Raw genomic sequence first — 57,671 nt, forward strand, 5'->3', positions numbered from 1 at the left:
CCGCTCACGGGTCTCCTGGTCGAACTTCCGTGGTGCTCCCATATCCGTATTCTCCTGGTGAGATCACGGTCTCCACCAGACCCAGGACGGTTCACCTCGACGATCGTGCAGTGGCACCGTGAGGGTTGGGTCCTGATGCGCCGGTGATGTACTGGTGCAGTGCTTCCGGGATGTCCGATCCGCTATGCTGGAACCGGCGTCTTCCACGGTCCATGGTTTAGGTAGAAAGCAAACACTGAGTCTTCTATATAGAGCTTGTCGTCTTTGAATGACAGTGCCGGGTCGCTATCGCCTTTGCTTGCTTGAGCAATTTTATCTAGTCCACGCAGCACGCTGGTTATACGTCCACGTTTTACAGTTTCGCTCGTGTATTGGTTGACTTGATTCTGGATGTCACGAACGGAGTGTTGCATCGGAGGTGTCAATTCTTGCAGCGCCTTCATCACGACGCCGTAGACATCAGTCGGCTCATCCATGCCATGCAGATGAACCGCTTTTCTGTCCTTTCCTCGCGTCGGCAGTCCCTCAAGAAGTTTCTCGAAGAATGGGGGTTCGGACGCAGTCGCAGCCGTCCGGAGAAGGGCGTGAAGATTGTCCGGTATGTTGATGGAGCGGGTAGGTTTGACTGTCTCGATAAGTCCGAAACCTTCACGCAGGACTGTGTAGCAGAGTTCCTGCATGATGTGAGGGGAACCAAAGCTGTACCGAGCCAACTCGCTGGCTAGGGCGCCGCCCTGGTCATCCACATTCAAGAGTGAGAATCCCTGTTGCGCAATTAGCGACAGTTCGTCGACCTGCCACTCCGGAACTGGAAGTGCTTTGATCCGACCGTTGAGATCCTGCTCGTTCCGTACGGGATCGAAAGCCTGAGAAGGTATTGCAATGAGAACCACGCACGTGTGCCTGATGAGTGCTTTGATTGAACGTGCGATTCTCTTACGAATACCGGTCCCGACATGATGAAAATCGTCGATAATGATGGGGATTGGTGTCCTAGCTAACAGCGCCTTTGCCTGAGCCTCGGGTCGCAGCTGGTAGGTTGCGGAGGTCGAATTTGATTCACCGGAGGAATCCTCCGACTGTAGTCCGCCCTTGACGAAAGGTATGGACACCTCTCCAGACACAGAATCTGTTTTGTCGGTCTGACTCGTGGTTTCGCTCGTGACCTCTGCAGCAATTTGGAGCTGTTCGGCGATGAGCGCCCAGAAGTCGTCGATCGTCTCGACGTCGCTGCCCTGTATCCAGCAGCCAGCGTCGACAGGAACCACGCGCTCGACCAGCGATGTCTTTCCGCTCTTACTCGGCCCGAACACGGTCACGGCATTCGACGCCGTACGAAGGTGGCCCCGCAGCGCGGCCTCTAGTCCGACTCCAAGACGCGCGTTGTAGGTCGCGTCGGGCGTCTTCCCTGTCGAGAACACGCTTTCGATGGCCCATACGACAATGTCTTCGTCGTCCGTGATGTCGCCGTCGTAAGTCACGCACAGATGATGCCAGACAAACCCGACATCAACAGTGAACGACACAGGTGCGGCCCCTGCGCGGCCCCGAATCATCTGAACGAACCACGAAAGCCCCGGTCAAAACGCTCTGACCAGGGCTTTCGTCGGAGCCGATGACGGGAATCGAACCCGCGTATTCAGCTTGGGAAGCTGATGTTCTGCCATTGAACTACATCGGCGTGCGAGCCATGCTCGCGAACGACAGAGTAGCAAACCCAGCCCGCGGCACGGGTGAGTAGCCCTCGGCGGGTGCTGTCGACGGAAGAAACCAACCAGCCGGTTTGTATAAACCGACCGGCCGGTATATTGTTGGCGGCGTGAGTCCGACACATCCACCCACCGCCAAGGGTGCCGCCACGCGCGGTCACCTCCTGCAGGTGGCTGCACGGGTGTTCGCCGAGAAGGGCTACGAGGCCACACGGTTCAGTGAACTCATCGCCGAGTCCGGTCTCACCAAGGGCGCCTTCTACTTCTACTTTCCGTCGAAGGCGGCGCTGGCCGAGGCGGTCATCGACGATCAGGAGGAGCGGTGGGTACAGCACGTGCAGGGCCGCGTCCTCGCACTCGCGACCCCCACCGAGCAACTCGCCGACCTGATCCCGGCGATGCTCGACCTGCTCGACACCGACCCGGGAGCGTGGAGCGTCGTCCGGCTCGTACGTGAGCTGGCCGGATCGTCGACGACCGGTGAGGCATACGAGAAGCCGATGGCCGAGTGGATCGGCATGGTCGCCGACATTCTCCGCGCCGGTCAACAAGCCGGCGAGGTGCGCGCCGACATCGACGCGACTTCGGTCGCCACCGTCCTGGTGGGATCGTTCGACGGCATCAAGGGAATCGTCGACTCGATTCCGGCCGCCGAGCGGACAGCAGCGTTGCACCACTACGCCGGGATTCTCCAGCGGCTCGCACTTGATGGACTCGGAATCACGCACGCAGACAACATGACTCAACCCAAGGAGTGACATGGACTACCAGAACCGCACGGCACTGATCACCGGGGCCAGCGGGGGCATCGGCGAGGAGTTCGCCAAAGCCCTCGCCGCGCGAGGTGCGCAGCTGATCCTCGTGGCCCGTAGCGAGGACAAGCTCACCACGCTCGCCGAGACCCTGCACGCTGAACATGGGGTGCGCACCGAGGTCGTCGTCGCCGACCTGTCGCTGCCGGCCGCCGCCGACAAGGTGATCGCCGACGTCGAGGCACGCGGACTCACCGTCGACATCCTCATCAACAACGCCGGTTTCGGTACCCACGGATTCCTCGCCGAGGACGATCCCGCCCGCATTCGCGACGAGGTGGCACTCAACGTGGGTGCCCTCACCGACTTCACCACCGCATACCTCGCCCAGATGGCCGAGCGTGGCGCCGGAGTCATCATCAACGTCGCGAGTACCGCTGCCTTCCAACCGGTTCCGCGGATGGCCGTGTACGCGGCCACCAAGGCCTACGTGCTCTCGTTGAGTGAGGCGCTGTGGTGGGAGGGCAAGCAGAGCGGCGTGCGTGTGCTCGCATTGTGCCCGGGCGCCACCGACACCGGGTTCTTCGATGTTGTCGGTACCGACAATGCCGCGGCGGGTGCCAAGCGTTCCACCACGCAGGTGGTCGACACCGCGCTGCGCGCCCTCGATGCCGGCAAACCGAGCGTGGTGGACGGGCTGCAGAGCCGGATCGGCGCGGTGATGGGCCGTTTCGTGCCGACGCGTCTGATCCTCCGGATCTCCGAACGCGTGGTGCGTTAGGCGCGAGAGGCGGGCGGCGTCACCCCCGGCGCACCCCTACCAGCGCACCGTCGACACCGCGGTGCCCGGCTTGGCGGGCTTGCGGTCCTCGCTCAAACACATCGAGCGAAGAACGTTGTGGTACACCACGAGTCCGTACAGGTTGGGTGCCCCCAGAATGCCTGTGCCGTGCGGGATCATGTCCGACGTGATGCCGAGACCAGGGAACAGATCGTTGAGTAGCGACGCCGCGGGATCGGTTCCGCCGTTCTCCCACGCCAACTCGATCACGTGAGTGGTGAGCGCGTACGCGTAGTACGCCGCGGTCAGCGTCTTGGTGACCGACAGATCCCACAGCGGTTGCGTCGCCGCGAAGTCGGCGCCCTGATTCTTGTTGTGGTTCAACCCGATCACCACGTCCAGCGGTGCGCCGCCGACGTAGGGGATCAGCACGCCGACCTGCGAGATCACGTACTCCGGTGTGTTGAAGTCGGCCGGGTCGGCCGGAATCAGGTTCTGGTTGACTCGGGTGGTCTTCATGAACTGCTGCACCTGGCCGGTGATCTGCCGGATCTGACGGTCGGTGACCGGGTTTCGGTTGATCGCCTGCAGGTAGTTCGACGTCCGGGTCACGATGCGGGACAACGGCAGCGTGCCGATGGCCGGGCAGGTTTGCGGGTCGGCCATGGAGACCTGGTTGGCGATGTCGCGGACGATGCCGGGAACCGCCCACGCGAAGCGCAGATCCTTGACCGGCTTTCCGGCGCGATCCTTCTGCTCCTTGGTGACCGAGACGATGCACGCGTTCACCAGGCCCTTGCTCAACGCCGAGAACAGCTGATTGGTGGCGAACACGCCCAGGAGAATCGGAAGGGTCAGCAGGGTTCCAACCGTGATGGGGCCGGCGACCGTGGCGATCGAGGGGATGGTGCGCCGCACGATGGTCAGCGGAACCAGCACCGTCACATACAGATAGAGGTAGACGGTCTCCACCGCTTGGGCCACCGTGAGGTTCTCCACGGTCATCGCGTCGGCGGTCTTGCCGTTGCGAACATTGATGAGCTGAGTGACGATCCACTGCGAAATGGGTTCGCGGTAGGTCATGATCGGCGACTTCTCGTTGGCTCCCATGTCATAGGGATGATTCGAGATCGCGAGCGTGGAGATCCGCATCCCGTCCATGTCGCGGTGCGCCGCCGCCTTGATCTGCGTCGAACTGTCCCGCACGTTCTGCGGCAGCACCGGAAGCAGCGAGTCGAAGATCGCGTCGTAGATCGCGCCGAAGGTGGCGAACCGTGATCCGACGCACTCCTTGGGAGTCGAGCCCGGCGTCGGCGGCTCGGGCCGTGGTTGCCCCGGTGTGGGGGCGGGCCCGGAATGTGGTGCCGCCGCTGCGATACCGGCCACACCCTTCTCGCCACCGAACGACACCACCAGACTCAATATCACCCCGATCACCACCAGCCCCAGGCGTTTCCGCCGATGTGCCGACGCCGATGAATGACCCGAATGAGCGCCCATATTCTCTTTCCCCGACAAGCTATGTGACCGGTTGGAAGCGCCGCGTGACCGGCGCCGGGCACGACGATAGGTCATCTGACCTGAATCGGCGACCCCTGGAACCCGACTGACCTCAAGTACCCAGCACGCGACTCCGACCGTTCATCTGCCCGTTGGCCCCGCGTCGCCGAGCCCGTCCCGCCGCCGCGGGCGACCCGGTCCGATACGCTCGCAGACGTGTTGCTCTCCGACCGCGATATCCGTGCCGAGGTCTCCGCCGGACGCCTGTCGATCGACCCCTTCGACCCGGCTCTCGTCCAGCCGTCGAGTGTCGACGTCCGGCTCGACAGCCTCTTCAGGGTTTTCAACAACACCCGCTACACCCACATCGACCCGGCGCAACGCCAGGACGAGCTCACCACGCTGGTCGAACCGGCCACCGGCGAGCCGTTCGTGCTGCATCCCGGCGAGTTCGTCCTCGGCTCCACCCTCGAGGTGTGTTCGCTGCCCGACTACCTCGCGGGCCGGCTCGAGGGCAAGTCGTCGCTCGGGCGCCTCGGGTTGCTGACGCATTCGACGGCAGGTTTCATCGACCCCGGCTTCTCCGGACACATCACCCTCGAGCTGTCCAACGTGGCCAACCTGCCCATCACGCTGTGGCCCGGGATGAAGATCGGCCAGCTGTGCCTGTTCCGGCTGAGCAGTCCGGCCGAGAATCCCTACGGCAGCGCCGCCGTCGGATCGAAGTATCAGGGCCAGCGCGGCCCCACCCCGTCCAAGGCCTACCTCAACTTCATCCGCGACGACGGCTGAGTTGGCCCTCTGTTCACCGTTCCCGTAACGGAGTTCACCGACCGGCCCGCGACAGGCCACGCCTGCTTTGGTTGCCGGAAGATCCTCCCGCGTAGTCACTTCAGATATGAAGCTCACTGTGATCGGGTGCGGATACCTCGGAGCTACCCATGCCGCATGTATGGCAGAACTCGGGCACGACGTCGTCGGAGTGGATGTCGACCCCGGCAAGGTGGAGTTCCTCGCCGCCGGCGAGGTGCCGTTCTTCGAACCGGGCCTCGCCGACATCCTGCGACGCAACATCGACGCAGGCCGTCTGCGTTTCACCACCGATCACCGGATCGCCGCGGCCCACGGCAACGTGCACTTCATCGGCGTGGGAACCCCGCAACGCGCACGCGGGTACGCCGCGGACACCTCGTATGTCGACGCCGCGGTCGATGCGCTCGTGCCGCATCTGCGCGGGCCGCACCTGATCATCGGCAAATCGACGGTCCCGGTGGGAACCGCGGCCGGTCTGGCGCAGCGTATCGCCCTGCGCGCCGCGGCGGACACCACCATCGAACTCGCGTGGAGTCCGGAGTTTCTGCGCGAGGGATTCGCGGTGGAGGACACCTTGACCCCCGACCGCATGGTGATCGGCACCGATCCACTGGATACCGACACGTCCGCGGTGGCGGTGATCAGCGAGATCTATCGGGAGATCCTCGATTCCGGCACACCATTGATCCACACCGACTGGGCAACAGCAGAATTGGTAAAGACCTCGGCGAATGCGTTTCTGGCCACCAAGATCTCGTTCATCAACGCCATCAGTGAGCTGTGTGAGATCGCCGGGGCCGACGTCTCCACACTCGCCGACGCGATCGGCTACGACCAGCGCATCGGACGGCGATTCCTCAACGCAGGACTCGGTTTCGGCGGTGGATGCCTCCCCAAGGACATCCGCGCCTTCGTCGCCCGCGCCGAGGAACTCGGTGCGCATGGGGCGCTGCGGTTCCTGCACGAGGTGGATGCCATCAACATGCGCAGGCGTACCGCCATGGTCGACCTCGTCACGCAGGTGTGCCCGCGTGATCTGCTGGGCGCCAACGTGGCCGTGCTGGGCGCCGCGTTCAAACCCGAGAGCGACGACGTCCGCGACTCCCCGGCGCTGAGCGTGGCCGGTCAACTGGCGCTGCGCGGTGCCGCGGTCACCGTTTTCGATCCCAAGGCCAACGCCAACTCCCGCCGGATGTATCCGCTCCTCGGTTATGCCGAATCGGCCACCGACGCCGTCCGCGACGCCGACGTCGTGGTGATCGCCACCGAGTGGGCCGAGTTCGTGCACATGACGCCCGACGAACTCGAACCCATGGTGCGCGCACGCGTCATCGTCGACGGCAGGCGTTGCCTCGACCCGCAGACCTGGCGTCACGCCGGGTGGACCTATCACGCCCTGGGCGGCACCACCGGCGCACCGTCGCAGACCCCGAGAAGTGCTGCTCAAGCCCCGTTTCGACGATCAGCCGACGCCGCCTCACCGGTGGTGCACCACTAGCGCATGCTAGGTTGAGCAGTCGAGGGCCGGGGACGCTCGGCCCATGGGGGATCACAGAGTCGAATGGGTGATGACACGACCGCGATGACACGCGTCCTCGACGCGTCCGTGGTCGAGCGTGCGCGTAACCTTCTGCGCCGCCGCGGCACCGATCTGCACACCTCGTTTGCGCTGGTCGTCGTCACCGATGCCGGAGTCGACGTCGCCGTCGTCGATGCCGCCGACGGAGTGGTGATCGACGAACGGCGCGTCCCGGGCACCGCGGCCGCTGAACTCGACGAACTCGTGGCCGAGCACCTGGTGCAGGTGGGGCGCGTGCAGACGCCGGAGAACGACGAGTGGTGGTCGGAGTTGCGATCGCTTGCCGAACGCGGGCGTGCACGTCTGGTGGAGTCCGATGGCACCTTCATCATGGGGCAGCAGCATGTCCGGCTCTTTCGGGTGACGCGCCGTGACCTCGCCGACGCCACCCGCGATGTGGCCGAAGGGCTGCCGTCGTTTGCCGAGCAGATGGCGCACGATCACGGCAGAGATCTCGACGCGCTCGTGCTGGCCGAAAGCCACCCGTGCTGGCCGGGGTTGCCCGCCGTGCTCGCCCCGGTCACCGCGGTACCGATCGTCGTGCTCGACGGCGTGATCCCCATCGACGTTTCGCCTGAGCCTGAGCCTGTGCCCGTGGCTGCCGACGACGTGCCACCCGTCGAAGTAGCCCCCGACGAATCACTTCTCGACGAATCACTTGACTGCGACGTGGCCCCCGCCGGGCCGCCGTCCGCCGACCTCGAGATCGCGCCGGACCGCCCCGACGAGAACGCCCTCGAGGTGACCGACCGGATCGAGCCGGTGGCGGTGCCCACCCTGGCTTACTCAGCGGTGCCCGCGACACCTGCTGGGCCCCAACAGGTGTCGTCGCCGCGCGGGTCGCGGATTCGCACCAAGGTGCTCGTCGGAGTGATCGGTGCGGGTGTGCTGGCTGCCGGGGCCACGGCCACCGCGGTGGCCGTCACCGGGCATTCCGCGTCACCGACGGTGATGGCCAGTCCGTCTCAGAAGCCTTCCACCACAACGCTGTATGCCGATCTCGCCGACCTCGCAGAGGCGGGTCGTCCCGCCGCGACCTACGTGCCTCCGCCCCCACCACCGCCGCCCCCACCGGCGGCGACATCGGACCGTCGCCCGGCACCCCCCGCTCCGGCTCCTCGACCGCGTCCACGTCCGCGTGTGGTCATTCCGATTCCGGGCCTGCCCCCGATTGTGGTTCCGTAGCAACATTCTCGTCGCCATGGGCGCGACCGAGATAATCGTCGAGCTGCCGGGCCATGTCGCGGTCGAGGGCCCGGTCGAGCGCGTTGTGCGCCGAAATCGAGCCGGCGCGTTTGAGTTCGGCGAGAAGGTCGGTCGCCCATTCGGATTCGGCTGTGGTCTGGGGGAGCCAACCGTCCGAACGACCTTCGGTGATGGCTCGACGGCCGGCGGAGATCACCGTGGCCGCAACCGCATCCATGTCACGGTCGAGCGCTTCGTGCACGTCGAGGATGTACCTGAGCGACAGTCCTCGTTTGATCAGTCTGCTGTACGCGGTCACGGTCTCCTCGTCGAGGAGAATGTAGCCGGCCGGCGGGCTCGCGGAGTCGTCGGGACGGATCAGCCCGAAGTCGTTGAGCCGCTGCAGATATGCGGGATTGCTGGTGTTCAGCATCTCGGCGAGTTCCGCGGTGGACACCGAACGACGCGACGTGCTGGCCCAGGGTGTGGCCACCACCTCACGCAGACCGAGCACATCTGCGAGGTCGTCGCCACGCTGCACCCCGGACAGGAAGTCGCCGATGTGGCGGATGGTGAAGCCGCGCCGGAGCAGATCGTTGATCACCTTGAGCCGGGCCAGGTGCGCGTCGGTGTAGATCGCGATGCGGCCGCGACGATGCGGGCGCGGCAGCAACCCGCGGTCCTGGTAGCCGCGGACATTGCGGGTGGTGGTCCCCGCAGCCCGGGCCAGGTCGTCGATGCGGTATTCGACCGTCGGTTCCGGCTCCGGCATCAGGGCCGCACCCCCCGGGCGATCAGTCCGAGCACCTGCTCGTAGTTGGCCACCGCATCGACGGTGGGCGGATGGCTGGCGGCCAGTTCCAGTGATACCGCCCCGTGTACGCAACTCCAGATCTGCATGGCCAGCGCGGCCGCGTCGCCGCCCACGATCACCCCGCCCGCCTGCCCGTAGCGCACGATCTCGGTGAGCGCGGCGAAGGCATTCCCCGCCGACTCATCGTCGGGATGACAGTCCGAGGAGAACATCAGCGCGTAGACCACGGGGTAGGTGGTGGCGAACTCGCGGTATGCCCTCCCGCTGTGCGCCAGGCGCACCCGCGGATCGTCGTCGGTGACCGCGATGAGCCTGGCGAACTCGTCGAACGCGTCGGAGACGAGAGCGTCGAGCAGACCCTCCTTGCCGTCGAAGTGGTTGTAGACGCCCATCGGGGCGACACCCGCGTCGGTCGCGACCGCCCGGATGGTGAGGCCGGCAACGCCGTCACGTTCCAGAATTCGGCGCCCGGAGGCGACGAGATTGCTCCTGACCTCGATGGCTGGGGTTCGGCGAGTACTGCGGGTGGCGGCCATATTGACAATCTACTGGAACTGTGTGCTACTAGAAAAGAACAACGTTCTATAACAATGGATCGCCACTCTACTAACGGAGGTTTCAGATGCGAACTCGGTGGTGGGCGCTGGGCGCCCTGTGCTTTGCCGAACTGCTCGTGATGATCGACAACACGATCGTCAACGTCGCGTTGCCCACAATGGCCCGTGATTTGGGGGCGGGAATCTCGGGTCTGCAATGGATCGTCGACGCATACACGCTCGTCTTCGCCGGACTGCTCCTGACCGGCGGATACCTCGGCGACCGCTTCGGTCATCGACGGATGCTGCTGACCGGCATCGTCGGCTTCATGGCCGTGTCGGCGCTGGCGGCGGAGTCCTCGACGCTCCGCGAGCTCATCGTCGCCCGCGGCGGACTCGGTGCGTTCGCGGCCCTGGTGTTCCCGGCGACGCTCGCGTTGATCGTCACCGTCTTCACCGACCGCGCGCAGCGTGCGGCGGCGGTGGGCATCTGGGCGGCCACGTCCGGAGTCGCGGTGGCGATCGGGCCGGTGCTGGGCGGCTGGCTCTTGGAGCACTTCAGCTGGTCATCGGTGTTCTGGGTGAACGTGCCAATCGGGGCGCTGGCCGTGGCCGCCATCATCGCGGTGGTTCCCGGCACCCGGCCCCACGCGGTCTCGCGGTTCGATCTGCCCGGGTTGCTGCTCTCGATCGCCGGGCTGGGACTACTGACCTATTCGGTGATCGAGGGACCGCACTTCGGGTGGACCGACCCGCGCACCATCGGCGGGCTCGCCGGCGCGGCGATCGCGCTCGCACTGTTCGCCGGGCGTGAACTGCGGGTGCCCCACCCGATCCTGGATCTCCGGTTGTTCGCCAACCGCCACTTCGCCACGGCCGCGGGCATGATCAGCGTCGCGTTCTTCGCGCTGTTCGGATTCATCTTCCTCATCACCCAGTTCTTCCAGGCGGTCAAGGGCTACGGGCCGCTCGAAGCGGGTCTGCGCACGCTGCCCTTCGCCGTGGTGATGGCGGTGTTCTCGCCGGTTGCCATGATGCTGGCACATCGGTTCGGTCCCCGGTTCGTGGCGGTCGCCGGATCGTTGCTCATGGCGGCGGGATTCGCACTGGTCGAATTGTCCTCTGCCGCATCGGGGTACTGGGAACTGATCGTCTGGTCGATGGCACTGATGGCTGCCGGTCTGGCCTTCATCTCCGGCCCCTGCACGCAGGTGATCATGGATTCGCTGCGCCCCGAGCAGGCCGGGGCGGGCTCGGCCGTCAACGACACCACGCGCGAGATCGGCGGCACCCTCGGGGTGGCGGTGCTGGGATCGGTACTGACATCGGTGTACGCGTCGGGTGTCGGGGAACGTCTTGCCGCACTAGGGCTTCCGCACGCGGTGTCGGCGATGGCGCAGGATTCGGTGATGGCCGGAGTGCAGGTGGCCCAGCAGGCGCCCGCAACCATGGCCGCCGGCATCCGGTCGGCGGTGCAGGACGTGTTCGTCGACGGGCTGCACAGCGCGGTGTGGGTGGCGGTGGCGGTCACCGTCGCCGCCGCGGTGGCCGCAGCGGTGTTGCTGCGCGGCGCGCCGAACCGGGACGATGCCGAGAGCAACTTGCCCACAAAAGATTCAGAGATCGAGGGTGAGGTGATCGCCGGCCGCGCGTGACACGCAGGTGAGGATGGTTCCGCCGGCGCGTTCGGGCTCGGTGAGGATGTTGTCGCGGTGGTCGATCGCACCAGACAGCGTCCTCACCTTGCAGGTGCCACAGAAGCCCTGCCGACACGAATACGGCACGGACGGCATCTCGCGTCGCAGTGCGGCGAGCAGCGGCTCGTCGGCGGCGACGGTGATCTGCCGGCCGGTGGATGCGATGGTGGCGGTGAATTCGCGACCGTCCTCCACCGGCGGCGGACTGAATCGCTCGTAGTGCAGCTCGATGTCGGGATGATCCCCGAGGTGACGTCGCAACGCTTCCAACATGGCGACCGGCCCGCAGCAGTACACGGCGAGATTCGATGGTGTGCGGCCGGTTTCGGGATCGGCCGGCCCGAGCAGCTCGTCCATGGTGGGCAGTCCGTGCTCGTCGTCGGTGCGGATGGTGACCTTCTCGTCGAATGCCGAGACCTCGTCGATGAACGGAATCGAGTCGCGGCTTCGCCCGGAGTAGATCATCGACCAGTCCAGGCCGAAGCGTTGCGCGGCCCGGATCATCGGCAGGATCGGCGTGATACCGATCCCGGCCGCGATGAAACGCAACGACGTGGCGGGCGAGCCGTGCCCGGGCAGGGCAATAGGAAACGCATTGCGTGGACCCTTGATTCGGATGGTGTCACCGACGTGGAGGTCGTCGTGCACCTCCACCGAGCCACCGCCCCCGTCCGGGATGCGACGGACGGCGATGCGATACGTGTACCGATCGGCCGGGTCGCCGCACAACGAGTACTCCCGCATCCTGCCGGATGGCAGTAGAAGGTCGACGTGCGCGCCGGCATGCCACCGATCGAGCAGCTGACCGTCGAGGCCCGCGAACGTCAGCGCGACGACGTTCTCGTCCTGCGCCACCACCTGCCGTCCGACGATGCGCAGCGTGGTCACGCCGTCGTTTTCGACAGTCGGATGGAGTGGCGAGAAGGGGCGCCAGAACGGTATCCAGGTCTTGGACAGCACGGTGCCGAATGTCATCAGTGGATCGTGTCGCCACCGCCCATAAAGATGTGGTGGCGGCGAGGTCATCTCGGTGGTGTGCGGGTGTGCACGTTGATTCACGATCGCCTCCGGTCGGCGGTCACGGGGCGTTACGAGCCGCGGGTGAGGCCGCCAGATAGGCGACAGCCTGTGCAGTGGAACCGATTTCGCTCGGGTGAAAGCCGGGACGAAAGTAACTCAAGGTCGCCAGCAGTACGCTGCGGATCGGCGGCAGAACGCCCGCGCGAACTCCGCGCGCGTAATGGTACTGCCGATAGAAGTAGTTGTTGTGCCGGATTGCCGGGTCCTGGTGGGTGATGAACCGGAAGCCCCGGAAAAGAAGAATGAGCAGCGTCGGAAGCGCGATGAGCATGGCCCGTCCGCGTCGGAGGTAGCTGTCACCGAAGTAGACCGCGACGTCGTGTGCGACCGCTCGGTGTTCGACCTCCTCGGCTCCATGCCAGGTGAACAAATCCGTCATCGTCGGGTCGGCGCCGACTTCGGTCCAGGTGTTGTTCAGGGCGAAGTCACCGAGGATCGCGGTGTAGTGCTCGATGGCGGCGATGAGCCAGAGTCGCTCGACGAGATGCTTCTGCCGAGCCTGGGCGCTACCGGTCTCCGGTGGGCCGAGTACCTTTCGGAACATCCACTCCATCTGTCGGCAGTACGGCCGGGGGTCGATACCGTGGTGGTCGAGAAACTCCCACAGGACGTGATCGTGGGCCTCGGCGTGCATGGCTTCCTGGCCGACGAAACCGCGCATTGTCGCGGCGAGTTCCTCGTCGTGCACGAGCCCAAGCGCCTCGTTGTAGGTTTGGACGAACCACCGTTCTCCTTCGGGGAGAAGCAGATTGAGCACGCTGATGAAGTCAGACGCCACCGGGTGTCCGGGAATCCAGTGCAGTGGGACGTCGGACCAGTCGAACGCCACATTCCGCGCGTGTAGTTCGACCTCGCCCGGATCGGTTTCATCGGTATCCGGCACGTATGTTGATGTGACGGCGCGGTTTTCGGTGTGTGCGTGCATGGCTCCTCGCGCTCGTAGCTATCGGACCGATGTGTTGGCGTCGGGTGCCGACTCGTTGGACCGACGAGAGTCGTTGCGGTGTACGAAGTCGCGGACCATGTCGGCGACGTGGGCGGGGTGCGTTGTCGGAACCCAGTGGGGCGTCGGTGATTCATGACGGGCGAGGTCGGTGGCGTAGCGGCCTGTGTTACGCAGCAGGTGGGTGCGCACGGCGAAGTCGCGTGTGTTGACCAGTGGGCTGTCACTGCTGCCTTGCCCACGAGTGTCGTACGCGACAACCCGCGCGTCGTCGGCGAGGAGTCGGGCAACCCGGGTCCACACGTGATGGGCGTCCGGCCAACCATGCACCAACAGGACGGTCGGGCGGTCGTCGTCGGCCGGCTGACGGTCGAACTCGAAGACGGCCAGCCGCACTCCGTCGACGTCGACATACCCTTCGGCCCAATCGGTCATTCGTCACCCCTTCGGCACTGCAATGGGGTTAACGTAACCAAACGTCACAGATATGTCCAGGAATTGTGACAACGAAGAGTGTCACATGACGCCCCTCGTCGACGTCCGGTCAGGAGGACAGCGGGGCGGCCTCTTTGACGCGCAGCGAGTATCGCTCCGGCCGCAGCGTTCTACGCTCATACATGCCGGGTAACGGTTGGAAGAATCGGTTCGGTTACTGACGCAACGCTTTGGACTCCCACTCGACGCGGGAAGCTACTGCCGGTACGACGACAGGAAGTTGCCGATCCGGTCGATCGCGTCGCCCAGGTCGCGCGCCCAGGGCAGGGTGACGATACGGAAGTGATTGCTGTCGGCCATGTTGAAGCCACTGCCCTGAACCACCAGGATCTTCTCCTGCAGCAGGAGATCCTGGACGAACTGCTCGTCGTTGTGGATCTCGTGCACCTCGGGGTCGAGGCGCGGGAACGCGTAGAGCGCGCCCATCGGCTTCACGCAGCTCACGCCGGGGATCTTGTTGAGCTTCTCCCAGGTCACGTTGCGCTGTTCGAAGAGGCGACCGCCGGGCGCAACCAGCGCCTCGATGCTCTGGTAGCCGCCCAGCGCCACCTGGATGGCGTGCTGGCCGGGCACGTTGGCACACAAGCGCGTCGATGCGAGGATGCCGAGTCCCTCGATGAAGCCCCGGGCGTGGTCCTTGGGACCGGTGATCACCACCCAGCCCGCGCGGTAACCGCACACCCGGTAGGCCTTGGACAGGCCGTTGAAGGTCAGACACAGCAGGTCGGGGGCCAGGGCGGCGATGTTGGTGTGCTCAGCGTCGTCGTAGAGGATCTTGTCGTAGATCTCGTCGGCCAGGATGAGCAGCGAATGTCGTCGTGCGACGTCGGTGAGCTGTTCGAGCACCTCGCGTGAGTACACCGCGCCGGTGGGATTGTTCGGGTTGATCACCACGATCGCCTTGGTGCGGTCGGTGATCTTCGACTCGATGTCGGCGATGTCGGGGTTCCAGCCGTTGTCCTCGTCGCATTGGTAGTAGACGGGGCGGCCACCGGACAGCGCGGTCATCGCGGTCCACAGCGGATAGTCGGGGGCGGGGATCAGCACCTCGTCGCCGTCGTTGAGCAGCGCCTGCATCGTCATCGTGATCAGCTCGGACACGCCGTTGCCGAGGATCACGTCGTCGACGTCGAAGTAGGGGAAGTCGGGGATCAGCTCGTAGCGCGTCACCACGGCGCGGCGAGCCGAGAGCACCCCCGCCGACTCCGAATACCCCTGCGAATAGGGCAGCGCGTGGATCATGTCGCGCATGATGACGTCGGGTGCCTCGAACCCGAACAGGGCCGGGTTGCCGATGTTCAGCTTCATGATCCGGTGACCCTCGGCCTCGAGCCGCGCCGCGTGCGCATGCACCGGACCCCTGATCTCGTAGCACACGTTCTGCAGCTTCAGTGACTGCTCCAGCGGCTTCAGGTTCTGATTCAGGTGGGATACGTAAGGCCTACTCACGGGTTCAATTGTCGCAGCCGTGGGCAAATCAGTTTCGGGCGTGCCCACTTCCCGGTCGAGCGTGCCCACAATTCGGTCGAGCGTGCCCACAATTCGGTCGAGCGTGCCCACAATTCGGTCGAGCGTGCCCACTTTCCGGTCGAGCGTGCCCACTTTCCGGTCGGGCGTGCCCACATCCCGGTCGAGCGTGCCTGCCGGGCGCGCAGGTCGAACTCGACCAGCGAACTGGGCGAGTCGACCTTCTAGCGGTGACCGGGGCGCTTCTTGCCCGCGGCGATACCGAAGCCCTTCGCCTTCGCTGCTCCGGTTTCGCCGATGGTGCGGTCGTCGGGAGCTGAGCCGTTTCCGCTCGGTGCATCGGTCGCAGGTGTCTCGGCAGCGGGTGTCTCGGTCGGCGTAGGCGACGGCGCGTCGTCGACCGACTCGGCAGGCTCATCGTCGACAACCTCTGCCGGCGCCTGCGTCTCGACCGCGGGGGTCGACGCGACAGGCGCGGCCGCAGCCTTGCCGATGCCGCCGGGCCGCTTCTTGCCCGCGGCCATGCCGAAGCCCTTGGCCTTGGCCGGCTTCTCCTCGGTCACCGCGGGCACGCTCGACGTGGTTTCGGGCACGCTCGACTCGGAAGTGGGCACGCTCGACTCGGAAGTGGGCACGCTCGACTCGGAAGTGGGCACGCTCGACTCGGAAGTGGGCGCGCTCGACGTGGTTTCGGGCACGCTCGACTCGGAAGTGGGCACGCTCGACGCCTTGCCGACGCTGCCGGGCCGCTTCTTGCCCGCCGCCATGCCGAAGCCCTTGGCCTTGGCCGGCTTCTCCTCGGTCGTGGTCGGGGCCGCTGCGGTGGCCGACTCGGTGTCGGCGGTTGGGACCGCCTCGGGTGCCGACTCTGTCTCGGCGACGTTGCTCTCCGCCGGAGCGGTCACACCGGCGTCCGCGGCGGCCGCGTTCGGCTTGGCCGCACCCGGACCCTTGGCGCCCGGACGCTTGGCACCCGCGCCCATGCCGAATCCCTTGGCCGCGGCCTTCTTCGGCGCAGCCGGTGCCGCCGACTCCGTGGCAGCCGACTCCACCGCGGCCGACGATTCCGTCTCGGCCGGTGCGGGTGCTGCCGACGCCGCCGGGGCCTTCGCGGCGCCCGGCTTCTTGATGCCGCCCTTCATGCCGAATCCCTTTGCGGCAGGCTTCTTCTCGGCAGCGGGAGCGGTCTCCGCAGGCGCCGAATCTGCCGGGGCCTTGGCCGCTGCGCCGGGCTTCTTGCCGCCCTTCATGCCCAGCCCGACCTTCGGCTTCGGTGCAGTCTCGGTGGCCGCACCGGTCGCCGCTGCCGCAGCCCCAGCCCCGGCCGCAGCCGGAACCTTCTCGGGCTCCGGTTCCGGCTCCGGGGCCGGCTTGGCCACCGGTCCCAGGAACCGGCCGCTGCGGGTCACCTCGGGCAGGCCGCGCTTGACCGACGACAGCAGCAGCTGCGCGACGTCGACAACCTCCACCTTGCCCTCGTTCTCGGTGCCGCTGGTGCGGGCGGTCACGCCGTCGGTGAGCATCACCCGACAGAACGGGCAACCGGTCGCCACCTTCGTCGTCCCCGACGCGATGTCGCCGCCGAGGGTGTCGAGGGCCTCGTCCACCCGGTCGATGTTGATGCGCTTGCCGATCTGCTCTTCCATCCACATGCGGGCACCGCCGGCGCCGCAGCACATGGACCGTTCGCCGTGGCGCGGCATCTCGCGCAGATCCGACCCTGCCGCGGCCATCAGCTCACGCGGGGCGTCGTAGACCTTGTTGTGACGGCCCAGGTAGCAGGGATCGTGATAGGTCACGCCCTCGCCCATCGGGGCCACCGGGATGAGCCGCTTCTCGCGCACCAGCCGGTTGAGCAGCTGGGTGTGGTGCACCACTTCGTACTTTGCGCGGTTGCCATCGGGCCCGCTCGCTCCGCTCCCGGCGCCCAGTTGCGGGTACTCGTTGCCCAGGGCGTTGAAGCAGTGGGCACAGGTCACGACGACCTTCTTGCGCTGTTGCGGCGCGGTCGAGAAGACCTCGTTCATCATCTCGATGTTCTGCTGGGCGAGCATCTGGAACAGGAACTCGTTGCCCGCGCGGCGAGCGGAGTCGCCGGTGCAGGTCTCGCCCTCGCCGAGCACGAGGAAGTTGACCGCGGCGATGTCGAGCAGTTCGGCGACGGCCTTGGTGGTCTTCTTCGCGCGGTCCTCGTAGGCACCCGCACAGCCCACCCAGAACAGGTACTCGAAGCCCTCGAACGACTCGACATCCTGCCCGAACACCGGGATCTCGATGTCCATCTCGTCGATCCAGTTGGTCCGCGCCGACGCGTTCTGACCCCAGGGATTGCCCTTGTTCTCGAGATTCTTGAACATGCCCGCCAGCTCGGTGGGGAAGTCCGACTCGATGAGCACCTGGTAGCGGCGCATGTCGATGATGTGGTCGACGTGCTCGATGTCCACCGGGCACTGCTCCACGCAGGCGCCGCAGGTGGTGCAGCTCCACAGGGTCTCTGTGTCGATCACCGCGCCGAGCGTGTCGTCGACCATGCCGGTGCCCGCGGACTCGCCCACCAGTTTGCGATCGGCCTCGGCCCGCGCCGACTCGGGGATCTTCGCCAGCTTCGCCTCGTCGACGTTGCCGTCGGCGTCGACGAGACCCACCTCGTCGCCACCCATGTCCTTGCGACCACCCGCGATCAGGTAGGGCGCCTTGGCCTGCGCGTGGTCACGCAGCGACATGATGAGCAGCTTGGGACTCAGCGGTTTGCCGGTGTTCCACGCCGGACACTGACTCTGGCAGCGACCGCACTCGGTGCAGGTGGTGAAGTCCAGCCAGCCCTTCCAGGAGAAGTCCTCCACCTTGCCCGCGCCGAAGGCGTCGACGTCGGGGTCGGCGGTCTCCATGTCGAGCACCTTGCCCTGGCTCATCATCGGCTTGGCCGCGCCGAGCGCGACGCTGCCGTCCTGCTCACGCTTGAGATAGATGTTGAAGAATGCGGCAAAGCGGTGCCAGGCCACGCCCCAGTCGATGTTGACGCCCACCACGGCCAGCCACACCATGCCGCTCATCAGCTTGATCACGGCGGCGCCGGTGACCCAGTACTCCGACGAACCGGTGAAGAGCTGCGCGAAATAGTGGGTGAAGAACGACGTCCAGATCGGTGGGTCCTCGATACCCGAGGAGATCTTGAACGTCTTCACGAAGATCATGCCCAGACCCTCGAGCAGAACGACGGCCTCCACGAAGTAGGCGGCACCGAACTTCGACCCGGAGAACCGCGACAGCCGTGCGGGCACGCGCGGGTGGTTGATCTGACGGATGATGATCAGCGCGGTGATACCGATCACCGTGCCCAGGCCGAGCACCTCGTCGGCAAAGATGTAGACGTTCCACGCGCCGATCACCGGCCAGTGGAAGTGCGGGTCGAAGATCTGTCCGTAGGCCTCGAACCAGAAGATCGCGCCGATGAGGAAGCCGAACATCACCAGCCAGTGCGCCCAGCCGACAGTGCGGAACTTCACCATGCGGGTATGGGCGACGAACTCCTTGAGCATCGTCCAGAAACGTGGGAAGAACGGCCAGAACCGACTGCGGTCGACGCGCTGTCCCTGTGCGATCGCGCGGACCATGGTCCACACGCCGCGGAGGAACAGAGCCCAGCAGAACAGGCTGATGACCGCGGCTATCGTGCCGATGGTGATCGTCGTGGCATTCACGGCGTCCCGGCCCCTCTCTGGTTGATCATCGACCACCACTCGCGCCGGGCTGACGTGCGCGGGGTCGGACGTCTGTTAGAGGTAACCGTAAATCGTTCGGGCACCTCTTCGCCGCCAAGGCTGCCCTAACCACCGAAAAAGGACACGCCAGGGCGTAGTCAGATGATACTCACCGGTAACTTACTATCCAGTCAGTTCGCTACCGATGTGACGTGCGCAACCTTCTCCATCTCCTCGAGGGCGGTGTCGAGGTGGGTCAGCAGCCGCTGCAGGCTCGGCAACTCTTTCCGGGCGCCGATCAGCCCGAAATTGACGTGCTCGGCGGTGGTGGTGACGGTGACGTTGAGGGCCAGGCCTTCGAGTACCACCGACACCGGGTACACGCCGTCGAGTCGCGCTCCGTTCCAGTACAGATGCTCACTCGGACCGGGGACATTGCTGATGATCAGGTTGAACTGCGACGGGGCGTAGGAGACGAAACCCGGGATGGCGGCGAAGGCGAGGGAGGCGAACGTCGCCGCTCCGTAAGTCAACGCCTGCAGCGGGCTGAGGCTGCGGATCACCTGCTTGGATCTGCGGGTCGACTCGACGAGGGTGTTGATGCGTCGCTCCGGATCGGGCTGGTCGGTGGCCAGGTTCGCCATGACCACCGTGATCGCGTTGCCCTCCTTCTCGTCGTCGACGTGCATCGACACCGGCAGCGCGGCCACGAGCGGCGAATCGGGTAGTTGATCACGGTCGATGAGATAGGAGCGCAAGGCGCCGGAGGCCATTCCCACGATCACGTCGTTCAGCGTGATCTGCAGTTCGTCGGCCACCGCGCGCAGACGCTCGGTGGGCCACTGCTGGGCGGCGAAGCGTCGGGCGCTGCCGATCGGGACGTCGAGAATCGTGCGCGGCGCCACCTTGAACGGAGTCGCGAACTCGGGTTCGGTCAGCCCGTTCCACGCGATACGCGCGGTGGCCGGGGCCATGCCCACGATGTCGCCGGCAACCCCGACGGCCGCCCCCACCGCACCCCGGATCGCCGACAGCCCGGGCAGCTTCAGTCCGCCGCCGGCAGGTTTCTGCTGCTTGGGCCGTGCCCGGACGAGGGAGGGGTCCCAGGGTGCGGTGCCGTTGCGGTCGTCGGGATCGGCGGTCAGGGTGCGTTCGAGCAGGCGCAGCGCCGACACACCGTCGACCAGGGAGTGATGCACCTTGGTGTAGAGCGCCACCCGGCCGTCGGCCAGACCTTCGACGATGTGCAGTTCCCACATCGGACGGTTGCGGTCGAGGAGCGCGCTGTGATGCAGCGAGACGTACCGGAACAGTTCGCGAATCCGACCGGGTCGCGGCAGCACCGCGTGCCGGACGTGGTAGTCGAAGTCGATCTCGTCGTCGTACGACCACGCCATCAGGCCGAAGACCGCGGCGGGTGAGGCGGGACGTTTGCGGAACAGCGGACGCACCTCGGTGGCCGCGGAGAACCGCTCGATCATCTCTTCGGCCAGCTCTGAGGCGGTTTGTCCTTCTCGGGGGACGAAGAGTTGAAGTCCCCCGACGTGCATCGGTTGCTCGCGCGTCTCGGCGAACAGGAACATTGACTCGGTGACCGGCATGTACGGCATGCGCATTCCTCCCATATGGTGATCTGCCTCACGAGCTGTGGGAGGCGATGTGTATCTCACAGCCCAGTATCCACTGTGCGGTCAACCGCGTGCCGGCAAATGGTGGAGTGCTTCTACGGTGAGGGACGTGAATCGCGTGCGACGTCCCCGCGCCCGCACCGTCGTGGTCGCATCGTTGCTGGTTGCGGCGGCCACCGTGCTCGTGACCGCCAACGTCTGGGTCCTCGTCGCCGCGCGCGGAAGGATCGTCGATCCGGCAGGCGTCGCGCCCGGATCCACCGCCCTCGTGCTCGGCTCGCTGGTGTCCGACGGCGAGCCCGGCGACTACGTCCGGGGCCGTCTCGACACCGCGCTGGCCCTCTACCGGTCCGGACGGGTGGTGCGCATCATCAACTCGGGAAACGGATCGGCCGACGCGGGAAACGAACCAGCGGTGATGCGCTCCTACCTCGAGGCACGCGGAGTGCCCGCAGCGGTCATCGTCGACGATCCGGCCGGCTTCGACACCGAACAGAGCTGCGACCGGGTCGACGAGGTCGTCCGCGCGAACGACGGATCGACGCCTCCGATCGTCATCGTGACCCAGGACTTCCACCTGTCCCGCGCCATCGCGTTGTGTCGTCATCACGGAGTCGACGCGGCGGGTGTTGTGGCCGAATGTGATTGCAGTTGGTGGACTTTGGCGCGTAACCAGGTTCGCGAGAGCCTGTTCGCACGGCCCCGCGCGCTCTGGTCGGTGCTCACCTGATGACAGGTGCGACGGTGTCGGCGGCGACCGGAGGACGTTAGGTTGTGGTCATGCCGCAGTTCTCCCGGATCGAATCGATCGGCGCGTACGTACCCGACACGGTGCTGTCAACCGCGGATCTGCTCGCACGGCTACCCGACGAGTTCGCTCTCGACATCGAGGCCATCACCGGTATCGGCGAACGACGGATCGCGGGTACCTCGTCGCTGGACCTCGCCGTCCGCGCCGCCCGTGACGCGCTGGCCGCCTCCGAGTACCGCGCCGCCGACCTCGATGTGGTGATCTGCTGTTCCATCACTCGGACGGTCGAGCCCGGCCTCTTCACCCTCGAACCCTCGCTCGCGGCGCGGATCTGCAGCGAGATCGGCGCGTCGGCGGCATTGTCCTTCGACGTCACCAATGCGTGCGCGGGAATGCTCACCGGCATCAAGATCCTCGACGCGATGATCCGCGCGGGTGCGGCACAGACCGGCCTGGTGGTCAGCGGCGAGGACATCACCCCGATCTCCGACACCGCGGTCGCCGAGATCGCGTTGCCCTATGACCCGCAGTTCGCGTCACTGACGGTCGGCGACGCGGGGAGCGCGGTGATCCTCGACGTGTCCACCGATCCGGCCGATCGCATCGAGTACATCGAGTTGTTCACCGCCGCCGGATTCGCGCAGGCATGCCTCGGGATGCCCAGCGATCAACGACCGGGGGTGGCGCTGTACACCGACAACCGCACCATGCACAACGAATCGCGCTATCTGCTGTGGATGAACGCGCACCGTGACTTCCTCGACAAACGCGGAAGTGATTTCGCCGCCGAGGGTTACGACGCGATGGTGCACCACCAGGTGAGCGCACCGGGCATCGCCTTCGTCCAGACGATCGCCGAGCGTGAGTTCGGTACGACGATGCCCCCGCACCTCAACGTGCTCGCCGAGTATGCCAACACCGCCTCCACCTCCCACGCGCTGGTGCTGGCCACCCATATCAGGGAGAAGGGGATCGACCCCGGAACCCGGGTGCTGTTGGTGCCTGCGGCCAGCGGCGTGGTGGGTGGGTTCTGCTCGGTGACCCTCCACGACGCCGTGCGCCGGGTGCGCGCCGCCGGTGATCAAGATGAAAACGCCGCGGCGACAACCGATGTCATGCGCTCGGCCACCGCCGACGGTCAGGGCCGCAGCACGATCGCCGGGCTGGCCGTGGCCGACCCGGGCGACGAGACGTCGGCGATCACGCTGGCCGCCCGTGCGGGGCGCGCCGCGATCGCCGACGCCGGATGCGCCGACGACGACATCGACGTCCTCATCCACGTGGGCGTCTACCGGGACGACAACATCGTCGAACCGGCGGTCGCGGCCCTGGTGCAGCAGCGCATCGGTATCGGCCTCGACTACGGACGCGGCGATCACACCATGTACTCCTTCGACCTGATCAACGGCGCGGCCGGTGTGCTCGACGCGCTCGCCGTCGCCGACTCGCTGATCGCCTGCGGCGCAGGCACGGTGCTCATCACCGCCGCCGACGCACATCCCGGCGGCGACGCCGAGGACCGGTCGCCCGCCTTCCCGTATGGTCCGACGGCGGCCGCCGTCGTGGTCGCGCGGGCGCCCGACGACGACAGCGCCGCAACGGTTTTCGACGGTCTCGTGGCGGCCGCGGGCGACACCTCGACACCCGTCGGCTACTCGCGCATTCCCGACGTCGGGAACCGCGGGCGACGCAGCATCGTGGTCGACGCCCCGACGGTCGCCGACCTCGCGCCCCTTGTTGCCGACGTCGCGTCGAGGTCGGGCATCGTCACGGCGGTGCCAGCGGCACCCGCCGCGGTCGTGACCGCCGACGGACGGTGGTTCACCGCACCCGACACCGCGCACACGGCCGCACCGATCATCGCACTGGCATCCGCCCGCGACGCGGGCACCGATGCGGCGTGCCTGGTGACCGCCGGCGGCGGAAGACTGGCCGCCGCAGTACGTTTCGCCCATCGCCAGCCCTCTCCCGCAACACCGTGACGGTGCTGGTGACCGGTGCCACCGGCTTCATCGGGGGAGCCGTCGCCACGACGTTGTGCGCGCAGGGAACCCGGGTGCGGGCGTTGGTCCGCAATCCCGGCCACCCGGCGGTGGCGCGGTTGCGGAATGCCGGAGCCGACATCGCGTTCGGTGACCTCACCGAACCACGCACGTTGGCCGACGCGGCGCGCGGAACCGATGCGGTCTTTCACGCCGCCGCCCACCTCGCCGACACCGGTCCCGCCGAGACGTTCCGGCGGGTGAACGTCGAGGGCACCCGCAGCCTGCTCGCTGCCGCGGGCGACGCCGGGGTTCGCCGGTTCGTGTTCGTGTCCTCGCCGAGTGCGCTCATGTCCCCGGACGGCGGCGATCAGATCGGCATCGACGAACGAGTCGGCTACCCAACCCGCTTCTTCAATCACTACTGCGCCACCAAGGCGCAAGCCGAACAACTCGTGCTCGACGCCGACAGCACCGGCATGACGACCACTGCGCTGCGACCGCGGGCCGTGTGGGGTCCGGGAGACAGTCGCGGGCCGATCGCCGTGGTGCTCACGCGGCTTGCGGCCGGGCGCATCCCCGATCTCGATCCCGGCCACAGCGTGTACGCATCGCTGTGCTACATCGACCACTGCGTGGCGGCCGCGTTGGCCGCGTTGACCGCGCCGGCCGACATCATCGGTGGCAGAGCCTATTTCATCGCCGACGCCCAGCCGGTCGACATCTGGCCGATGCTCCGTGACATCGCAGGCGAATTCGGTCTCGCCCCACCGCATCCGCGGTTGCCGCCGGCCGCGGTGACCGCGGCCGCGCGTGTGGCCGACGTGATCTGGCGCCTGCCCGCACTGGCACATCACCGCACACCACCGGTGTCGGCGTACACGATCGCGTTGCTCACCCGCACCGCCACCTACGACACCTCGGCGGCCCGGCGCGACCTCGGTGTCGAGCCGTGGATCTCCCGCGCCGAGGGCATCTCCCGGCTGCATACGTGGGTGGATTCGATCGGCGGCGTCGCCGCACTGGGGTCGGCGGCGTGACGGACATGACGGTGACGAGCATGGATCTGTGGGTGGTGATCCCGGCCTACAACGAGGAGCGCTGGATCAGCGGGGTGCTCGAGGGCCTTGCGGCGCAGAATGATACGGACTTCCGTGTGGTGGTGGTGGACAACGGTTCTGACGACCGCACGCGGCAGCTCGCGGAGGACTTCGCGCGGGGTCACCGGCAGATGCGCATCGAGATCATCGACGAACCGGAGAAGGGTACGGGTGCCGCCGCCGACACCGGGATGCGTCACGCCATCGACCGCGGGGCGACACATCTGGCGCGCACCGACGCCGACTGCGTGCCCAACGATGACTGGATCGCGTGTCTGCGCACCGCATTCGACGATGGAGTGCGGTTGGTGGCCGGGCAGATGATGCCCCGCCACGATGAGGGAATCCCCCGCTGGCGGGCGGGTTTCCTCCTCGTCATGGTGGAGTTCGGTGCGTTCGCGGGCAAACTCCGGCCCGGAAACCGTGGTCCGCAGTACCTCGGTCCCTATCAGATGCTGGCGGGCTGCAACATGGGGATCACCACCGAACTGTACGAGGCGGCAGGTGGTTTCCCGCGGACGAAGATCGAGGACGTCCACGAAGACAGGGCACTGGTCAACGCGGTCCGTACGCTCACCACCGACTACGCGCTGCGGCGTGACGTGCGGGTGCAGGTGTCGGCGCGACGGGCCAAGGCGTGGGGAGTGCTGCGCACACTCGGCTGGTACGCCGACCACCGCTATCGTCCGCAGGACGTGGACATCCGATGACCACGGGGTCGCTCACCGATGCGCTGCTGGAGTCCTGCGACCGGTTCGCCGATCAGCCTGCGGTGTCCCACGTCGGTGCCCGCCGACCCGGACGCGGCACCGTGCTCACCTATGGTGCAGTGGGGCAACGTATTCGGCACACCGCGGCGGCGCTGCACGACGTGGGTTTCGGTGCCGGACATCGCATGCTGTTCTCCATCCGCCCCGCACCCGACTCGATGATCCTGCTCGCGGGAGCGCTTGCCGCCGGCGGATCGATCGTGTTCGCCGACCCGGGGATGGCCCCAGACCTATTCGACGCCCGTGTCCGCGCGGCCGCCCCCACACATGCGGCAGCCGAATCGCTCATCCACGCCGCCACCTCCCGCGGTCCCATCGGCGCACTGGCCCGCGGTCGCGGACTCACCTTGCCCAGGCTCGCGGATCTGCCGGTGACACAGATCTATTCGGGCCCACGGCTACCCGGTGTCCCGCACGACGCCATCTCCTTGCGGCACCTCGGTCGCCGACGGCACCAGGAGACCCGTTGCGCCGCATCATCTCCCACCGTCGACGACGAGGCGCTGGTGGTGTTCACCTCCGGCACCACCGCGCAACCCCGCGGTGTGGTGCACACCCAGGCGACGCTGCTCGCCGGCTTCCGCGCGGCGGTGGCGGCGCTCGGTGTGGAGCGGGGATCGGTGGTGCTCTCGGATCAGGCGATGATCGGACTGCCCGCCTTGCTCGCGGGCGCCACCTGGATGATGCCCCGACTGGGCTTGAGCACGCACGCCGGACCCGCAACCCTGGGACGTATTCTGCAGCGACACAACCACATCACCCATGTCTTCGTCGTTCCCGGCGAGGTGCCCGCGATACTCGACGCGGTCGCGGCCCGCCCCGGATCGCTGCGAACACTGCTGTGCGGCGGGGCGCCGGTCACGGCCGGGCTCGTCCGGTCGGTCACCGACACCTGGCCCGGCGTCGACGTCGCATCCATCTACGGCATGACCGAGATCGTGCCGATCGCCGTCGCCTCCGGGACCGACAAGCTCGACTGGACCGGGCCGGGCGACCCTCTCGGCCGCCTCGTCGATGGTGTGCACGCCCGCATCGCAGAGGGCGAGTTGATCGTGCGCGGACCCGGATTGTGTGCGGGGCTGCTCTCACCCGTGGACGGCACCGTCACACCGTTGCATGAGGCGGCGACCGGCGATCTGGCCGTCGACGTCGACGGACGTCTGGCGCTCACCGGCCGTAGCAAGGACATGATCATCCGCGGCACCACCAACATCTATCCCGGACTTTACGAACCGGCGTTGTCGCTCCTCGACGGTGTGCGCGAGTGCGCGATCGTCGGCGTGGGAGGCGGTGACACGTCGATGCAGGCAACAGGTGACCCGGAGGTGATCCTGGCAGTGGTCGCCGACGGCCCGGCAGAAGCGGTGCGCGCACGCGTCGAGCGCGCGGCCGAGACCCTCATCGACCATGCGGCGCGACCGGACCGCATCGTGTTCGTCGACGCCATCCCGCGACGCGGACGGACGAGGAAACCGGACCGCCCGGCACTGGCTCGTGCCCTCGACGGCGCGGTCAGCGACCCGCGGTGACCGCTTCAGGTGCCGCGCTCGCGTCGACGGGCTCCTCCACCACCGGCTTGCGGCGCACCGAAATCCGTGGTCGGCCGGTCAGGTAGAGCGAACCGGGAAGTCGGCGCAGTACCTCCACCAGCATCAGCGACCCCGCGAGGGTGCCGACATAGGCCACGATGGTGGCCCACGGCTGCGGGATCGTGGCGAGCAGCCACGGCTGCCCACCGGACTGGGGCCGCAGGATCAGGAACAGCACCAGCACGTGCACCAGGAACACCGGGAACGACCGGTTCGACGCGTACTTGACCGCCCGGGCGAATCGGGGGGTGAACGCGCGCCAGTGTTCGGCCCAATGCGCGGCCGCCGCGTAGAGGCAGGTCATCGCGACGACCAGGAACGGCAGCAGAGTGGGGTAGAAGGCGGAGTTGTTGTCGTGCACCGGTTTGCCGTCGACCCACACACTCCACACGTACGCGCCCACGGCCACCGCGGCAGTGCTCATCAGCGCGGCGAACAGCCACCACGCCTTGCCCGACAACCAGCGGGTGATGGCCTCACGATGGATCGCGGCGATCGCGCCGTAGAGGATGAAGAACTGATACGGGATGAAGGTTGCGTAGTTGTGCCACCAGTAGTTGGCCACCGACGCCGGCGGATTCCAGTGCGTGATCGTGGTGGCGATGGTGAATTGCGCGACAAGGCTGCCGAGCAGCAGCTTGCCGTGGTGGCCCGCGGTCGCCCGCGCCAGCCACACCACCAGCGGGAAGATCAGATACACCTGCAACATCACGAACAGGAAGTACATCTGGAAGCCGGACAGTCCCCAGCTCAGCTTGTGCGCGAAATCACCGAGACTGGTGGGGATCTCGCTGGTGCGTCCGGCGGCCCACATGTCCTGGACCACCCAGTACACCGCCGACCAGATCACATAGGGGTAGATGACCAGCTTGATCCGGCGGCGCCAGAAGTCGAGCGCGTTGAAGTCGCCCTTGTCGTAGTTCTGGTACATCAGCACGAAGCCGGTGAGCGCGAAGAAGGTGTTGCGGGTGAAATGCAGCAACAGCGAGGTGATGTTCACCGGCATGCTGCTGAACTCGTCGGTGGTCTGCGTGAGGCAGTGCACAAAGATGACCAGCGAGAAGGTGGTGGCGCGGATCAGGTCGACGTGATGCAGGTAGGCACGACGGGTCGGCCGGGCGATGACCTCGGTGGCCTGCCCGGCCACGTCGGTCGCGCGCGTCACCAACGTCGTCATACCTGTGTCGCCCCTTGATCGGTGTGATCCAACCGTGTCGGCGGGACCGGCGTCCGAGCGTCTTCGCTCCCTCGTCACCCGCCGTGCCGACGGGTGAGGTGACTGCCGTGATCCAACCGTTATCTGCGAGTTAGTTTAACAGTGCAACCTGTTCGGTCCCTGAGACGACGCTGGCGATCCGTATAAAGCCTGGTCAGGAGTCTGCTCACCACCAGTGCACGGTTCGGCCGAGATCGGCGTCGACGGCAGGGATGAGGCTTCGGACGAATGTGGCCGACAGGTGGTGATAGTCGTGCCACGTCACGATGTTGCCGACCACCGCGGGGCAGTACGTCGGGGTGCACATGGCGTCGGTGTAGTCGAGGAACGACATGTTGGGGAACTGCGGCGCGATCGCCCGGGACGGATCGGTGGCAGCCATCGCCAGGCTGCGGTCGACGCCGCACACCTGCGGCTTCTTACCCTCGGCCAGGCATTCGGGCGGCTTGAGCTTTCCGTGCGCCCAGGGGTTGTCGCGGACGGCCACCACTCGCTGACCGCGGTCGCGGAACTGCGCGAAGATGTCGGTGTAATCGGTGGGCACGAAGTCGCCGGGACCATCCTCCACCGGACGGGTGCTGTTGGTGAACACCACGTCGGGTTTGTCGACGGCGAGACGGTCCATCACGCGCCGCGACCAGTCGTTGCACTGGTAGTACTTCTGCCCGAACCAGGTGAAGACGTGCGACGTGGTCAGGGCGCAGCCCACCTTGAGGTAGGTGGTCACGCGGAAGCCGCGCTGTTGCCCGATGGCGTCGAGCGCGGTGATCCACTGCTCGGCGTGCGATCCGCCGACCAGCGCGACCGTCCGTTGGGCGTTCTTGTCGCCGTACACCCCTATCTTGATCGACGGATCCTTCCAGCCACTGATCATCGAGTCGTAGGAGGTGACCGGCCAGTCCTTGTCCACCACCTCCGGACTCGGCTGCGGGTCGACGTGCGGTACCGGCGCTCCGTCGAGGAAGGCGCGGGCACCCGGGTAGAGCCGCGGATCGAGGTTCGCGGTGTTCACGGTCGCGTTGGCGGCGTTTCGTTGCCACACCACCGCGGTGGTGCCCGCCGCGATCGTGGCGACGACGATCACCGCGACCAGGGTCCGCCGATAGCCGCGGGAGAATCCCGACCGGCCGGCACGCAACGGCACCTCGACGAACTTCGTGGTCAGCCACGCCAACAGCAGCGAGACGGCGAGGATCGCGGTGCCCTCCAGCCAGGAGACGCCATCCTGATAGCGCCACGCCAGGTAGAAGATCAACAACGGCCAATGCCAGAGGTAGAGCGCATAGGCCACCGATCCCAGCCACACCAGACGCGGATGCGAGAGGATGCGGGTCACCGCACCCCGATCGGCGGATTCGGTGTCTCGCGCGGCGGCCGGCGACCCCGTCCAGATCAGCGCGAGCGTCGCCCCCACCGGTACCAGCGCCCACACGCCCGGGTACTCCGCGACGCCCTCGATCCACCAGCCGCAGCTGATGATCATCGCCAGCGCGATCAGCCCCACCACGTCGCGAGACCAGGTCGGCATGCTCAGCAATGCGGGGCGGGTGCGTTCACCGCGTGCGATGCGCGCGGCGATCACCACGGCCAGCAGTCCACCGGCGATCGGCTCCCATAGCCGCGACAGCGTGTCGTAGTAGTTGAACGGCTGATTCACCCCGTGCCGGTAGTTGGCCCAGGCGAACGACGCGGCCGCAACCAGCAACAGTGCGCCACCCACCACGCCGCGGATCACGCGAGGATCGGCGAACGCATCGAAACGCCGTGACAGTGCACGCAACAGCCCGCCGAGGGCCAGCGCGCACAGCAGGGTCAGCACAAAGAACTGTCCCTGCATCGACATCGACCACAGGTGCTGCATCGGACTGTTCGCCGAGTCCGCCGCCTGATAGTTCTGCGAGTCCAGTGCCAGGTGCCAGTTCTGGTAGTACAGCGCGCTGGCCTGGATCTCCGCGCCGAGCGGCCCCCACCGTGTTTTCGGCATGATCAGCGCGATCATCGCGGTGATGAAGACCAGCACCACCAGCAGTGCGGGCAGGAGACGACGCGCCAGCCGCCACAGCCGGGGCCACGGATCGACCGCCCGCCGCCACGACACCGATTGCGGCGCGGTCGCGATCACGTGCTTGAGCAGCGACGCGACGAAGAAGTAGCCGGACAGGGTGAGGAACACGTCGACGCCGCCGGATACCCGGCCGAACCACACGTGGAAGATCGCGACCAGCGCGATGGCGATACCGCGCAGGCCGTCGAGGTCGAGCCGATAACCCGAGGTGTTGCCGGTGGCGGCATCCTCGTTCGGGGTGGTGGACACCCCGGCGGTTGTCAGCGTGGAACTCACACGCACGGATGCTACTGCCCTGCGGCGGCCATTCGTGGGACCAGGCCACCCGCCGGAGTTTGCTCCGGTGTGCTCCTAAACCTTCACCGATCGCGGTCCATCACCGAGGCTGAGCGCCAGTCCCCACATCGAAGGAGAAGCACCATGACCGAACAATCCAGCCGGAGCGTGGCCGTTGTCGGCGCCGGGGTGACCGGCACCAGCGCGGCACTCGGATTCCTCGACGCCGGATTCGACGTGACCCTCTACAGTGACCGTGACCGGGAAGCGTTGCGCGACAAGGTACCTCCGACCGGTGTCGGTGTGCTGTTCGGGAAGTCGCGGGAGTGGGACGCCGAGATCATCGACGACCTCTATGACGTCGGCAACACCACCGGTATCAGTGTCCGGCTCTCGTCGGGGACAGGGGACGACCGCGTCGACGTTCTCGAGTTCAACCCCGACTACGGCTACGTCGCGCAGGCGGTGGATCTGCGGCTGCGCGCCGACGACCGGCTCGCACGATTCCTCGAGCGCGGCGGGCGGTTCGAGGTGGAGGCAGTCGATCCCCGCCGTCTCGACGAGATCGCCGGCGCCCACGATCTGACCCTGGTGGCCACCGGCAAGGGCGGCCTCTCGTCGCTGTTCCCCGTCGACGAGGCACGCAGCCATTACCGCGAACCGCAGCGACGCCTGCTGCAGGTGACCCTCGCCGGACTCGATCACGGTCCGGGCACCTTCGCGTACCGGGCCGCGGGCGGCGGTGCGCACTCCCTGTTCAATCTCGACAGTGAGAACGGCGAGATCTTCGTCGGCCCGTTCCTGCACAAGGACGCCGGCGCCACCTGGTCGTTCATCGTGTTCGCCAAGCCCGACGGCGCCTGGGCGCCGCTGTTCGACGACGTCACCGACGCCGCGTCGGCGCGCCGGGCGATCGTCGACATCTTCGCCGAGTGGTTCCCCGTCGATGCCCCGGCAGTCGAAACGTTGCAGGTCATCGACTCCGATCCCTATTCGTGGCTCACCGGCGCGGTGACCCCGACCGTGCGAAAGCCGGTCGGCGTCACCGAACACGAGCACGTGGTGGCCGCCATCGGCGACACCGCGATCGCCGTCGACCCGGTGGCCGGGCAGGGGGCGCAGAACGCGCTGATCCAGGTGGCCGAACTGGTGCGGGCCGCCGCGGCACGTGTGGCCGCCGACCCGGCGGCGGAGTTCACCGCGCAGTGGCTGACCGACGAGTTCGAGAAGCATTGGGAACGCCGCGGCCGTGCCGCGGTGGAGGTCACCCGCCTGTACCTGGGTGATCCCGACTACGCCACCCACCTCGAACTGGCGTTTCCGGCCGCGGCGGTCAGCACCAGCGTGGCGTCGGCGCTGTTCGGTCTGCTGTCGGACCCCAATCCGCTGCTGACCCTCGATGATCGCGACGACGTCCTCGGGTTCATCGAAACCGTTTCCGGGGAGCCCGCCGCCGAGGTGATCGGACGTTTTGAGCCTGTCGGCTCCTTCGCGTCGCGCTGATCACTCTCCGACGCTGATCACTCCCCGCGGTGCGTGTCGTGCGCGACGCGGGTGATGATCTCGATGATCTCGGTGAACGCTCTGGTCTTGGGATCGACGATCGACCCGTGGGTCTGCCCCGGCAGGATGATCGCTTCCGCGTGTCCGCCCGCGGCCTTGTCGGCGGTGACGTACTCCTGGGAGAGCACGTGGGGCACCACGCGGTCGGCCGACCCGGCGATGGCGATCACCGGGGTGTCGGGATCGATGTTCTGGATGGGGTCCACCGACGCATAGCGATCGGGTACCTGCCGCGGCGTGCCGCCGAGGACGCGCACGATCCGGGTGTCGCCCAACTGCACCGCCCGGCGCATGTCCAGCGGCCCGGCGAGCGCGATCACCGTGACCGGCCGGAAGGCCGGGTCGGCACCCACCTCGCCCTCGTCGAGCTTGTGCCGCGTGCTCGACCACACCGCCAGCTGGGCGCCCGCCGAGTGTCCCACCACCACCGCATCTCGCAGATCGATCTGCGGATACCGTTGGGCCACTTGGGGCATCGCGTCCATCGCGGCGGCGACGTCGTCGAATGTGGTGGGCCAGCCACCGCCGTTCCCGACGCGCCGGTATTCGATGTTGACCACGGCGAGGTCACGTTCGGCCAGCCGCCGCGCGAATGTGGCGAAGCTGTTCGCACCGATCTTCGCCTGCCACGAACCCCCGTGGATGAGGATCACCAGCGGCAAGGTGCCGTTCTGCTGTGGGGTGTCGCTCTGGTGGTTGTCCCCGTGTTCGGTGTCCTTCCGGTGGGGGAGGTAGACATCCATCCAGTTCTGCCGCGGATCGGGGTGACCGCCCTGTACCGCATAGAAGTAGCGGTGCAGACTGATGCCCTCGACGGACCCCACGTTCGCCATGTCCTTGGCGGCGGGTCCCTGCGCGTCCCCGGGTATGAGACTCACCGTCGACGAGTGCGCCGCGGAGGTCGCCGGGGAGGTCTCGCCGGACGCCGCGCATGCCGCCGCCAAAAGGCAGATCGCGGTGAGCACGGGGACCGTGATGCGGGCAGCACGAATGCCACCCGTTCTGGTGTTCACGGCTCCTCATACCCCCACACGCTCGATCGTCCTGGCTCACTTCATTGTGCCCGGCTCGCCCGTCGGCTTCCTGATGGGCGTGTGTGAGATCGTGTGAACAGCCGACGAAAGGTGGGGTGTGGTGGCGAAACCGGGATGGTCGGTGTCCGATGCGCCCGATCTGTCCGGTCGGACCGCGGTGGTGACGGGTGCCAACTCCGGGATCGGGTTGCCCACCGCCGGATATCTCGCCGCACTCGGTGCGCACGTCGTACTCGCGTGCCGCAACCCGGGGGCCGCGGCCGCCGCCCGTGACGAGATCCTCACCCGTACCCCCGCCGCGTCGGTACAGCTCGTGCAGATCGACCTCGGCGACCTCGCCTCGGTGCGCCGCGCGGCCGACGAACTGCGGAACCGGCACCGCGCCATCGACATCCTCGTCAACAACGCCGGCGTGATGCGGGCACGGCGAGAACTCACCGTCGACGGTTTCGAAATGGACTTCGGCACAAACTTCCTGGGGCACTTCGCGTTCACCGGGCTACTGCTCGAACGCCTGCGCGCCGCGCGCGGCGCCAGGGTGGTCACCGTCTGCTCCAACCTGTCGAGAGTCGGCACGATCGATTTCGACGACGTGACCCTCGAGTCCGGGTATCACCCGGCGACCGCGTACGCCCGCTCCAAGATGGCGCTGGCGGTGTACGGAATCCAGTTGCAGCGCAGACTGTCCCGACTCGACGGTGATGCGCCGTCGTCGTTGCTCGCCCACCCGGGTGCCACCCACACCGGGGTCATGCGCGATCAGCGGGCGCTTCGGTGGCTGTTCACCACGCCGTCGCTGAGACGTCTGCGCCGCACTTTCATCATGGATCCGCCCGAGGGTGCGTTGCCCTCGTTGCGTGCCGCCACCGATCCCGCCGCACTGGGCGGTCAGTACTACGGTCCCAACGGGTTCTTACAGTTCAGCGGAACGCCAGTGCTGGTTCCGCTTCCTCGTCAGACCACCGATCTGGCTCTGGCGCAACAACTCTGGGAGTTCGCGGAGAAGTCGACGGGGGTTGTCTACGACCTGCCGGGCGAACCTGTCCGTTGACGTTGCATCGCGCTCGACTCCTCGGATCACACCTTGTGGGCCCACACCTCGAAGCTCGCCAAGGTGTTTGGGCCGAAAGTGTTGCTCAGTGGCACATCGGCCGCGTCACGTCCGCGGGCGATGAGTACCCGGCCGATCCGCGGAATGTTGTGCCTCGCGTCAAAGGCGTACCACCGACCCCCGAGGAAGACCTCGAACCAGGCGGAGAAATCCATCGGACCGGGAATCGGCGCGATACCGATGTCGCCCAGATAACCGGTGCAGTACCGCGCCGGGATGTTCAGACAACGGCACAGGGTGACTGCGAGATGGGCGAAGTCGCGGCAGACCCCGACGCCGTCATGCAGGGCGCCCGCGGCGGTTCGCGTGTTGTCGGCGAGCATGTAGTCGAACCTGATGTGGTTGTGCACAAAATCGCAGATCGCTTGGACGCGACCCCAACCCTCGGGTCCCGTGCCGAAGGTGTCCCACGCGAATTGCGACAACCGGTCGACTTCGCAGTAGCGACTGCTCAGGAGGAACAGCAGCGTGTCCTCGGGTAGATCCTCCACCGGCACCTGGCCCGCATCGGGCACGACGACGTCGGGCAGGCCGCTGTCGTTGACCACGTTGTCCGACCGCAGTCTGGTGATGCCGGGCGGTGCCACCACGCGGGTGCACCAGTTGCCGTAGGTATCGCGGTAGGCCGACATCGGCACCGATGGGGTGATCAGCAACTCATCGGGGTGCAGGAGGTCGGAGATCCTCGAGTAGTGGACATTCAGCGAGAAGATGATCGGGGTGGGCGCGGGGCACTGGAAGGCCATGTCGAAGCCGATGCGAATCTGCACATCCAAGGTTCCCACCGTCGCAGCAGGATTGCGCGGCGAGCGGCATCGGTCAGGACCACACGCTGCGCAACGATTCGATCAACCCGCTGCGCACCGCCGACCAACGATCCGCGCCCTCGACCACCATGGCCTGGTTGACCTCCAGCTCGATCCCGACGTACTCCGAGGCTGCGAAGCGGCGGCGCATCCATGTCGTCAACCCGTCGCCGTCTCCCGCGTACGGATAGTTGCGGCGCACCCGAAGCCCGGGAATCGCCTGTGCCAGCGCAGCCTTCCACCGTGCGGAGATCTCGACTTCCCCCGGCCGCCGCGGGTCGTAGAGCAGGCCGACGTCGGCAGTCCGGGTGACGCCGTCGAGTTCGGGCGTGAAGCTGTGCGAAGCGATGTGTATCAGGCGATCCCCGGTGGCCACTGCAGACTCGATGCGTCCCGCCACTTCGTCCCAGTGCGGCCGATGGTGGCGCTCGGCGATCTGCGCGCGCACCGCCGGGGGCCGATCGCGGCTCACCTCGGAGAAGCTCTGTCGGTGCCCCAGCGACCGATTCAGGTCGATCAGCAGGCGCGTTGTGGTGGACGCCACCAGCGGCGCCGAGAACTCGCGCGCAAGCTGTTCGGCCATCACCAACGCTCCCGCGTCGTACCCACGATGGGAGCCGAGCAGATCCCGGTGTCCGGCGAACCATGGTTGGTACTCGGCAGGCACGTCATTGCCACCGTGTTCGCAGGTGACCAAGAAGGTGTCCATCGAGCAACACCTTAGGTGGGTGGACGGGTGTCAGCCGGCGAACCGCCCGGCGAACGCGCGCAGCGGAAGATCGTTGCTGGTGATGATGCCGGGACGGGCGGCCACCACCGAGCGGATCGAGTTGAGCGCGGGCAGGCCGGTCACCGTCATCCCGATCGACGCGAAGTTCTCCGGCTTGGACAGGTCGAAACCGGGTTTGGGGAAGATCATGTGCTTGCTGTAGATGCTCGGATCGCCGGTGATCTGGGTGATATAGCAGGACTTGATGTCCCACGCCGGATCGGTGTGCGGCGTCATCTGCCACTCCAGGTGCGTTTCGACGCGAGGCACGCCGTCGACCATGCCCTGATACTTGATGTAGTTGGCGCCCAGCGAGCCCTTCGGCAGGAAGTACCACCCCAGGTCGACGTCCTTGGTGCACGCGCCGAGTTCGTAGGAGTACTTCACCTCGTCGAGTGCGAGTCCGAAGGCGTCGGCCATGAGGTACACCGAATCGGCGAACACCGCGGTGTACTTGTGCAGCGACTCGGGGATCGTCGGGTCGTCGACCGGCCGTCCGTATCCGACGGCTTTCCAGGTGTCGACGGAGTGATGGCACGACACGTCGACCGACTCGGTGACCGTCACGTTCTCGATGTCGGCGACGTCGGCCGAATGCACGATGCCGAGGATCTGGCAGAGCCCGGGATTCATGCCCGTTCCGTAGAAGGTGGCGCCACCCCGTTCGCACGCTGCCGCGATCACCTCGCTCACCTTGCGGCCGGACGGATGCTGCCAGTTCTGGTCTCGATGGAAGCCGGTGATCCAGTCCGCGGTGGTCACCACATTGATCCCGGCCTCGAGCACCTTCTCGTAGAGCGCCTCGTCGGGGAACACACCGTGAAAGGTCAGCACATCGGGCTTCGCCGCGATGATCTCGTCGACGGTTCCGGTGGCCCGTACCCCGATGGGGCCGATGCCGACGATGTCGCCGGCGTCGCGACCGATCTTGTCGGCGGTATAGCAGTGCAGGCCAATCAGTTCCAGGTCGGGATGATTGCCGATGCGGCCGATCATCTCGGTGCCGAGATTGCCGGTGGCGACCTGGAAGACGCGGATCTTGTCGGGGGTACTCACTGTTCTTGCCTCTCTGGGTGGACGTACTCAGGCGCTGGTGGCGACTGCGGAAGGATGTAGTGGCACGATCGCGCCACTCTCCGGGCGGCGCGGGTCACGGCCGACGGCCGAGTTGCCCGGATAGAACTGGACCGCCCACTCCCGCAAGGCGGTGAAGCCCTTCAACTCCCGTCGCGAGAGCGCCGGTGGGTCGGAATAGCGCTGGTGCGACCAGATCTCGACATCGTGCTCGAACTGCTCGATGATCAGATCGGCCATGGTCTTGCCGTAGCCGGTGAGTTCGGTGGCGTCCTGTTCGCCGGGCTTCTTGCCGACCCACCCCGTGAAACGCACGTCGCAGGTGTGGTCGTCGACGGGAGTCACCGCGGGCATGGTGCGGTTCTCCACCATGCCCCACGATTTGGTGACCGAACACCCGAGTCCGGCATTGACCGATTGCACACCGCTGGTGGCATTCTCGAGGGTTGCACCTTCTTCGAAGGCGATCGTGAAGTCGACGTAGGAGACGGGCCCGGCGAAGTCGTGACGGGTGAACTCGGGCATGAACGGTGTCTGGTGGACAAAGGTGAAGTGGGCGAAGTCGACGCCGTTCTCCATGATGTATTGGGGATGCAGTTCCAGGCGCGAATGAAACAGAGTGGCGCCGGGGACCGGAGGATAGTAGTTGTCGGCGTCGCCGGGATCGTCCCCGAATGCGGCGAACATGTCGGGTACCTCGAAATACGGTCGCGCACCGTCGATGTCGAACCATATCCAGACGGCGTGATTGCGTTCGACGACGGGATAGCTGCGGATGCGCCTGCCCTTGTTGGGATGGTTTTCGTAGGGGATGCAGACGTTGCGTCCCTCGCGGTTCCATTCCCAACCGTGGAACGGACACACCAGGTTCTCGCCGTCCACCCGGCCGCCGTACCCGAGGTGCGCGCCGAGGTGTTCGCAATAGGCGTCGAAGACCGCCACCGTGCCCGACGCCGACCGCCAGGCGACCATCTCGCGTCCGAAGTACGTCATCTTGTGCACCGCGCCGGTCTCGATCTCGGTCGACCACGCGACCTGATACCAGCCCGTCGGCTCCATGGACAGGGGCGGTTTGGCCATCACAGGATCCTCTCGGCGTTCGCGTGGCTGTCGCGATCTGCGTCACATCAGAAGATAGAGACCTCTGTGAAAAAGTACAAGAGCCCTCTGTGAAAACTCGGCGGGACGCGTACAGTCCTGGCCATGACCAATGTCGACACACGACGGCCCAACCGGCGTGGACAGGCCACCCGGGAGAGCATGCTCGACGCCGCCCTGCGGTCGCTGGCCTCGGGCGACCCCGCCTCGGTGTCGGGCAACCGCATCGCCAAGGACATCGGCGCCACCTGGGGGGCCATCAAGTATCAGTTCGGCGACATCGACGGTCTGTGGGCCGCCGTGCTGGCGCGCACCGCACAGCGGCGCGGGCGGTTGCCGGTCACCACCCCCGCACCGGGCACCTCGATCGCCGACCGGGTGACCTCGATCGTGGAACTGATGTACGAGGGACTCACGGAGTCGGATTCGCGCGCGATCGAGACGCTGCGCGCCGCCCTCCCCCGTGACCCGGATGAACTCACCCGCCTGTATCCCCGTACCGCAGCGGAACTCTCGTCGTGGGCGCCGGTGTGGGTACAGGCCTGCCAGCATGCCTTCGCCGATCTCGACGTCGACCGCGACCGGGTGCGGGAGGTGGCCGCGTTCCTGCCGGGCGCCATGCGCGGACTGGTGTCGGAGAAGCAACTGGGCAGTTTCGTCGACCTCGACGTGGCCCGACGAGGACTGGCGAACGCGATCGTGGCCTATCTCGACGGCTGAGCGGTGCGGTGTCGCTGCTTCGTCAGCCGGTCGGCCCCCAGTCCTGATGCGTGAGTTGTGCAGCGTCGCACCGGGCCCGGCGGTGTGGCGGCCAGCGCGCTCGAGATGGCTTTCGTGCCGGGGAATCTACCCGGTGGCTCCGTTGTGGCGAGACTGTCGCCGCCATTGCGACGGAGTGGTACCGAAGCGGTTGCGGAACGCTCTGGAGAAGTGCGCGTGATCGTGAAAACCGCAGCGGTAGGCGATCATTGATACGGTCATCGAGTCGTTACGGGAGTCCTCGAGCAACCGCAGCGCAGACTCCAGGCGCTGGCTACGGATGAGTTCGCCGAGATCGATCCCCCGGCGGGCAAGGATTTTGTAGACGTACCGCTCCGAGATCGAGAATGCTTCCGCCACGGATTTCGCGGACAGATCGGGATCGCTCGACCTCGAAAGCACGTATTCCTCGACTCGCGTCGCCAGTGACATCGTCGCAGCGCGCCTCCCGCAGGAGGTGTCGGCAACCACACGGGTGAGTTGCAGGCGAATCAGATCGATGATCGGACGCTCCAACGACGACTTGTCTGCTTCGGACGCATCGGGCGCCGTTCGTGCGGTGGTCCGTAGGAATGCCGATACCGACGCCGTGATTGCCCGATCGGCGATCATCGGCGTTTCGAGCGGTCTCCGTATCAGGTCAACGGGCAGGTCGAGTCCGTCCAGTGGGATCTGGTAGGTGTGACGATGCGTGCCGTCGGTGAATCGGAGCCGATAGGGTTCATTTGTCAGGCATATTCCCATGTCGCCCGCTCGCAACGTCATCGCGTGGTCGTGCCGCACGACGAGCGATGTGCCGCTTTCCACCACTGTCACCAGCAGGGCCGGGGGTGCGGTGTCGTTTCGGATCAAGCTCTCGGTCCTCACCACGTCCGCGCCGTAGGCCTTCGTCGAGAGCAGATGAACCCGACCCAAATCGGCCACTCGAGAGTGCGCGATCACGTCGGCGCCGTCGTGTGGGTCGAGCGCGAGCGGTACCGGTGCGCACGCCATCCGCTCCCGCAGGAATTCGATCTTGTCGGTTACCGGCAGATTCTCGAGGTCCAGAAAGGCCACCATCGGTGCTTCCTTCCGTCGATCTCAGCGTGGGTGCAGGACGGTTCAGTCTCAGCACAGGTTAGTACGCCCAGAGTCAAGACGCCCGTCGATCGCCCGACGATGATGAAGTCGTCCACCACCGTTTTTCGAGAGGCCAAAAGGCTGTGATACGTCACCGCAAGACCAAGTATGTTCTTGTCTCCCTGATTCTTTCGCTGCTCGTGATCATCGTGGTGCCCTCGTGGACCGCGGCACGGGCGAGTACCACGCCCACGATCGTGTTGGTGCACGGTGCGTTCGCCGATAGAACAAGTTGGGACGGCGTCGCCGCGCGGCTGCGCGCTAAGGGCGATCCTGTGGTGACCGTCGACAACCCGCTCCGCGGACCGGCTCACGACGCGGCGGCCGTCGAGGAATCCCTGCGGTACATCCGTGGCCCGATCGTGCTGGTCGGGCATTCCTACGGGGGCGCAGTGATCACGCAGATCCACGACCCGCGAGTCATCAAGCTCGTCTACATCGCGGCATTCGCGCCTGCTCAGGGCGAACCCATCTCGCTCGCACTGAACCCGCTGCAGTTCCCCGGCAGCCGACTCGTGCCGCCCGCGCTGCAGTTCAAACTCGTCGCCGATCCGACCGTACCCGGCGGGCATGGGATCGATGGGTACATCGCCCCTGACCGATTCAAAGAGGTCTTCGCCCAGGACGTCGATGACGCCACGATCGCCGTGATGCTTGCCCACCAGCAGTCCATCGCCGCAACCACGAACATCGAGCCGAGTGGTCCACCCGCCTGGGCCACCACACCGAGCTGGTACCTCGTGTCGCAGAACGATCGCGTGATCCCGCCCGCGGCAGAACGCTACATGGCCCACCGGATGGGAGCGCACACACAGGAGATCGTGTCATCGCACGCCTCGCTCGTCGGCCACCCCGACGCGGTGGCCGACTTCATCCAGACCGCAGTCAACAGCCACTGATCCGAAAGGGAGACGTCGACATGAGCCTGAGCGAATCAGAACTTGCAGATATCGATGCTGCGAACGCGTCCGGTAAGCAGCCCGTGGTGTTTGTCCATGGACTGTGGCTGCTGTCAAGTAGTTGGCAACGCTGGCGTGAGCGCTTCGCTGAGCGCGGGTACGCGACCTTGGCACCCGCCTGGCCGGACGATCCGGAGACGGTTGCAGAGGCACGGTCAGATCCAGACGTGTTCGCGCACAAGATGATCGGTGTGGTCACCGATCACTATCTCGAGGCGTGCAGTCGGCTGGCGAAGAAGCCGGCGCTGATCGGTCACTCGTTCGGTGGGCTGATCGTGCAGAAACTTGCTGGTGAGGGCGCCGCGGTGGCGACTGTGGCGATCGACCCGGCGCCCTATCGCGGGGTGTTGCCACTGCCCTGGTCGGCGCTCAAGTCGGGTTCGCCGGTACTCGGCAATCCGGCGAACGCCGGGCGGGCGGTCGCGCTGACGTTCGAGCAGTTCTCCTACGCGTGGGCCAACAATCTCACCGAGGAGGAGGCGCACGAACTCTACGACGAGTTCCATGTCGCGGCGGCGGGCGCCCCGCTGTTCCAGGCGGCGACGGCAAACTTCAATCCGTGGACCGAGGCACAGGTCGACTCACGCACCCCTGACCGCGGTCCCTTGCTGATCATCGCCGGGCAGGCCGACAACACGATTCCGTTGGCGATCACCCACGCGATGTTCAAGTTGCAGCACAAGAATCCGGGAGTGACCGAGATCGTCGAGGTCGCCGACCGCGGTCACTCCCTCACGATCGACCACGGGTGGGCAGAAGTCGCCGACATCGCTTTGGACTTCCTCGGCCGTGTCGTCACTTCCACCGCCAGCGCCTGAGAACGGAGAGATCAGACCATGGGCACCGTTTCCACTACTGACGGAGTCGAAATCTTCTACAAGGACTGGGGGTCGGGGCAACCGATCGTCTTCAGTCACGGCTGGCCGCTCTCGGCCGACGACTGGGACACCCAGATGTTGTTCTTCCTGCAACACGGTTACCGCGTCATCGCACACGACCGGCGCGGACATGGCCGTTCCACCCAGACCGGCGACGGCCACGACATGGACCACTACGCCGCCGATCTGGCGGCGCTCACCGAGGCACTCGACCTCCGAGACGCGATCCACGTCGGGCATTCGACGGGCGGCGGAGAAGTTGCGCATTACATCGCACAGTTCGGCGAATCACGGGTAGCGGCAGCCGTCTTGATCAGCTCGGTGCCGCCTATCATGGTCCGGACCGAGCGCAACCCGGGCGGACTGCCCAAGAGCGTGTTCGACGACCTGCAGGCACAGCTGGCCGCGAACCGGTCGGTCTTCTATCGCGGGCTCGCCGCGGGGCCGTTCTACGGCTTCAACCGGCCCGGCGTCGAAACATCCGAAGCGATCGTCGAGAACTGGTGGCGTCAGGGAATGATGGGCGGTGCGAAGGCACATTACGACGGCATCGTGGCGTTCTCGCAAACCGACTTCACCGAAGACCTCGAGAAGATCTCCGTGCCCGTGCTGGTTATGCACGGGGAGGACGACCAGATCGTGCCCTTCGAGGACTCCGGTGCACTGAGCGTGACACTTGTCCAGAACGGCACACTGAAGTCGTATCCGGGCTTCCCGCACGGGATGCCCACAACCCAGGCCGACACCATCAACGCCGATTTGCTGTCCTGGCTACAAGCCTTATGAGTGTCGTCGAGCTGCCTTCCACCACCGACACGGTCCGTTCCGGCTTCCTCGATCCCACCGCGCCGGCCGCCGTTCGGATCACGTCGGGTGACACCGTCCGCTACATCGACACGTGGACGCACTGGGGCAACGAGGCGGTGTACGGCATGTCGTTCGCAGACCGCGAGCCGCTTCGGCACCGCTATCCCAAAGGTCCGTACTCGATGGTGGGGCCGGTCGACGTCGAGGGCGCGGCGCCCGGCGACGTCGTCGAGTGCGAACTCCTCGATGTGCGCACCATCGGCTGGGGCTGGAACTCGTTTCCCCTGGGTGTCGGCGCGCTGCCGCACGATTTCGCCGAACCGTACGTGCACTACTTCCGATTCAACGCCGAGCGCACTGCCACCGAGTTCGTCCACGGGATAGAGCTGCCCTTGCGGCCACTCGTAGGCGTCCTCGGCGTCGAGCCGGGCACCGCGGAGGTCAGTGCCATCACCGCGGGACCGTGGGGCGGCAATCTCGTTCTCCCCGAGTTCACCGTCGGCGCATCGCTGTTTCTTCCCGTGCAGCGGCCGGGTGCTCGGATCTGGCTCGGCGACATCCATGCCCGCCAGGCCGAGGGCGTCGTCGATCAGACCGGAATCGAAACCGCTGCCGAGCGCATCGACCTTCGAGTCGATGTCCGTGCCGCAGTTCCGCTGGACGGGCCTCTCGTGGAGACCCCCACGCACTGGATTCGGTTCGGTTTCGCCGACTCCCTCGACGATGCCCTCGTCGACTGTCTCCGCGGCACGATCTCATGGTTGGCCGAGACAAGCACCCTGACCGCCAGCGAGGCCTACGCGTTGTGCAGCCTGTGTGTCGATTTCCGCATCACTCAATACGCGAATCAGACTGCTTCCGCGTACAGTTTCGCGCCACCCAAGACCGTGCATGCGATGGTGCCCAAGGCTGTTTTCGATCCGGACACCGCCGCTGGGATCAGCGGATGGTTGCGCGGGAAGGGCTGAGATGCGACTCACCCCAGAGGAACGTCTGGACATCGCCGCGCTCGTCGTTGCCGCCGACGATTGTGCCTCCGATCGCGACGATCGCGGCTATCTCGCCCTCTTCGACGTCGACGCCAGCTTCGCCGGCGCCAAGGGCGATGTGACCGGACGCGACGCCATCCGTGCTCTGATCGACGAGGTGTGGGGGTCCGAACCTGAGGGCACGCTTCATCTGACAACCTCTGTCGCGGTCTCTCCCGAGCTCGAGTCCGGTGCGGCAGTAGCTGTTTCAGGACTCCTCCTCGTGCGTCCCGACACGAATGCGGTGATCGCCGCCCAACGCATCACACACCGACTCGAGCGTGCGCCGGATGGGGGCTGGCTGTTCACGGAACGGCGAATCCGCTGACGCCCCGATGTTCTGTGGACGGAAATATTCGTTGGTGCTGGTTGTTTCGGACCGGCATCAGCGCGCTCGCCGCCCAGATCAAGGAGATCCGGTGTGCATGGCTACGCGGTAAAGTTGGACGAACTTGCCTCGGACACGCCCCATGGCGGTCCCGATCCACGACGTCGACGGTGCAGTCCGGGCGCGGTGATGCGGTGATCACCGGGCGACTCGCCGCGCTGTTCTCCCGGTCTACGGGCTGACCGTCGATTCCGGGTCGGCCGAGGCGAGAGCGGCCTCGCCCGCCGACGTGTCCTTGAGCGCCACCCCGGAAGCACCGAGCTCCCGCGCGCCGGAGACCAGCGCTCCCACGATCCGAGCGGCCTGCGTGTAGGTGAGACCGTCGGGCGGATGGATGTTGGAGATGCAGTTGCGCTGCGAATCCCGACGCCCCGGCTGCGGTTCGTAGGTGAGGTAGATGCCCAGGCTGTCGGCCACCGACAAGCCAGGGCGCTCACCGATGATCATCAGCAGGATCTGCACGCCGAGCGCCTCACCGATGTGATCGCCGAGCGCCACCCGCGCCTGCGTGGCGATCACCGGAGGTGCGATCGTGTATCGCGGCGACAACTCGTCGACCAGTGCGCCCACCAGCGCCGCGGCGTGCACGTCCACCGCGGTCGCCGACAACCCGTCGCCCACCACGATGCCGATGTCAGCGTTCGTCGCCGTGATCGCCGACAGGTCATCGGGCACGCGTCCGAGGTCGGGGCGTCGTAGATACTCCGCGCGCGACTGTGCCCGGCTGCGCACCGTCACCGGGGTGCCGACGCCGAGTCCTTCCAGCGCGGCGCCGACGGCGTCGGTGTCCAGCGGCGTGTGGACGGCGTCGCGTGCCGCGGCGTGGTCGGTCTGGAACTGGAGCAGGTCGTCCGACGAAACGGTGTTTCCGGTGCGGCGCAACCCGATCCGGGCCTGCGTCAGCTGCCGCATCGAACCCCAGGGATCGAGCTCATCGCTGCTGTCGGCGCCCTCGCTGCCCACCGCTCGCACGTCGCCGGTCACGACGCCGCCAGTCCGCGCAGCGGTGAGGACGCCGGGTCCACCGGCAGCACACGGCCGCCCGCGTCGGCCATCCCGATGCGTTGCATCCACTCCTCGAATTCCGGTGCAGCGCGCAGATTCATCACGTCGCGCAGATACAACACGTCGTGGAAGGAGAGACTCTGGTAGCCGAGCATGATGTCGTCGGCGCCGGGCACGGTGATCACGAAGGCGACACCGGCCAGACCGAGCAGGCTCAGCAGGGTGTCCATGTCGTTCTGGTCGGCCTCGGCATGATTGGTGTAGCAGACGTCCACGCCCATCGGCAGGCCGAGGAGTTTCCCGCAGAAGTGATCTTCGAGTCCGGCGCGGATGATCTGTTTGCCGTCGTAGAGGTATTCCGGCCCGATGAAACCGACGACGGTGTTCACCAGCAGGGGTTGCAGGTCGCGGGCCACCGCGTAGGCGCGCGCCTCCAGCGTCTGCTGATCCACCGGCAGGCCGCCGGTGCCGATGTGCGCGCCGGCCGACAGTGCCGACCCCTGCCCGGTCTCCAGGTACATCACGTTGTCGCCGACGGTCCCGCGGTGCAGCGACCGCCCGGCCTCGTTGCCCTCCCGCAGCAGCGCGAGATTCACGCCGAACCCGCTGTTGGCGTCCTCGGTCCCGGCCACGGACTGGAACACCAGATCGACCGGGGTGCCCCGCTCGATCAGGTCGATCGTGGTGGTCACGTGGGACAGGACGCACGACTGCATGGGGATCTCGAAGCGCATCCGCACCTCGTCGAGGAGTTCGAGCAGGGTGGAGGTGGCCTGCGGCGAGTCGGTCGCCGGGTTGATGCCCACCACGGCGTCGCCGCAACCGAGCAACAGTCCGTCGAGCATTCCGGCGGCGATGCCGCGGGGATCGTCGGTGGGGTGATTCGGCTGCAACCGGGTGGCCAGCCGTCCGGGCAGGCCGATGGTGGTGCGGAATCCGGCGCGCACCTCGACGCGTCGGGCCACCGCGATCAGATCCTGGTTGCGCATGATCTTGCTGACCGCGGCCACCATCTCGGGGGTCAGGCCGGGCGCCACCGCGGATAGCCGTTCGGCGCCACCGGGAGCCACCACCTGCTCGAGCAGCCAGTCGCGGAACCCCCCGACGGTCAGATGCGAGATCGGGGCGAAGGCCGCGCGGTTGTGGCCGTCGATGATCAGGCGCGTCACCTCATCGGATTCGTACGGCACCACCACCTGTTCGAGGAACACGGTCAACGGTAGATCTGCGAGAACCCAAGCGGCGGCGGCACGTTCGGCGTCCGACTCGGCAGCGCACCCCGCCAGCTCGTCTCCCGATCGCGCGGGGGTGGCCTTGGCCATCACGTCCACCAGGTTCGCGAACTGATAGGTGTGGCCGCGAACGGTGTGGGCATAGGTCATGGCAGGTCCTTCATTCGCTCCGGGGCGGTGACCGCGAGCAGCGGTGCCCGGTGATTCTTCGGCGGCGCCGGCGAAGACAGGTGCCCATTGACCTTACCGCCCGCTTTCTGCGGGCACCGACGACGGCCCGACCTGAACTTACTGCGACGCTGCGCCGAGACGGCTAGTGTCGGAACGGGGCGCTGAAACAGCCCCGGCGCCCCCGATCCCGACAGTCCACACGGATCGAGGCCGTTGGAGGCGACATGTCCGAGAAAAACGAGTTCTACACCACGCGCGACTCGGGGGCCCCTGCCGGCAGTGACGAGCATTCACTGACCGTCGGCGCGGGCGGCCCCATCGTGCTGCACGATCACTACCTGATCGAGCAGATGGCCCAGTTCAATCGTGAACGCATTCCCGAACGTCAGCCGCACGCCAAGGGCAGTGGCGCGTTCGGCACATTCGAGACCACCGCAGACGTGTCGTCGTACACCTGCGCGAACATCTTTCAACCGGGCGTGAAGACCGAGATGGTCGCACGGTTCTCCACCGTTGCGGGGGAGCGTGGCAGCCCCGACACGTGGCGCGATCCGCGTGGATTCGCGCTGAAGTTCTACACCGACGAGGGCATCTACGACATGGTCGGCAACAACACGCCGGTCTTCTTCATCAAGGACCCGTTGAAGTTCCAGCATTTCATCCGGTCCCAGAAACGTCGCGCCGACAACAACCTTCGCGATCACGACATGCAGTGGGACTTCTGGACGCTGTCGCCGGAGTCGGCGCATCAGGTGACCTGGCTGATGGGCGACAGGGGCATTCCCAAGACGTGGCGGCACATGAACGGCTACAGCTCGCACACCTATATGTGGGTGAACGCCGAGGGCGTCAAGCATTGGGTGAAGTACCACTTCATCTCCGACCAGGGGGTCGAGTTCTTCACCCAGGACGAAGCCGACCAGATGGCATCGGCCGACACCGACTTCCACACCCGCGACCTCTTCGAATCGATTGCGGCGGGCGATCATCCGAGCTGGACGCTCAAGGTCCAGGTGATGCCCTACGACGATGCGGTGTCCTACAAACACAACCCGTTCGACCTCACCAAGGTATGGCCGCACGCCGACTATCCCCTACAGGAGGTCGGCAAGATGACCCTGCACACCAATCCCACCGACAATCACGCACAGATCGAGCAGGCCGCTTTCGAGCCGAACAACGTGGTTCCGGGTATCGGGTTCAGCCCCGACCGCATGTTGCTGGGACGGGTGTTCGCCTACGCCGACGCCCACCGCGCGCGGCTCGGAACGAACTACAAGCAGATCCCGGTCAACGCACCCCGCAACGAGGTGCACAGTTACTCCAAGGACGGTGCGATGCGGATCAATCCGGTGTCCGATCCGGTTTACGCACCCAACTCCAAGGGCGGACCCACCGCGGCCGCATTCTCCGGACAGGCCGAGCCGCAGTGGGCCGCCGACGGCGACATCGTCCGCAGCGCCTACGTGGATCATCCCGCCGACGACGACTGGAGTCAGCCGGGTGCGCTGGTGCGTGACGTGATGGATGATGCGGCCCGGGACCGGTTGGTGGACAACGTCGTCGGTCACCTGCTCAACGGGGTGAGTGAACCGGTGTTGGCCCGTGCGTTCGAATACTGGAGCCGGATCGATCCCGACGTGGGTGCCAAGATCAAGGCCGGTGTGACGGAGAAGGCGGACGAGCTCGATCCGAAGGCGGACAAGCAGGGCAATCCCGCGCGGACCTCCATGCAGAAGAAGGCCTGATCGGATCACCCGGACGGCGGTGGCAGCACCCGGTCCAGAAACGCCAGCAGGTGACGCAACCCGGCACCCTCGCGTACGTCGTCGTGGCCGGCGTTGACGGTGCGGAACTCGTACGCGGTGCCGGCGGCACGCAATCCTCTGACGAAGCGCAGCGTCAGGGGTAGCGGGACGCGGGTGTCCTTCCAGCCGTGCACGATCAGTATCGGTGCGTGGTAGCCGCCGTGCGGCAAAGCCATGTAATTCGCGAGTGCGGCGCGAAAGGCTTTGTCGCCGAGCGGTTTCGACACCACCGCACCGGCGGACACGCCGCGCACCAGATCCGGCCATGTCGCACTGCAGGTGGCCGCGATCTCGTCGGCGAGGTTGCGGCCGAACGGGGTGAGGTACTCGCGCACCGTGACGGGCTGTGGCGTCGCCGACATTCCGGCCAGCACGGCGAGCAGACTGCCCACCGGAAAGCCGGGCACCACCGGCATTCCCGGACGTGCGCGGGCAAAGACGTGCTCGATGTTCGACGCCGGCGCCAGTGCCGCGCAGCCGCACAACGTCAACTCCGGGGCACGCCCGGCCTCGTGCGCGGCGGCCAGAGCGGCATGGCCGCCCTGTGACTGCCCCGCCACTGCCCACAGGTTCGAGAGGTCGGGCGATTCGGCACACGCGGCGCGAACGGCATCGATGGTCGCGGACGCCTCGGTGGCCGTGTGCAGGTACGGATGAGTTCCGGTGCTCAGAGGCCCCAGGCCGAGGTAGTCGGGGGCCACCACCGCGTACCCGGCACGGTTGAGTCGTGCGATCGTCGGTGCCGTACCCGCCTCGAGATCGGGCGATCCGATCAGGCCGCACGAGCTGCTCATTCCCGAAGTGCCGTGCGTCCAGGCCACCACCGGCCACCCTCCGGACGGTGCGGTTCCCGCCGGAACGCGCACCAGCGCGGTCGCCGGAACCGAAGCGCCGTACCCGTCGGGGGTCTCGTAGGCGAGTTGGCTGACCCCGGTCAGGCCACCCCAGGTGGCGATGGGTTCCATCCGAGGCAATCTACAGTGCAGAGGTGGACATCGACGACGTGATGCGCACGACCTTCGCCGCCCGGCACTACACCGACGATCCGTTGCCCGATGACGTGCTCTTCGACATCCTCGACGCCGCGCGTTTCGCGCCGAGCGGGGGGAACCGGCAGGGGGCTCACGTGGTGGTGGTCCGCGACGACACACTCAAACGCGAGATCGCGGAGCTGAGCAAGCCCGGCGCGCGACGCTACCTGGCGCAGCGCGCCAGGGGTGAGAACCCGTGGAATCCGTTGTATCCCAGCATGATCACCGACGCCGACATCGATCAGGCCGCGGCGGGCGCGGACGCCTTCGTGGGGCCGCTGATCGCGGCGCCGGTGGTGCTGGTGGTCTCGGTGGACCTGGGCGTGGTGGCGGCCACCGATCAGGATCTCGATCGCATCGGCATCGTCGGGGGAGCGTCGGTCTATCCGCTGGTGTGGAACATCTTGTTGCAGGCGCGGGCGCACGGATACGGCGGCACCATCACCTCCATGGCCGCGGCGCAGGAGCCGGAGGTGCGCGCGCTGTTCGGTCTGCCGGACACCCACGCGGTGGCCGCGGTGCTGCCGCTCGGCAAGCCGGTCAAGCAGCTTCGCAAACTGACCCGGCAGCCTGTTGCCGGGTTCGTCACCCGCGAACGTTTCGACGGGCCGCGGTTCCCCTGACTCAGACCGCAGCGACCGGGCGTCGCGCCACCACCCACACCCGCGCCGCGCCGAGCAGGCCGAGCACCAGGAACACCGCGGTCACCCAGATCGACGCGCGGGTGGCGTCGGCAAAGCCCTGCGCGAGGGCGTCCACCACGTGCCCGGTCTCCACCGCACCCGGTCCGTGCGCGGATTCGCGCATCCCCTCGATGGCGGTGCCCGCGCTCTCACGAGTCGCCTGCGCCAACGAGTCCGCCTCGGGACCGTGGACCCCGGCGCCGGCGAGCGCCGACGGCACGGTGTGCGCGAGCGCCAGCGACAAGGCCGTCCCCGCGAACGCGGTTCCCAAGGCCGATCCGATCTGCCGCACGGTGCTCTGCGCGGCCGACCCCTCACCGGACTCGCTGGTCGGCACATCACGCAGGACGGTCCCGGTCAGCTGTGCCGACGCCAGACCCATGCCGAGTCCGTAGACGATCAGTGGCAGCGCGATCACCCAGCCGGGGGTGGTGGCCGTGATCACCAGTGCGATCACCACCGCTCCGACGAGTTCGAGGGCCAAGCCCACGAGAACCGTTCCGGGCGAGCCGATCGCGGCGGCGAGATGCCGCGCCATCGCACCGGAGAAGAACGCGCCGACCGCCATGGCCGCCAGAATCCAGCCCGCGGTCATCACGTCCAGACCCAGCGCGTTCACCAGGTACAGCGGCAAGACGAAGAGGATGGCGAACTCGCCGACCGCGACCGCTGCGGCGGTGAGGTTTCCCCACGAGAAGGTCTGCAGGTGAAAAAGGTTGACGTCGAGGATCGCCGAGCGGCGTTCGGCCAGACGTCGTCGCTCCCAGAACCAGAACGTCACCAGACTCACCGCCGAGATCACCAGCATCACCGGTACCACGGAGATCGGCCAGCTCGCTTTCCAGGTGAGCCCGAGAATGCGCAGGTCGGCCAGAGGCTTCCACCAGCCGAGGGTGGGGCCTTCGATGACCGCGAACACCAGTGAACCGAAGCCGATGGCGCTGAGCAGCGCGCCGTCGACGTCGTGACCGCTGCCGACGACCTCGCCGCGCGTCTCACGCATCACGAACAGCGCCGCGATCAGCAGGGCCACGCCGATGGGGATGTTCACCAGGAAGATCCACCGCCACGACGCGTACTGGGTGAGTGCGCCACCGGCCAGCGGGCCGACCGCTGCGGCGCCCGAGATCACCGCACCCCATACACCGAAGGCCGCCGCGCGGTACTTTCCGCGGAAGATCGCGTTCACCGTCGACAGCGTCGACGGCATGATGGCGGCGGCGCCGAGCGCCTGCACCGCCCGCGCGCAGATCAGAGATGTCGCATCCCACGCCGCCGAGGCGAAGATGCTGCCGGCCACGAAGATCACCAGACCCGTGACGAAGAGCAGACGCCGGCCCCACGCGTCGGCGAGGCGCCCGGTGACCAGCAGGATGGCTGCCAGGATCACCGCGTAGAGACTGTTCACCCACTGCGCGTCGGTCAGATCGAGGTGCAGATCGCCGATGATCACCGGCAGCGAGACACCGACGATGGTGCCGTCGAGAACGATCATGCCCAAGCCGAGCGACAGCACGACCAGCGCCCACCAGTCGCGCCGCGCCGGTGCGGCCCCGTCGCTGTCGTCCGCCTCGACGGCGGCATCCTCGTCGGTCGTCATGCTCCCAGTATCGGTTCTGCGCGGATCGAGTCACATCCGCCGAACTACCCGTGGCACAAATTGGCGTACGGTCGCGAAAGAGGTCTGGCCCGTCCGCGCCGGACTCGGCAACGAGAGCAGGAGCGCGTCATGGCCGACCGACCGGTACTCGAACCGACTCCCGATCATCCGATCACCGTGGAGTCTGCGGGTGTCCATCTGCGCGTACTCGTGGGCGACCACGTCGTCGCGGACACCGACGACGCTCTGGTGTTGCGCGAATCATCTTATCCGCCGGTCTATTACATTCCGCGGGCCGATGTGACCGACGGCGACCTCACCCCCAGCGCGCACACGACGTACTGCCCGTACAAGGGTGAGGCCGGCTACCACGGCCTGCGCACCGGTGACGGCGTGCGAGCCGACAAAGTGTGGTTCTACGACGCGCCGTATGCGGCGGTGAGTCCCATCGCCGGTCATGTCGCCTTCTACCCGGACTCCGTCGAGTTCTCGGTCACCTGACCGATCGCATTGGCGGCGCGGACGAATGCGAGATGCGACAGCGCCTGCGGCGTGTTGCCCACCTGCCGCACGGCCTCGGCGTCGTACTCCTCGGAGAACAGGCCCACGTCGTTGGCGGTTTCGAACGCTCGTGCCATGAGTTTCTGTGCGTCGGCCAGCCGTCCGCTGCGGGCGTACTGCTCGACCAGCCAAAAAGTGCACGCGAGAAACGGGTGCTCGGAACCGCCGAGTCCGTCCACCCCCGAATCGGTGCGATAGCGCAACACGAGGCCGCCGCGCATCAGGGTCTCCTCGATCCGGGCGACTGTCGCCAGCATGCGCGGGTCGTCGTAGTCGCAGAAGCCCACCTGCGGTAGTTGCAGGAGTGAGGCGTCCACCTCGTCAGTGCCCGGGTACTGCACGAACCGTCCGGTGGACGGATCGATCATCGTCTCTTCGATCTCGTCGCGGACGTTGTCGCGCAACTGTTTCCAGTGCTCCGCCGGACCCTCGAGGCCATACTGGGAGACCGCGTCCACGCCACGGTCGAACGCGGCCCACACCATCGCCCTTGAATGCGTGAATTTCCTTGGCTTACCGCGGATCTCCCAGATGCCATTGTCGGTTTTGTCGAGGTTCTCCTCCACCCGGTTGAGTAGTTCCCGCTGCAGCGACCACGACACCGCGTTCTCCGGCAGGCCTGCCGCACGGGCCGCGTGCAGCGCGGAGAGCACCTCACCGAGCGTGTCGGCCTGGAACTGCGACACCGCCCCATTGCCCACGCGCACCGGTGCGGAATCCTCGTAGCCGGGCAGATGCGACATTTCCCGCTCGGGCAGTTCGCGTTCCCCGGCGATGCCGTAGAGGATCTGTAGTTGTCGGGGGTCGCCGGCGATGGCCCGAAGCAACCACATCCGCCAGTGCTCGGCCACCTGGAGAAAGCCGTGCCGGACGAACACGTCGAGGGTCAGCGCCGCATCGCGCAACCACACGTAGCGGTAGTCCCAGTTGCGTTCTCCGCCGATCTGCTCCGGCAGCGAGGTGGTGGCCGCCGCGACGATGCCACCGGTGTCGAGATTGCTCAAGGCCCGCAACGTGATCAGTGACCGGACGACGTCATTGTGATACGGCCCGGAGTGGTCAATCCGTCCCGACCACTCCGTCCACCATGCGCGCGTTCCGTGCAGCGCCGCATCCACGTCGAGCGGGTCGGGCTCGCGGCGGTAGGAATGATGCCAGGTGAATACGATATCCACGGTCTCGCCGGGCACCACGGTCGCGGTGCCACGGTGGACGTGGTCGTCGGCATGCAACGCGATGCCGCGCAGCGCCACGGCGTCCGGACCGGCGAACGCACGAATCCCCGGGATCTCGGAGTCTCTGGTCTGCAGCACCCAGGGCACCACCCGCGCATAGTCGAAACGCATCCGGAGTTCGGTCTCGAACTCGACGGTGCCGCGCACCCCCACCATCCTGCGCACCAGGTCCACCCGCCCGCCGTCGACCGGCATGAATTCGTGAACCTCGGCGACCCCGGTCGAGGTCTCCCACCGCGTGACGAGGATGAGTGTGTCACCGTCGTAGCGGCGGGTGGCGCGCGCGTCCGGATCGGTCGGCGCCAACAGCCAACTCCCGTGCTCGGAGGTGCCGAGCAGGCTCGCGAACACCGATGGTCCGTCGAAGCGAGGTAAGCACAGCCAGTCGATGCTCCCGGTGCTGGAGATGAGCGCACCGGTCCGGCAGTCCCCGATGAGTGCGTAGTCTTCGATATAGGCGGCCATGAACCGATTCTGCCCGCTGCGGAGAGGTGGAGGGATTGATGATGACATCCGAGCAGTCGGCCACCAGCACCCTGATCATCTTCGGCGCCAACGGTGACCTGACGGCGCGGCTCCTGTTGCCCGCACTCGGACAGCTCCTCGACCTCGAACCGGACCGCTCGGTGGCCCTGATCGGCGTCGGTCGCCGCGACACCTCCGACGACGAGTGGCGTGACAAGGTGCGTGAGGCGTTCGGCGACGACATGTCGGAGACGGCGCAACGTGTTGCCGACGAGACCGTATACAAACGCGGCGATATCACCGATTCCGACGACCTGAGCGCGATACTCGCCGATGTCGAGGGCCGACCCGTGCTCTACTTCGCCGTGCCGCCGGCGATCGCCCAGGCGTCCTGTAAAGCGTTGCAGAAAGTGGACATTCCGGACGGAACGATTCTCGCGCCGGAGAAGCCGTTCGGCACCGACGAGCACAGCGCCCGCGACTTCAACGAACTGCTCACCGGGATGGTCCCGGAGAACCAGATCTATCGCGTCGACCATTTCCTCGGTCAGTCGGTGTTACTCGACCTGCTCGGCATGCGCCTGGCCAACCGGATCTTCGAACCGGTCTGGTCGGCCGAACATGTTGAATCGGTGATGATCCGCTACGACGAGAGCCTCGGACTCGAGGGCCGCGCCGGCTACTACGACGGCACGGGAGCGCTCGAGGACATGCTGCAGAGCCACCTCCTGCAACTGCTGGCGGTGGTCGCGATGGATCCGCCCGCCTCGCTGAACGAACGCGATCTGCGCGACGCCATCGGCGCCGCGCTCCGGGCCACCCGCGTGCGTGGCGACGATCCGGTGGCATCGTCGCGGCGGGCGCGCTACACCGCCGGGGAGATCGACGGAAAGCAGTTGCCCTCCTACGTCGACGAGGACGGGGTGGACGCCTCCCGCGACACCGAGACCCTCGCCGAGGCGACCTTCGAGGTGCACACCGAGCGATGGGAGGGGGTGCCGTTCACGCTGCGGTCGGGCAAGGCGCTCGACCCCGCCGAGAAGAACATCGAGATGACCTTCCGGCCGCTGCGGCATCTACCGGAACAATTCAGCGGTGTGGCGCCGAATGTGCTGCGCCTGAGCTTCGGTCCGGATGTGATGTCCGTCGAACTGAACGTGCACGAGGGCGCCAAACCCTTCGGTCTGAAAACGGTTGCGCTCGACGCGGATCTGGGAAACGGTTCGCTGCGCGCCTACGCCGAGGTGCTCTCGGGAATCCTCGACGCCGACGCCACCCTCGCCGTTCGCGGCGACGCAGCCGAACAGTGCTGGCGGATCGTGCAACCTGTCCTCGATGCGTGGCAGGCGAACAAGGTTCCACTCGAGGACTATGCGGCGGGCAGCGATGGCCCCGACGGTTGGAAGTGACGCGTTGCGGGAGCAGTTGGTGAGCCGCGCGCTACCCTCGACAAGGTGCCGCTGAAGATCCCGTCCACATTCCGTGACGTCGTCGCCGACGTCACCGTGCCCGTCCACGCGCCCCGCGACGAGGTCTTCGATTATCTCGTCGATCCGGCCAACCGACCTCGCTGGCAGTCAAGCCTGAAGGGCATCACGAAACTGGTGCCGCTCGGCGAGCGGCCGGGTGACGTCGGCACGTCGTGGGTCGACATCACCGTGGTGCCCGGTGTGAAGCCGGCGATGGAGGTCGTCAAGAACGAGCGTCCGCACCGCTGGGTGGAGACCGGCCAGTGGGCCTTTGTCGACGCCGCTCTGGTGCTGCGTGTCGAACCGGCGGCAGACGGGTCGACGTCGGTGAACGCACGTGCGGTGATCACCGTCCCGTTCGTCCTCGCGACGACGTTGCTCTTTCTCAAGATCATCGCGCCCCCGGCGCTGCGCGCGGATCTGCGCGGAGCCGCCGAGACCATCGTCGCCGACCGGGAGCTCAGGGCACGGCAATCGCCGTGAGGCCCGGTATCACGCTGATGGTGCGCGGTGGCGCTTTCCACTCTTCACGCAGCACGGTGACGGTCGCGACGATCGCGCCCGCCCCGGTTTGCGCGACGGCGGAGGTGGGCAGTGACGCCGGGTAGCCCGCGACGGCGAAACCGGGTAGCTGCCAGTGGCGTAGCTGCACGGTCCCGCGTTTCCCGGTCTGCAGGTTGAGCCACGAGACCGAGAGGTACCGGTAGGAGTACTGGTAGTGGTAGGGCGCGGGCCTGGGAACCGTGAACTCCACCGCGCTTGGTGGTGGCGGGTACTGCAGGGTGCGCGGTGCCGGCCGGGCCACGACGGTCACCGGTCGGAAGGATCCGCCGGGCACGCTCGCCGGTCCCACCTCCACCCCGCCGGTTGCGGGGATGGTGAATGTCACCACGTCGGCGCTCGGAGGTGCGGCGGTTGCGCTGGGCGTACCCGCCACCAGCGACCCGCCGGCCAGCAGTAGAACGGAAAAGGTGGCAGTTAGGACGGAGCGGACCAAAGTGGACATGGTCCGATCGCAACACGTGTGACCGGAAGCGGGCAACCCTGTGGACCAGAAGCGAACGTCGGATGGGCCGGGCGTGGCCGCGTCGTCTGCCGCCGGACGGTGGCTGATCGCCGCCGCTGTGCTCGGCTCGGGGGTGGCCTTTCTGGACAGCACCGTGGTCAACGTTGCGCTACCGACCATCTCCCGCGACCTCGACACCGGCCTGGCCGGACAGCAGTGGGTGGTCGACGGATACATGCTCACCCTGAGTGCGTTGTTGCTCACCGGCGGCGCGGCCGGCGACCGGTACGGGCGGCGGCGGATCTTCGTCGGTGGGCTCGCCGTGTTCGCCGTCGCGTCGGTGGCCTGCGGTGTCGCTCCCACCATCGAGTTGCTGATCGCCGCGCGACTGCTGCAGGGGGTGGCCGCGGCCGCGCTCGTCCCGGGCAGTCTCGCGCTGGTCAACGCGGGCATCGTCGAATCCGACCGCGGGCGCGCGGTGGGGCTGTGGGCGGGAATGTCGGGAGCCACCAGCGCACTCGGACCCTTCGTCGGCGGATGGCTGGTCGACGCGGCGTCGTGGCGGTGGGTGTTCTTCCTCAGCGTTCCGCTGGCGTTGGGCGCGATCTGGATCTCGATGCGGCATGTCGCCGAGTCCCGCGATGAGCAGGAGAGCGGACGGCCCGATGTGGCCGGTGCCGTGACGATGACCCTCGGACTCGCCGGGATCATCTACGCGTTGATCGAAGGTCCCGCGCGCGGCTGGACCGCGACGACGCTGGCCCCCCTGGTCGCCGGTGCGGTCTTTCTCGTCGTCTTCGTGATCGTCGAATCCCATACTCGCGCACCGCTCTTGCCGCTACGGCTGTTCCGGTCGCGCCAGTTCTCGGGCACCAACCTCACCACGTTCCTGGTGTACGCGGCACTCGGCGGTGCGCTGTTCCTGGTGGCGTTGCAACTGCAGCAGAGCATGGGCTACTCGGCGCTCGAAGCAGGCGCTGCGATGGTGCCGAGCACGGTGATCATGCTGTTCGGGTCGTCGCTGTCGGGGCGGCTGGCGCAGCGCACCGGCCCAAGGATGCCGATGACCGTGGGGCCGCTGATCGCCGCATGCGGGCTGGCGCTGATGGCGCGTATCGTGCCCGGCGCAAGCTATCTCGGCGCGGTGCTTCCGGCCGTCGTGCTCTTCGGCGTCGGCATGACGATCACCGTGGCACCGCTGACCGCCGCCGCCCTCGCCGCAGTCGACGACGCCCACGTCGGCGCCGCGTCTGGGGTGAACAACGCGGTGTCGAGGATCGCGGGTCTGTTGGCGGTGGCCACGTTGCCCGCGATCGCGGGAATCGATGCCGGCCCGGGACAGCCACTCGGCCCGGGATTCTCCACCGCCATGCTGGCCTCTGCGGTGGGGTGCGCGCTCGGCGGAGTCGTGGCAGCGTTCACCATCCGGTCGGGTGCCGGGTTCCGGCCGCAGGTCATGCCCGCGGTGAACGCGGCATGCCAGGACCGAGCGACGTTGCTGCGGTCCGAGCGATGAGTGCGGCCAGACGAACTCGCGTCAGATCACCGTGAATGGTTTACCGCCGCAGGATCCGTACTGGCGC

50 protein-coding genes and 1 tRNA gene (1 of these 51 running past the window's edge) are annotated in these 57,671 nt (G+C 66.7%); 25 read left to right on the plus strand and 26 right to left on the minus strand.

Going from position 1 to position 57,671, the window contains the following annotated elements; all coding sequences use genetic code 11:
- Positions 1-182 precede the first annotated feature (182 nt).
- Both ACWDSI_RS16735 and ACWDSI_RS16740 read right to left on the minus strand, forming a co-directional pair.
- Positions 183-1,481, minus strand: coding sequence for a hypothetical protein (locus ACWDSI_RS16735; protein ID WP_449757225.1), 1,299 nt, complete (start codon positions 1,479-1,481; stop codon positions 183-185).
- Positions 1,482-1,610: 129 nt separating this feature from the next.
- Positions 1,611-1,681, minus strand: a tRNA-Gly gene (locus ACWDSI_RS16740).
- A gap of 138 nt (positions 1,682-1,819) precedes the next feature.
- On the opposite strand from ACWDSI_RS16740, the gene ACWDSI_RS16745 reads away from it, so the two are divergent.
- Together ACWDSI_RS16745 and ACWDSI_RS16750 are read left to right on the plus strand one after the other, a co-directional pair.
- Entirely contained in the window at positions 1,820-2,467 is a 648-nt protein-coding gene (locus tag ACWDSI_RS16745) for a TetR family transcriptional regulator (RefSeq protein WP_449757226.1), read from the plus strand.
- 1 nt (position 2,468) lies between these two features.
- A complete protein-coding gene (locus tag ACWDSI_RS16750) occupies positions 2,469-3,242 on the plus strand; it encodes an SDR family NAD(P)-dependent oxidoreductase (protein ID WP_449757227.1) in 774 nt (257 codons plus the stop codon).
- A gap of 36 nt (positions 3,243-3,278) precedes the next feature.
- Here the strand turns inward: ACWDSI_RS16750 and ACWDSI_RS16755 are convergent, their stop codons facing one another.
- The gene (locus tag ACWDSI_RS16755) at positions 3,279-4,742 is read right to left on the minus strand and encodes a hypothetical protein (RefSeq protein ID WP_449757228.1); all 1,464 of its coding nucleotides are present in this window, start codon (positions 4,740-4,742) and stop codon (positions 3,279-3,281) included.
- Between the two features lie 216 nt (positions 4,743-4,958).
- Between ACWDSI_RS16755 and dcd the strand changes: the two genes are divergently transcribed.
- The 3 genes from dcd (at position 4,959) to ACWDSI_RS16770 (ending at position 8,319) form a co-directional block, all read left to right on the plus strand.
- Positions 4,959-5,534 (plus strand): dCTP deaminase, encoded by a 576-nt coding sequence (gene dcd / locus ACWDSI_RS16760; protein ID WP_449748256.1) that lies wholly within the window; start codon positions 4,959-4,961, stop codon positions 5,532-5,534.
- Between the two features lie 106 nt (positions 5,535-5,640).
- Entirely contained in the window at positions 5,641-7,053 is a 1,413-nt protein-coding gene (locus tag ACWDSI_RS16765; protein ID WP_449757229.1) for a UDP-glucose dehydrogenase family protein, read from the plus strand.
- 63 nt (positions 7,054-7,116) lie between these two features.
- Positions 7,117-8,319: a hypothetical protein gene (locus ACWDSI_RS16770; protein ID WP_449757230.1), complete on the plus strand. Its 1,203-nt coding sequence runs from the start codon at positions 7,117-7,119 to the stop codon at positions 8,317-8,319.
- Here the strand turns inward: ACWDSI_RS16770 and ACWDSI_RS16775 are convergent.
- Together ACWDSI_RS16775 and ACWDSI_RS16780 are read right to left on the minus strand one after the other, a co-directional pair.
- The gene (locus ACWDSI_RS16775; RefSeq protein ID WP_449757231.1) at positions 8,279-9,091 is read right to left on the minus strand and encodes a MerR family transcriptional regulator; all 813 of its coding nucleotides are present in this window, start codon (positions 9,089-9,091) and stop codon (positions 8,279-8,281) included. The two genes, ACWDSI_RS16770 and ACWDSI_RS16775, sit on opposite strands and share 41 nt — an antisense overlap.
- Positions 9,091-9,669, minus strand: a complete 579-nt coding sequence (locus ACWDSI_RS16780) for a TetR/AcrR family transcriptional regulator (protein ID WP_449757232.1) — start codon at positions 9,667-9,669, stop codon at positions 9,091-9,093. Before ACWDSI_RS16780 ends, ACWDSI_RS16775 begins: the two co-directional genes overlap by 1 nt.
- 86 nt (positions 9,670-9,755) lie before the next feature.
- Between ACWDSI_RS16780 and ACWDSI_RS16785 the strand changes: the two genes are divergently transcribed.
- Positions 9,756-11,324, plus strand: coding sequence for an MFS transporter (locus tag ACWDSI_RS16785; protein ID WP_449757233.1), 1,569 nt, complete (start codon positions 9,756-9,758; stop codon positions 11,322-11,324).
- Here the strand turns inward: ACWDSI_RS16785 and ACWDSI_RS16790 are convergent.
- From ACWDSI_RS16790 to ACWDSI_RS16815, 6 genes are all read right to left on the minus strand, one after another.
- The gene (locus ACWDSI_RS16790) at positions 11,286-12,425 is read right to left on the minus strand and encodes a PDR/VanB family oxidoreductase (RefSeq protein WP_449757234.1); all 1,140 of its coding nucleotides are present in this window, start codon (positions 12,423-12,425) and stop codon (positions 11,286-11,288) included. The genes ACWDSI_RS16785 and ACWDSI_RS16790 overlap by 39 nt on opposite strands.
- A gap of 19 nt (positions 12,426-12,444) precedes the next feature.
- Positions 12,445-13,371 carry a metal-dependent hydrolase gene (locus ACWDSI_RS16795; RefSeq protein ID WP_449757235.1) on the minus strand — a complete coding sequence of 309 codons (927 nt, stop codon included), beginning with the start codon at positions 13,369-13,371 and terminating at the stop codon, positions 12,445-12,447.
- An 18-nt stretch (positions 13,372-13,389) separates the two neighbouring features.
- The gene (locus tag ACWDSI_RS16800) at positions 13,390-13,824 is read right to left on the minus strand and encodes an alpha/beta fold hydrolase (protein ID WP_449757236.1); all 435 of its coding nucleotides are present in this window, start codon (positions 13,822-13,824) and stop codon (positions 13,390-13,392) included.
- Positions 13,825-14,079: 255 nt separating this feature from the next.
- Positions 14,080-15,333 carry a pyridoxal phosphate-dependent aminotransferase gene (locus ACWDSI_RS16805; protein WP_449748247.1) on the minus strand — a complete coding sequence of 418 codons (1,254 nt, stop codon included), beginning with the start codon at positions 15,331-15,333 and terminating at the stop codon, positions 14,080-14,082.
- 242 nt (positions 15,334-15,575) lie between these two features.
- Complete coding sequence (locus tag ACWDSI_RS16810) at positions 15,576-19,052, minus strand: heterodisulfide reductase-related iron-sulfur binding cluster (RefSeq protein ID WP_449757237.1); 3,477 nt, start codon at positions 19,050-19,052, stop codon at positions 15,576-15,578.
- Between the two features lie 191 nt (positions 19,053-19,243).
- Positions 19,244-20,662, minus strand: coding sequence for a WS/DGAT/MGAT family O-acyltransferase (locus ACWDSI_RS16815; protein WP_449748245.1), 1,419 nt, complete (start codon positions 20,660-20,662; stop codon positions 19,244-19,246).
- 127 nt (positions 20,663-20,789) lie between these two features.
- Here ACWDSI_RS16815 and ACWDSI_RS16820 point away from each other — a divergent pair, with 127 nt between their 5' ends.
- From ACWDSI_RS16820 to ACWDSI_RS16840, 5 genes are read left to right on the plus strand one after another with little or no spacing between them, the layout of a single operon-like run.
- Positions 20,790-21,410 carry a SanA/YdcF family protein gene (locus ACWDSI_RS16820; protein ID WP_449757238.1) on the plus strand — a complete coding sequence of 207 codons (621 nt, stop codon included), beginning with the start codon at positions 20,790-20,792 and terminating at the stop codon, positions 21,408-21,410.
- Between the two features lie 50 nt (positions 21,411-21,460).
- Positions 21,461-23,413, plus strand: coding sequence for a 3-oxoacyl-[acyl-carrier-protein] synthase III C-terminal domain-containing protein (locus ACWDSI_RS16825; RefSeq protein WP_449757239.1), 1,953 nt, complete (start codon positions 21,461-21,463; stop codon positions 23,411-23,413).
- An 8-nt stretch (positions 23,414-23,421) separates the two neighbouring features.
- Positions 23,422-24,453: an NAD-dependent epimerase/dehydratase family protein gene (locus tag ACWDSI_RS16830; RefSeq protein WP_449757240.1), complete on the plus strand. Its 1,032-nt coding sequence runs from the start codon at positions 23,422-23,424 to the stop codon at positions 24,451-24,453.
- 5 nt (positions 24,454-24,458) lie between these two features.
- On the plus strand, positions 24,459-25,223 hold the full coding sequence (locus tag ACWDSI_RS16835; protein WP_449757241.1) for a glycosyltransferase family 2 protein: 765 nt from the start codon (positions 24,459-24,461) through the stop codon (positions 25,221-25,223).
- On the plus strand, positions 25,220-26,812 hold the full coding sequence (locus tag ACWDSI_RS16840; protein WP_449757242.1) for a class I adenylate-forming enzyme family protein: 1,593 nt from the start codon (positions 25,220-25,222) through the stop codon (positions 26,810-26,812). Before ACWDSI_RS16835 ends, ACWDSI_RS16840 begins: the two co-directional genes overlap by 4 nt.
- Here ACWDSI_RS16840 and ACWDSI_RS16845 read toward each other — a convergent pair.
- Together ACWDSI_RS16845 and ACWDSI_RS16850 are read right to left on the minus strand one after the other, a co-directional pair.
- Positions 26,796-28,049, minus strand: coding sequence for an acyltransferase (locus tag ACWDSI_RS16845; RefSeq protein ID WP_449757243.1), 1,254 nt, complete (start codon positions 28,047-28,049; stop codon positions 26,796-26,798). The genes ACWDSI_RS16840 and ACWDSI_RS16845 overlap by 17 nt on opposite strands.
- Positions 28,050-28,254: 205 nt before the next feature.
- Positions 28,255-30,429: an acyltransferase family protein gene (locus tag ACWDSI_RS16850; protein ID WP_449757244.1), complete on the minus strand. Its 2,175-nt coding sequence runs from the start codon at positions 30,427-30,429 to the stop codon at positions 28,255-28,257.
- 144 nt (positions 30,430-30,573) lie between these two features.
- Here ACWDSI_RS16850 and ACWDSI_RS16855 point away from each other — a divergent pair, with 144 nt between their 5' ends.
- Positions 30,574-31,932 carry a styrene monooxygenase/indole monooxygenase family protein gene (locus ACWDSI_RS16855; protein ID WP_449757245.1) on the plus strand — a complete coding sequence of 453 codons (1,359 nt, stop codon included), beginning with the start codon at positions 30,574-30,576 and terminating at the stop codon, positions 31,930-31,932.
- 17 nt (positions 31,933-31,949) lie between these two features.
- On the opposite strand, the gene ACWDSI_RS16860 is transcribed toward ACWDSI_RS16855, so the two are convergent.
- A complete protein-coding gene (locus tag ACWDSI_RS16860; RefSeq protein WP_449757246.1) occupies positions 31,950-33,005 on the minus strand; it encodes an alpha/beta fold hydrolase in 1,056 nt (351 codons plus the stop codon).
- A gap of 121 nt (positions 33,006-33,126) precedes the next feature.
- Between ACWDSI_RS16860 and ACWDSI_RS16865 the strand changes: the two genes are divergently transcribed.
- Positions 33,127-34,077, plus strand: a complete 951-nt coding sequence (locus ACWDSI_RS16865) for an oxidoreductase (RefSeq protein ID WP_449757247.1) — start codon at positions 33,127-33,129, stop codon at positions 34,075-34,077.
- Between the two features lie 26 nt (positions 34,078-34,103).
- Here the strand turns inward: ACWDSI_RS16865 and ACWDSI_RS16870 are convergent, their stop codons facing one another.
- The 4 genes from ACWDSI_RS16870 to ACWDSI_RS16885 are packed head-to-tail and all read right to left on the minus strand — an operon-like array spanning position 34,104 to position 37,866.
- The gene (locus ACWDSI_RS16870) at positions 34,104-34,922 is read right to left on the minus strand and encodes a transglutaminase-like domain-containing protein (RefSeq protein WP_449757248.1); all 819 of its coding nucleotides are present in this window, start codon (positions 34,920-34,922) and stop codon (positions 34,104-34,106) included.
- Between the two features lie 34 nt (positions 34,923-34,956).
- A complete protein-coding gene (locus tag ACWDSI_RS16875; protein ID WP_449757249.1) occupies positions 34,957-35,652 on the minus strand; it encodes an N-formylglutamate amidohydrolase in 696 nt (231 codons plus the stop codon).
- 30 nt (positions 35,653-35,682) lie between these two features.
- On the minus strand, positions 35,683-36,768 hold the full coding sequence (locus ACWDSI_RS16880) for an NAD(P)H-dependent amine dehydrogenase family protein (RefSeq protein ID WP_449757250.1): 1,086 nt from the start codon (positions 36,766-36,768) through the stop codon (positions 35,683-35,685).
- A gap of 27 nt (positions 36,769-36,795) precedes the next feature.
- Positions 36,796-37,866, minus strand: coding sequence for a Rieske 2Fe-2S domain-containing protein (locus ACWDSI_RS16885; protein ID WP_449757251.1), 1,071 nt, complete (start codon positions 37,864-37,866; stop codon positions 36,796-36,798).
- A gap of 123 nt (positions 37,867-37,989) precedes the next feature.
- On the opposite strand from ACWDSI_RS16885, the gene ACWDSI_RS16890 reads away from it, so the two are divergent.
- Positions 37,990-38,604 carry a TetR/AcrR family transcriptional regulator gene (locus ACWDSI_RS16890; protein ID WP_449748230.1) on the plus strand — a complete coding sequence of 205 codons (615 nt, stop codon included), beginning with the start codon at positions 37,990-37,992 and terminating at the stop codon, positions 38,602-38,604.
- A 126-nt stretch (positions 38,605-38,730) separates the two neighbouring features.
- Here the strand turns inward: ACWDSI_RS16890 and ACWDSI_RS16895 are convergent, their stop codons facing one another.
- Positions 38,731-39,702 (minus strand): AraC family transcriptional regulator, encoded by a 972-nt coding sequence (locus tag ACWDSI_RS16895; RefSeq protein ID WP_449748229.1) that lies wholly within the window; start codon positions 39,700-39,702, stop codon positions 38,731-38,733.
- Positions 39,703-39,884: 182 nt separating this feature from the next.
- Between ACWDSI_RS16895 and ACWDSI_RS16900 the strand changes: the two genes are divergently transcribed.
- From ACWDSI_RS16900 to ACWDSI_RS16920, 5 genes are read left to right on the plus strand one after another with little or no spacing between them, the layout of a single operon-like run.
- On the plus strand, positions 39,885-40,661 hold the full coding sequence (locus tag ACWDSI_RS16900; protein WP_449757267.1) for an alpha/beta hydrolase: 777 nt from the start codon (positions 39,885-39,887) through the stop codon (positions 40,659-40,661).
- A gap of 20 nt (positions 40,662-40,681) precedes the next feature.
- Entirely contained in the window at positions 40,682-41,539 is an 858-nt protein-coding gene (locus ACWDSI_RS16905; RefSeq protein ID WP_449748228.1) for an alpha/beta hydrolase, read from the plus strand.
- Between the two features lie 18 nt (positions 41,540-41,557).
- Positions 41,558-42,385 (plus strand): alpha/beta fold hydrolase, encoded by an 828-nt coding sequence (locus ACWDSI_RS16910; RefSeq protein WP_449748227.1) that lies wholly within the window; start codon positions 41,558-41,560, stop codon positions 42,383-42,385.
- The gene (locus tag ACWDSI_RS16915; RefSeq protein WP_449748226.1) at positions 42,382-43,374 is read left to right on the plus strand and encodes an acetamidase/formamidase family protein; all 993 of its coding nucleotides are present in this window, start codon (positions 42,382-42,384) and stop codon (positions 43,372-43,374) included. Before ACWDSI_RS16910 ends, ACWDSI_RS16915 begins: the two co-directional genes overlap by 4 nt.
- 1 nt (position 43,375) lies before the next feature.
- A complete protein-coding gene (locus ACWDSI_RS16920; protein ID WP_449748225.1) occupies positions 43,376-43,762 on the plus strand; it encodes a YybH family protein in 387 nt (128 codons plus the stop codon).
- 231 nt (positions 43,763-43,993) lie between these two features.
- Here the strand turns inward: ACWDSI_RS16920 and eutC are convergent, their stop codons facing one another.
- Positions 43,994-44,806, minus strand: a complete 813-nt coding sequence (gene eutC / locus ACWDSI_RS16925; protein WP_449748224.1) for an ethanolamine ammonia-lyase subunit EutC — start codon at positions 44,804-44,806, stop codon at positions 43,994-43,996.
- Entirely contained in the window at positions 44,803-46,209 is a 1,407-nt protein-coding gene (locus tag ACWDSI_RS16930) for an ethanolamine ammonia-lyase subunit EutB (protein WP_449748223.1), read from the minus strand. The genes eutC and ACWDSI_RS16930 overlap by 4 nt, the downstream gene beginning before the upstream one ends.
- 245 nt (positions 46,210-46,454) lie before the next feature.
- On the opposite strand from ACWDSI_RS16930, the gene ACWDSI_RS16935 reads away from it, so the two are divergent.
- On the plus strand, positions 46,455-47,978 hold the full coding sequence (locus ACWDSI_RS16935; protein ID WP_449757252.1) for a catalase: 1,524 nt from the start codon (positions 46,455-46,457) through the stop codon (positions 47,976-47,978).
- Positions 47,979-47,983: 5 nt separating this feature from the next.
- On the opposite strand, the gene ACWDSI_RS16940 is transcribed toward ACWDSI_RS16935, so the two are convergent.
- A complete protein-coding gene (locus tag ACWDSI_RS16940; RefSeq protein WP_449757253.1) occupies positions 47,984-49,003 on the minus strand; it encodes an alpha/beta fold hydrolase in 1,020 nt (339 codons plus the stop codon).
- A 23-nt stretch (positions 49,004-49,026) separates the two neighbouring features.
- Here ACWDSI_RS16940 and ACWDSI_RS16945 point away from each other — a divergent pair, with 23 nt between their 5' ends.
- Complete coding sequence (locus ACWDSI_RS16945; protein ID WP_449757254.1) at positions 49,027-49,692, plus strand: nitroreductase family protein; 666 nt, start codon at positions 49,027-49,029, stop codon at positions 49,690-49,692.
- Between the two features lies 1 nt (position 49,693).
- Here ACWDSI_RS16945 and ACWDSI_RS16950 read toward each other — a convergent pair whose 3' ends face one another.
- Positions 49,694-51,352 carry an MFS transporter gene (locus ACWDSI_RS16950; RefSeq protein WP_449757255.1) on the minus strand — a complete coding sequence of 553 codons (1,659 nt, stop codon included), beginning with the start codon at positions 51,350-51,352 and terminating at the stop codon, positions 49,694-49,696.
- Between the two features lie 129 nt (positions 51,353-51,481).
- On the opposite strand from ACWDSI_RS16950, the gene ACWDSI_RS16955 reads away from it, so the two are divergent.
- Entirely contained in the window at positions 51,482-51,853 is a 372-nt protein-coding gene (locus ACWDSI_RS16955; protein ID WP_449757256.1) for a DUF427 domain-containing protein, read from the plus strand.
- Here ACWDSI_RS16955 and ACWDSI_RS16960 read toward each other — a convergent pair.
- Entirely contained in the window at positions 51,820-53,613 is a 1,794-nt protein-coding gene (locus ACWDSI_RS16960) for a glycoside hydrolase family 15 protein (protein WP_449757257.1), read from the minus strand. The genes ACWDSI_RS16955 and ACWDSI_RS16960 overlap by 34 nt on opposite strands.
- A 41-nt stretch (positions 53,614-53,654) precedes the next feature.
- Here ACWDSI_RS16960 and ACWDSI_RS16965 point away from each other — a divergent pair, with 41 nt between their 5' ends.
- Together ACWDSI_RS16965 and ACWDSI_RS16970 are read left to right on the plus strand one after the other, a co-directional pair.
- The gene (locus ACWDSI_RS16965) at positions 53,655-55,022 is read left to right on the plus strand and encodes a glucose-6-phosphate dehydrogenase (protein ID WP_449757258.1); all 1,368 of its coding nucleotides are present in this window, start codon (positions 53,655-53,657) and stop codon (positions 55,020-55,022) included.
- A 45-nt stretch (positions 55,023-55,067) separates the two neighbouring features.
- Complete coding sequence (locus tag ACWDSI_RS16970) at positions 55,068-55,565, plus strand: SRPBCC family protein (protein WP_449748215.1); 498 nt, start codon at positions 55,068-55,070, stop codon at positions 55,563-55,565.
- On the opposite strand, the gene ACWDSI_RS16975 is transcribed toward ACWDSI_RS16970, so the two are convergent.
- Positions 55,543-56,088, minus strand: a complete 546-nt coding sequence (locus ACWDSI_RS16975; RefSeq protein WP_449748214.1) for a hypothetical protein — start codon at positions 56,086-56,088, stop codon at positions 55,543-55,545. The genes ACWDSI_RS16970 and ACWDSI_RS16975 overlap by 23 nt on opposite strands.
- Positions 56,089-56,161: 73 nt before the next feature.
- Between ACWDSI_RS16975 and ACWDSI_RS16980 the strand changes: the two genes are divergently transcribed.
- Positions 56,162-57,604, plus strand: coding sequence for a DHA2 family efflux MFS transporter permease subunit (locus ACWDSI_RS16980; RefSeq protein WP_449748213.1), 1,443 nt, complete (start codon positions 56,162-56,164; stop codon positions 57,602-57,604).
- A gap of 21 nt (positions 57,605-57,625) precedes the next feature.
- Here the strand turns inward: ACWDSI_RS16980 and ACWDSI_RS16985 are convergent, their stop codons facing one another.
- Positions 57,626-57,671, minus strand: partial view of a hypothetical protein gene (locus ACWDSI_RS16985; RefSeq protein ID WP_449748212.1) — the 3' portion only. The gene runs 452 nt beyond the window's last position; only the last 46 of its 498 coding nucleotides appear in the window; the start codon falls outside the window, past its right edge — the gene reads right to left on this strand; the stop codon is at positions 57,626-57,628.

This window comes from Gordonia sp. NPDC003429, from assembly GCF_053588575.1.

Bases quoted from the DNA above. Each gene is read 5' to 3' on its own strand.
- ACWDSI_RS16750 (WP_449757227.1), top strand. From the start codon at position 2,469: ATGGACTACCAGAACCGCACGGCACTGATCACCGGGGCCAGCGGGGGC.
- ACWDSI_RS16815 (WP_449748245.1), bottom strand. From the start codon at position 20,662: ATGCCGTACATGCCGGTCACCGAGTCAATGTTCCTGTTCGCCGAGACG.
- ACWDSI_RS16755 (WP_449757228.1), bottom strand. From the start codon at position 4,742: ATGGGCGCTCATTCGGGTCATTCATCGGCGTCGGCACATCGGCGGAAA.
- ACWDSI_RS16940 (WP_449757253.1), bottom strand. From the start codon at position 49,003: ATGGAACCCATCGCCACCTGGGGTGGCCTGACCGGGGTCAGCCAACTC.
- ACWDSI_RS16965 (WP_449757258.1), top strand. From the start codon at position 53,655: ATGACATCCGAGCAGTCGGCCACCAGCACCCTGATCATCTTCGGCGCC.
- ACWDSI_RS16770 (WP_449757230.1), top strand. From the start codon at position 7,117: ATGGGTGATGACACGACCGCGATGACACGCGTCCTCGACGCGTCCGTG.
- ACWDSI_RS16905 (WP_449748228.1), top strand. From the start codon at position 40,682: ATGAGCCTGAGCGAATCAGAACTTGCAGATATCGATGCTGCGAACGCG.
- ACWDSI_RS16915 (WP_449748226.1), top strand. From the start codon at position 42,382: ATGAGTGTCGTCGAGCTGCCTTCCACCACCGACACGGTCCGTTCCGGC.
- ACWDSI_RS16875 (WP_449757249.1), bottom strand. From the start codon at position 35,652: ATGGACACCTTCTTGGTCACCTGCGAACACGGTGGCAATGACGTGCCT.
- ACWDSI_RS16765 (WP_449757229.1), top strand. From the start codon at position 5,641: ATGAAGCTCACTGTGATCGGGTGCGGATACCTCGGAGCTACCCATGCC.
- ACWDSI_RS16885 (WP_449757251.1), bottom strand. From the start codon at position 37,866: ATGGCCAAACCGCCCCTGTCCATGGAGCCGACGGGCTGGTATCAGGTC.
- ACWDSI_RS16930 (WP_449748223.1), bottom strand. From the start codon at position 46,209: ATGACCTATGCCCACACCGTTCGCGGCCACACCTATCAGTTCGCGAAC.
- ACWDSI_RS16920 (WP_449748225.1), top strand. From the start codon at position 43,376: ATGCGACTCACCCCAGAGGAACGTCTGGACATCGCCGCGCTCGTCGTT.
- ACWDSI_RS16825 (WP_449757239.1), top strand. From the start codon at position 21,461: ATGCCGCAGTTCTCCCGGATCGAATCGATCGGCGCGTACGTACCCGAC.
- ACWDSI_RS16895 (WP_449748229.1), bottom strand. From the start codon at position 39,702: ATGGTGGCCTTTCTGGACCTCGAGAATCTGCCGGTAACCGACAAGATC.
- ACWDSI_RS16795 (WP_449757235.1), bottom strand. From the start codon at position 13,371: ATGCACGCACACACCGAAAACCGCGCCGTCACATCAACATACGTGCCG.
- ACWDSI_RS16845 (WP_449757243.1), bottom strand. From the start codon at position 28,049: ATGACGACGTTGGTGACGCGCGCGACCGACGTGGCCGGGCAGGCCACC.
- ACWDSI_RS16975 (WP_449748214.1), bottom strand. From the start codon at position 56,088: ATGTCCACTTTGGTCCGCTCCGTCCTAACTGCCACCTTTTCCGTTCTA.
- ACWDSI_RS16950 (WP_449757255.1), bottom strand. From the start codon at position 51,352: ATGACGACCGACGAGGATGCCGCCGTCGAGGCGGACGACAGCGACGGG.
- ACWDSI_RS16955 (WP_449757256.1), top strand. From the start codon at position 51,482: ATGGCCGACCGACCGGTACTCGAACCGACTCCCGATCATCCGATCACC.
- ACWDSI_RS16910 (WP_449748227.1), top strand. From the start codon at position 41,558: ATGGGCACCGTTTCCACTACTGACGGAGTCGAAATCTTCTACAAGGAC.
- ACWDSI_RS16890 (WP_449748230.1), top strand. From the start codon at position 37,990: ATGACCAATGTCGACACACGACGGCCCAACCGGCGTGGACAGGCCACC.
- ACWDSI_RS16855 (WP_449757245.1), top strand. From the start codon at position 30,574: ATGACCGAACAATCCAGCCGGAGCGTGGCCGTTGTCGGCGCCGGGGTG.
- ACWDSI_RS16800 (WP_449757236.1), bottom strand. From the start codon at position 13,824: ATGACCGATTGGGCCGAAGGGTATGTCGACGTCGACGGAGTGCGGCTG.
- ACWDSI_RS16935 (WP_449757252.1), top strand. From the start codon at position 46,455: ATGTCCGAGAAAAACGAGTTCTACACCACGCGCGACTCGGGGGCCCCT.
- ACWDSI_RS16960 (WP_449757257.1), bottom strand. From the start codon at position 53,613: ATGGCCGCCTATATCGAAGACTACGCACTCATCGGGGACTGCCGGACC.
- ACWDSI_RS16835 (WP_449757241.1), top strand. From the start codon at position 24,459: ATGACGGTGACGAGCATGGATCTGTGGGTGGTGATCCCGGCCTACAAC.
- ACWDSI_RS16840 (WP_449757242.1), top strand. From the start codon at position 25,220: ATGACCACGGGGTCGCTCACCGATGCGCTGCTGGAGTCCTGCGACCGG.
- ACWDSI_RS16780 (WP_449757232.1), bottom strand. From the start codon at position 9,669: ATGGCCGCCACCCGCAGTACTCGCCGAACCCCAGCCATCGAGGTCAGG.
- ACWDSI_RS16775 (WP_449757231.1), bottom strand. From the start codon at position 9,091: ATGCCGGAGCCGGAACCGACGGTCGAATACCGCATCGACGACCTGGCC.
- ACWDSI_RS16785 (WP_449757233.1), top strand. From the start codon at position 9,756: ATGCGAACTCGGTGGTGGGCGCTGGGCGCCCTGTGCTTTGCCGAACTG.